Origin of the sequence: Actinomadura sp. 9N215 (assembly GCF_044326345.1) — a bacterium.
Taxonomy (GTDB): domain Bacteria; phylum Actinomycetota; class Actinomycetes; order Streptosporangiales; family Streptosporangiaceae; genus Spirillospora.
Genome location: NZ_JBIRBA010000009.1, coordinates 229,775 through 286,471, shown reverse-complemented (window position 1 = coordinate 286,471; position 56,697 = coordinate 229,775). Strand labels below are relative to the sequence as shown.

The 56,697-nt window shown below is 72.3% G+C and carries 51 protein-coding genes (2 of these 51 only partly in view); 25 read left to right on the top strand and 26 right to left on the bottom strand.

Annotated elements, in window-relative coordinates; genetic code table 11:
• Positions 1-1,468 carry the 3' portion of a DNA recombination protein RmuC gene (locus ACH34T_RS17985; protein ID WP_395993276.1) on the top strand. It extends 8 nt beyond the left edge of the window, so the window shows 1,468 of its 1,476 coding nt (coding positions 9-1,476); its start codon lies beyond the left edge, outside the window; the stop codon is at positions 1,466-1,468.
• Complete coding sequence (locus tag ACH34T_RS17980) at positions 1,465-2,079, top strand: DUF6542 domain-containing protein (RefSeq protein WP_395993275.1); 615 nt, start codon at positions 1,465-1,467, stop codon at positions 2,077-2,079. Before ACH34T_RS17985 ends, ACH34T_RS17980 begins: the two co-directional genes overlap by 4 nt.
• A 16-nt stretch (positions 2,080-2,095) precedes the next feature.
• Here the strand turns inward: ACH34T_RS17980 and ACH34T_RS17975 are convergent, their stop codons facing one another.
• Positions 2,096-3,061 (bottom strand): 4-hydroxy-3-methylbut-2-enyl diphosphate reductase, encoded by a 966-nt coding sequence (locus ACH34T_RS17975; RefSeq protein ID WP_395993274.1) that lies wholly within the window; start codon positions 3,059-3,061, stop codon positions 2,096-2,098.
• A gap of 263 nt (positions 3,062-3,324) precedes the next feature.
• On the opposite strand from ACH34T_RS17975, the gene ACH34T_RS17970 reads away from it, so the two are divergent.
• Entirely contained in the window at positions 3,325-4,236 is a 912-nt protein-coding gene (locus ACH34T_RS17970; protein WP_395993273.1) for a hypothetical protein, read from the top strand.
• Between the two features lie 108 nt (positions 4,237-4,344).
• Here the strand turns inward: ACH34T_RS17970 and ACH34T_RS17965 are convergent, their stop codons facing one another.
• Positions 4,345-4,785: a MarR family winged helix-turn-helix transcriptional regulator gene (locus ACH34T_RS17965; RefSeq protein WP_395993272.1), complete on the bottom strand. Its 441-nt coding sequence runs from the start codon at positions 4,783-4,785 to the stop codon at positions 4,345-4,347.
• Positions 4,786-4,912: 127 nt separating this feature from the next.
• Between ACH34T_RS17965 and xseA the strand changes: the two genes are divergently transcribed.
• A complete protein-coding gene (gene xseA, locus ACH34T_RS17960; protein ID WP_395993271.1) occupies positions 4,913-6,127 on the top strand; it encodes an exodeoxyribonuclease VII large subunit in 1,215 nt (404 codons plus the stop codon).
• 10 nt (positions 6,128-6,137) lie between these two features.
• A complete protein-coding gene (locus ACH34T_RS17955; RefSeq protein WP_395993270.1) occupies positions 6,138-6,374 on the top strand; it encodes an exodeoxyribonuclease VII small subunit in 237 nt (78 codons plus the stop codon).
• On the opposite strand, the gene ACH34T_RS17950 is transcribed toward ACH34T_RS17955, so the two are convergent.
• Together ACH34T_RS17950 and ACH34T_RS17945 are read right to left on the bottom strand one after the other, a co-directional pair.
• Complete coding sequence (locus tag ACH34T_RS17950; RefSeq protein ID WP_395993269.1) at positions 6,375-7,094, bottom strand: DUF4245 domain-containing protein; 720 nt, start codon at positions 7,092-7,094, stop codon at positions 6,375-6,377. It abuts the gene before it with no gap.
• Between the two features lie 20 nt (positions 7,095-7,114).
• Positions 7,115-7,783: a TetR/AcrR family transcriptional regulator gene (locus ACH34T_RS17945; RefSeq protein WP_395993268.1), complete on the bottom strand. Its 669-nt coding sequence runs from the start codon at positions 7,781-7,783 to the stop codon at positions 7,115-7,117.
• A 193-nt stretch (positions 7,784-7,976) separates the two neighbouring features.
• On the opposite strand from ACH34T_RS17945, the gene glpX reads away from it, so the two are divergent.
• Entirely contained in the window at positions 7,977-9,011 is a 1,035-nt protein-coding gene (glpX, locus tag ACH34T_RS17940) for a class II fructose-bisphosphatase (RefSeq protein WP_395993267.1), read from the top strand.
• 6 nt (positions 9,012-9,017) lie between these two features.
• Here the strand turns inward: glpX and ACH34T_RS17935 are convergent, their stop codons facing one another.
• A complete protein-coding gene (locus ACH34T_RS17935) occupies positions 9,018-9,644 on the bottom strand; it encodes a DUF1707 domain-containing protein (protein WP_395993266.1) in 627 nt (208 codons plus the stop codon).
• 84 nt (positions 9,645-9,728) lie between these two features.
• On the opposite strand from ACH34T_RS17935, the gene ACH34T_RS17930 reads away from it, so the two are divergent.
• The 3 genes from ACH34T_RS17930 to ACH34T_RS17920 all read left to right on the top strand — a co-directional run bounded on the left by ACH34T_RS17930 (position 9,729) and on the right by ACH34T_RS17920 (position 12,850).
• Positions 9,729-10,682 carry an ABC transporter ATP-binding protein gene (locus ACH34T_RS17930; protein WP_395993265.1) on the top strand — a complete coding sequence of 318 codons (954 nt, stop codon included), beginning with the start codon at positions 9,729-9,731 and terminating at the stop codon, positions 10,680-10,682.
• Between the two features lie 43 nt (positions 10,683-10,725).
• Positions 10,726-11,541 (top strand): ABC transporter permease, encoded by an 816-nt coding sequence (locus ACH34T_RS17925; RefSeq protein WP_395993264.1) that lies wholly within the window; start codon positions 10,726-10,728, stop codon positions 11,539-11,541.
• A gap of 79 nt (positions 11,542-11,620) precedes the next feature.
• A complete protein-coding gene (locus ACH34T_RS17920) occupies positions 11,621-12,850 on the top strand; it encodes an MFS transporter (RefSeq protein WP_395993263.1) in 1,230 nt (409 codons plus the stop codon).
• Positions 12,851-12,919: 69 nt separating this feature from the next.
• Here the strand turns inward: ACH34T_RS17920 and ACH34T_RS17915 are convergent, their stop codons facing one another.
• Both ACH34T_RS17915 and ACH34T_RS17910 read right to left on the bottom strand, forming a co-directional pair.
• The gene (locus ACH34T_RS17915; RefSeq protein WP_395993262.1) at positions 12,920-13,150 is read right to left on the bottom strand and encodes a hypothetical protein; all 231 of its coding nucleotides are present in this window, start codon (positions 13,148-13,150) and stop codon (positions 12,920-12,922) included.
• Between the two features lie 29 nt (positions 13,151-13,179).
• Entirely contained in the window at positions 13,180-14,607 is a 1,428-nt protein-coding gene (locus tag ACH34T_RS17910) for a PLP-dependent aminotransferase family protein (protein ID WP_395993261.1), read from the bottom strand.
• Between the two features lie 114 nt (positions 14,608-14,721).
• Here ACH34T_RS17910 and ACH34T_RS17905 point away from each other — a divergent pair, with 114 nt between their 5' ends.
• The 4 genes from ACH34T_RS17905 to ACH34T_RS17890 all read left to right on the top strand — a co-directional run bounded on the left by ACH34T_RS17905 (position 14,722) and on the right by ACH34T_RS17890 (position 20,360).
• Positions 14,722-15,648, top strand: a complete 927-nt coding sequence (locus ACH34T_RS17905) for a DMT family transporter (RefSeq protein ID WP_395993260.1) — start codon at positions 14,722-14,724, stop codon at positions 15,646-15,648.
• Positions 15,649-15,709: 61 nt separating this feature from the next.
• Positions 15,710-17,350, top strand: coding sequence for a fumarate hydratase (locus ACH34T_RS17900; protein ID WP_395993259.1), 1,641 nt, complete (start codon positions 15,710-15,712; stop codon positions 17,348-17,350).
• A gap of 233 nt (positions 17,351-17,583) precedes the next feature.
• Positions 17,584-18,837 carry a serine/threonine-protein kinase gene (locus ACH34T_RS17895; protein ID WP_395993258.1) on the top strand — a complete coding sequence of 418 codons (1,254 nt, stop codon included), beginning with the start codon at positions 17,584-17,586 and terminating at the stop codon, positions 18,835-18,837.
• Between the two features lie 80 nt (positions 18,838-18,917).
• On the top strand, positions 18,918-20,360 hold the full coding sequence (locus tag ACH34T_RS17890) for a class II fumarate hydratase (protein ID WP_395993257.1): 1,443 nt from the start codon (positions 18,918-18,920) through the stop codon (positions 20,358-20,360).
• A 24-nt stretch (positions 20,361-20,384) separates the two neighbouring features.
• Here ACH34T_RS17890 and ACH34T_RS17885 read toward each other — a convergent pair whose 3' ends face one another.
• From ACH34T_RS17885 to ACH34T_RS17845, 9 genes are all read right to left on the bottom strand, one after another.
• The gene (locus ACH34T_RS17885; RefSeq protein WP_395993256.1) at positions 20,385-21,185 is read right to left on the bottom strand and encodes a lytic transglycosylase domain-containing protein; all 801 of its coding nucleotides are present in this window, start codon (positions 21,183-21,185) and stop codon (positions 20,385-20,387) included.
• 704 nt (positions 21,186-21,889) lie between these two features.
• A complete protein-coding gene (locus ACH34T_RS17880) occupies positions 21,890-23,260 on the bottom strand; it encodes a PhoH family protein (protein ID WP_395993255.1) in 1,371 nt (456 codons plus the stop codon).
• A gap of 147 nt (positions 23,261-23,407) precedes the next feature.
• Positions 23,408-24,223 carry an isoprenyl transferase gene (locus tag ACH34T_RS17875; protein ID WP_395993290.1) on the bottom strand — a complete coding sequence of 272 codons (816 nt, stop codon included), beginning with the start codon at positions 24,221-24,223 and terminating at the stop codon, positions 23,408-23,410.
• Between the two features lie 130 nt (positions 24,224-24,353).
• Complete coding sequence (locus ACH34T_RS17870; protein ID WP_395993254.1) at positions 24,354-25,013, bottom strand: hypothetical protein; 660 nt, start codon at positions 25,011-25,013, stop codon at positions 24,354-24,356.
• A 139-nt stretch (positions 25,014-25,152) separates the two neighbouring features.
• Complete coding sequence (locus ACH34T_RS17865) at positions 25,153-25,683, bottom strand: hypothetical protein (RefSeq protein ID WP_395993253.1); 531 nt, start codon at positions 25,681-25,683, stop codon at positions 25,153-25,155.
• 123 nt (positions 25,684-25,806) lie between these two features.
• Positions 25,807-26,976 carry a C40 family peptidase gene (locus tag ACH34T_RS17860; RefSeq protein WP_395993252.1) on the bottom strand — a complete coding sequence of 390 codons (1,170 nt, stop codon included), beginning with the start codon at positions 26,974-26,976 and terminating at the stop codon, positions 25,807-25,809.
• A 318-nt stretch (positions 26,977-27,294) separates the two neighbouring features.
• Complete coding sequence (locus ACH34T_RS17855; protein ID WP_395993251.1) at positions 27,295-29,280, bottom strand: thioredoxin domain-containing protein; 1,986 nt, start codon at positions 29,278-29,280, stop codon at positions 27,295-27,297.
• Positions 29,281-29,347: 67 nt separating this feature from the next.
• Positions 29,348-30,712, bottom strand: coding sequence for a dihydrolipoyl dehydrogenase family protein (locus ACH34T_RS17850; RefSeq protein WP_395993250.1), 1,365 nt, complete (start codon positions 30,710-30,712; stop codon positions 29,348-29,350).
• Positions 30,705-31,724: a ribonuclease Z gene (locus ACH34T_RS17845; RefSeq protein WP_395993249.1), complete on the bottom strand. Its 1,020-nt coding sequence runs from the start codon at positions 31,722-31,724 to the stop codon at positions 30,705-30,707. The genes ACH34T_RS17850 and ACH34T_RS17845 overlap by 8 nt, the downstream gene beginning before the upstream one ends.
• A 103-nt stretch (positions 31,725-31,827) precedes the next feature.
• Between ACH34T_RS17845 and ACH34T_RS17840 the strand changes: the two genes are divergently transcribed.
• Positions 31,828-32,304, top strand: a complete 477-nt coding sequence (locus ACH34T_RS17840) for a pyridoxamine 5'-phosphate oxidase family protein (RefSeq protein ID WP_395993248.1) — start codon at positions 31,828-31,830, stop codon at positions 32,302-32,304.
• Between the two features lie 67 nt (positions 32,305-32,371).
• Here ACH34T_RS17840 and ACH34T_RS17835 read toward each other — a convergent pair whose 3' ends face one another.
• The 4 genes from ACH34T_RS17835 to mca form a co-directional block, all read right to left on the bottom strand.
• A complete protein-coding gene (locus ACH34T_RS17835; RefSeq protein WP_395993247.1) occupies positions 32,372-33,235 on the bottom strand; it encodes a tetratricopeptide repeat protein in 864 nt (287 codons plus the stop codon).
• A 64-nt stretch (positions 33,236-33,299) separates the two neighbouring features.
• Positions 33,300-34,562, bottom strand: a complete 1,263-nt coding sequence (locus tag ACH34T_RS17830) for a low temperature requirement protein A (protein WP_395993246.1) — start codon at positions 34,560-34,562, stop codon at positions 33,300-33,302.
• Between the two features lie 80 nt (positions 34,563-34,642).
• Positions 34,643-34,969: a hypothetical protein gene (locus tag ACH34T_RS17825; protein WP_395993245.1), complete on the bottom strand. Its 327-nt coding sequence runs from the start codon at positions 34,967-34,969 to the stop codon at positions 34,643-34,645.
• Positions 34,960-35,823 carry a mycothiol conjugate amidase Mca gene (gene mca, locus ACH34T_RS17820; RefSeq protein ID WP_395993289.1) on the bottom strand — a complete coding sequence of 288 codons (864 nt, stop codon included), beginning with the start codon at positions 35,821-35,823 and terminating at the stop codon, positions 34,960-34,962. Before mca ends, ACH34T_RS17825 begins: the two co-directional genes overlap by 10 nt.
• A 340-nt stretch (positions 35,824-36,163) precedes the next feature.
• Between mca and ACH34T_RS17815 the strand changes: the two genes are divergently transcribed.
• Both ACH34T_RS17815 and greA read left to right on the top strand, forming a co-directional pair.
• Positions 36,164-36,568 carry a DUF4307 domain-containing protein gene (locus ACH34T_RS17815; RefSeq protein WP_395993244.1) on the top strand — a complete coding sequence of 135 codons (405 nt, stop codon included), beginning with the start codon at positions 36,164-36,166 and terminating at the stop codon, positions 36,566-36,568.
• A gap of 200 nt (positions 36,569-36,768) precedes the next feature.
• Positions 36,769-37,269, top strand: a complete 501-nt coding sequence (gene greA, locus ACH34T_RS17810) for a transcription elongation factor GreA (RefSeq protein WP_395993243.1) — start codon at positions 36,769-36,771, stop codon at positions 37,267-37,269.
• Between the two features lie 194 nt (positions 37,270-37,463).
• Here the strand turns inward: greA and ACH34T_RS17805 are convergent, their stop codons facing one another.
• On the bottom strand, positions 37,464-37,979 hold the full coding sequence (locus ACH34T_RS17805) for an Lrp/AsnC family transcriptional regulator (RefSeq protein ID WP_395993242.1): 516 nt from the start codon (positions 37,977-37,979) through the stop codon (positions 37,464-37,466).
• 137 nt (positions 37,980-38,116) lie between these two features.
• On the opposite strand from ACH34T_RS17805, the gene hppD reads away from it, so the two are divergent.
• The 5 genes from hppD (at position 38,117) to ACH34T_RS17780 (ending at position 44,928) form a co-directional block, all read left to right on the top strand.
• Positions 38,117-39,208 carry a 4-hydroxyphenylpyruvate dioxygenase gene (hppD, locus tag ACH34T_RS17800; RefSeq protein WP_395993241.1) on the top strand — a complete coding sequence of 364 codons (1,092 nt, stop codon included), beginning with the start codon at positions 38,117-38,119 and terminating at the stop codon, positions 39,206-39,208.
• Between the two features lie 114 nt (positions 39,209-39,322).
• Complete coding sequence (locus ACH34T_RS17795) at positions 39,323-40,321, top strand: RDD family protein (protein WP_395993240.1); 999 nt, start codon at positions 39,323-39,325, stop codon at positions 40,319-40,321.
• A 114-nt stretch (positions 40,322-40,435) separates the two neighbouring features.
• Entirely contained in the window at positions 40,436-41,290 is an 855-nt protein-coding gene (locus tag ACH34T_RS17790; RefSeq protein WP_395993239.1) for an RDD family protein, read from the top strand.
• Positions 41,291-41,425: 135 nt separating this feature from the next.
• Positions 41,426-43,084, top strand: coding sequence for a M1 family metallopeptidase (locus tag ACH34T_RS17785; RefSeq protein ID WP_395993238.1), 1,659 nt, complete (start codon positions 41,426-41,428; stop codon positions 43,082-43,084).
• 413 nt (positions 43,085-43,497) lie between these two features.
• Positions 43,498-44,928 (top strand): M1 family metallopeptidase, encoded by a 1,431-nt coding sequence (locus ACH34T_RS17780; RefSeq protein ID WP_395993237.1) that lies wholly within the window; start codon positions 43,498-43,500, stop codon positions 44,926-44,928.
• Positions 44,929-44,972: 44 nt separating this feature from the next.
• On the opposite strand, the gene ilvA is transcribed toward ACH34T_RS17780, so the two are convergent.
• Genes ilvA through ACH34T_RS17765 form a run of 3 tightly spaced genes read right to left on the bottom strand, consistent with a single transcriptional unit; the run spans position 44,973 to position 48,510 of the window.
• On the bottom strand, positions 44,973-46,187 hold the full coding sequence (gene ilvA, locus ACH34T_RS17775) for a threonine ammonia-lyase (protein WP_395993236.1): 1,215 nt from the start codon (positions 46,185-46,187) through the stop codon (positions 44,973-44,975).
• 26 nt (positions 46,188-46,213) lie between these two features.
• Complete coding sequence (locus ACH34T_RS17770) at positions 46,214-47,350, bottom strand: ROK family protein (RefSeq protein ID WP_395993235.1); 1,137 nt, start codon at positions 47,348-47,350, stop codon at positions 46,214-46,216.
• A complete protein-coding gene (locus ACH34T_RS17765) occupies positions 47,347-48,510 on the bottom strand; it encodes an FIST N-terminal domain-containing protein (RefSeq protein WP_395993234.1) in 1,164 nt (387 codons plus the stop codon). Before ACH34T_RS17765 ends, ACH34T_RS17770 begins: the two co-directional genes overlap by 4 nt.
• Before the next feature lie 178 nt (positions 48,511-48,688).
• Between ACH34T_RS17765 and ACH34T_RS17760 the strand changes: the two genes are divergently transcribed.
• The 3 genes from ACH34T_RS17760 (at position 48,689) to ACH34T_RS17750 (ending at position 52,957) form a co-directional block, all read left to right on the top strand.
• Positions 48,689-50,140, top strand: a complete 1,452-nt coding sequence (locus ACH34T_RS17760) for a sigma 54-interacting transcriptional regulator (RefSeq protein WP_395993233.1) — start codon at positions 48,689-48,691, stop codon at positions 50,138-50,140.
• A gap of 24 nt (positions 50,141-50,164) precedes the next feature.
• Positions 50,165-52,333 carry a hypothetical protein gene (locus ACH34T_RS17755; protein WP_395993232.1) on the top strand — a complete coding sequence of 723 codons (2,169 nt, stop codon included), beginning with the start codon at positions 50,165-50,167 and terminating at the stop codon, positions 52,331-52,333.
• 90 nt (positions 52,334-52,423) lie between these two features.
• Positions 52,424-52,957, top strand: coding sequence for a hypothetical protein (locus ACH34T_RS17750; RefSeq protein ID WP_395993231.1), 534 nt, complete (start codon positions 52,424-52,426; stop codon positions 52,955-52,957).
• A 37-nt stretch (positions 52,958-52,994) separates the two neighbouring features.
• Here ACH34T_RS17750 and ACH34T_RS17745 read toward each other — a convergent pair whose 3' ends face one another.
• Complete coding sequence (locus ACH34T_RS17745; protein WP_395993230.1) at positions 52,995-54,032, bottom strand: alpha/beta hydrolase; 1,038 nt, start codon at positions 54,030-54,032, stop codon at positions 52,995-52,997.
• A gap of 173 nt (positions 54,033-54,205) precedes the next feature.
• Complete coding sequence (locus tag ACH34T_RS17740; protein ID WP_395993229.1) at positions 54,206-55,411, bottom strand: cystathionine gamma-synthase; 1,206 nt, start codon at positions 55,409-55,411, stop codon at positions 54,206-54,208.
• A gap of 169 nt (positions 55,412-55,580) precedes the next feature.
• Here ACH34T_RS17740 and ACH34T_RS17735 point away from each other — a divergent pair, with 169 nt between their 5' ends.
• Positions 55,581-56,697, top strand: partial view of an MMPL family transporter gene (locus ACH34T_RS17735; RefSeq protein WP_395993228.1) — the 5' portion only. 1,043 nt of this gene lie beyond the right edge of the window; only the first 1,117 of its 2,160 coding nucleotides appear in the window; its start codon is at positions 55,581-55,583; the stop codon falls past the right edge of the window.

Here is a 56,697-nt window from a genome sequence, read left to right as displayed (position 1 = left end):
CGCGCTGTTCGCCGGACTCCTCGTCGGCGCCGTGTTCGGCGTCGTCGCCGGGTACGCGCTCGCGACGAGCAGGCAGGGCGCGCTGATCGCGCGGGCGCGGGCGGCCGAGGAGAAGCTCGCCTACGCCGAGGAGCGGATGGCCGAGCACTTCGAGAACCTGTCCGCGAAGGCGCTGGACGCGAGCAACCAGCGGTTCCTTGAGCTGGCTGACGCGCGGCTCAAGGCGGCGGGCGTCGAGGCGGCCGGCGAGTTGCAGCGGCGGCAGCAGGCCGTCGAGCACCTGGTCGCGCCGCTGAAGGAGACCCTCGCGAAGGTGGAGGAGCAGCTCCGCGAGGTCGAGACGGGCCGCCGCGAGTCGCACGCGATGCTGGCCAAGCAGGTCGACTTCGTCCGGCAGAGCTCCGACCAGCTGCGCCGGGAGACGCAGTCGCTGGTCCGGGCGCTGCAACGGCCCGAGGCGCGCGGGCGGTGGGGCGAGCTCCAGCTCCGCCGCGTCGTGGAACTCGCCGGGATGACGCACCACTGCGATTTCGACGAGCAGGCCAGTGCCGTGACCGTCGACGGGACGGTCCGTCCGGACATGGTGGTGCGGCTGGTCGGCGGTAAGAGCATCGTCGTCGACTCCAAGGTCTCCCTGGCGGCGTACTTGCAGGCCGCCGAGAGCGGCGATCCGGTACGGCTGGACGCGCACGCCCGGCATCTGCGCGACCATGTCGACCGGCTGGCGGCGAAGTCGTACTGGCAGGCGTTCAGCCCGGCGCCGGAGTTCGTCGTCCTGTTCATTCCGGGCGAGGCGTTCCTGGCGCCCGCGCTCGACCGCGACCCCAGTCTGCTGGAGTACGCGATACGGCGGCGCGTGCACATCGCCACGCCGACGACCCTCATCTCCATGCTGCGGACGGCGTCCTACGCATGGCAGCAGGCCGCTCTCTCCCGGAACGCCCGCGCCGTCTTCGACCTCGGCAAGGAGCTGTACGAGCGCCTAGGGACGATGGGGCAGCACGTAGACGAACTGGGCCGCGCCCTGACCGGCGCCATCAAGTCCTACAACCGGACGATCGGAACGCTGGAGACACGCGTACTTGTCAGTGCGCGCAAGCTGAACGAACTGGGCGTGGTCGAAGACGAACTGGACGGAGCCCGTCCCGTGGAGGAAAGCCCGCGCGCGCTCTCCGCAGCGGAACTCACCGCACACGACGAACCGTTCGACGCCTTGGAGGACGCAGCAGAGGCGGAAGACTCTGGGGACGCCGACCTTAAGGACGACCGCATGGCCGATGAGGAATGGTCCCAGCCTGGACCAGCCGCGGAACCGATAGGTTTCGGCGGACGGGCCGTCCCCGAGCAGAGTGATCGGCGAAACACCCATGAGCGAAGCGAACCGGAGGACGGCCGGGCGCGCATGCCGGGAGGCGTGGGGAGTCCTCCGGCGACGGGCCGTCCCTCCGGCGGGGAGGGGTGGCGATGAGTTCATCGACGGTACGCGACGCGCCGGGCGGCGCCTCGCCGGCCCTGGAGGGTCCAGTGGGACGTGAGCGCGGCGGCTCCTCGGGACGGGCGCGCTCCGCGGCCTCCCCGGGCGGCCCGATCAGCCTCACCGGGCGCGGCGGCATCGTCGTCATGTTCGGCGCCGGGGTGGTGTGCGGGCTGCTGTCGCGCTGGTTCGGCGTGCCGCTGCTCGCCGGCGGCGGCTTCGCGGTCGGCTGCGCCCTCGCCGCGTTCGCCACGCGTCCCGCCGACCTGCTGACGCTGGTCGTCAGCCCGCCGCTGGTGTTCTTCGCCGCCACGTTCACGGTCGTCGTCGTCAGCACGCTCGGCGACGGGTCGCTGCTGCGCGGCGTGACCGTCGGCGTCCTCACCGCGCTCGCGTCCACCGCGCCGTGGCTGTTCTTCGGCACGGTGCTGGTGGTGGTCATCTGCCTGGCCCGCGGGCTCAGGACGAACGTCAGGGAACTGCGGGACAAGCTCGCCGGGGTCCGGCTCTTCGAGAAGGAGGAGAACGAGAACCCCGTGCGCTGGGACGAGTCCCCCACCACGGCCCAGGACCGCCGCCGGCTGCATCACGGCGACGTCGACTAGGACGTGGACCAGCAGGTCAGACGGGCGTGATGCGGAGGTTCTTGCGGAGTTCCTTCGGGAGCGAGAAGCGCATGCTCTCCGGCACGGACTCGATCTCCTCCGCCCTGCCGAAGCCGCGCTCGTACAGCCAGTCCAGGACCTCCTCGACCAGCTCGTCCGGGACGGACGCGCCGCTGGTGACGCCGACCGTGGTGACGCCCTCAAGCCAGGCCGGGTCGATGTGCTCGGCGTAGTCGACGAGGCGGGCGTCGGCGGCGCCGTGCTCCTTGGCGACCTCGACCAGCCGGACGGAGTTGGACGAGTTCGTCGACCCGACCACGATGACGAACTGGGCCTGCGCCGCCATCTCCTTGACCGCGACCTGCCGGTTCTGCGTGGCGTAGCAGATGTCGTCGGACGGCGGGTCCGTCAGCTTGGGGAACCGCTCGCGCAGCTTCTCGACGGTGGCGATCGTCTCGTCCACCGAGAGGGTGGTCTGGGACAGCCACGCCACCTTCTCCGGGTCGCGGACGGTGACGTTGGCGACGTCGCCGGGGCCGTCCACGAGGTGGATGTGGTCGGGCGCCTCGCCGGTGGTGCCGATGACCTCCTCGTGGCCCTCGTGCCCGATCAGCAGGATGTCGTAGTCCTGGTCGGCGAACCGGACGGCCTCCTTGTGGACCTTGGTGACCAGCGGGCACGTCGCGTCGATGGTGCGCAGGTTCAGGCCCTTGGCCTCCTCGTGCACGGCGGGCGCGACGCCGTGCGCGGAGAACACGACGATGGAGCCCGCGGGGACTTCTTCGGTCTCGTCCACGAAGACGGCGCCGCGCTCCTCCAGCGTCTTGACGACGTGGACGTTGTGGACGATCTGCTTCCGGACGTAGATCGGGGCCCCGTACTTCTCCAAAGCGATCTCGACCGTCTGCACAGCGCGGTCAACGCCCGCGCAGTAACCACGCGGCTTGGCGAGCAGGACACGACGCTTGGCATTTGCGGTCATGCCTCTATCGTACGAGTGACGGCCAAAGGCCAGTACGGCGGCGGACGCGGCCCGCCGGGCGGGTGGGGCCCGCCGCAGGTGGGGACGAGATGCCGGTGGGCGCGCCCTGTGATTGACCGCACGCCGCTTTTGGACGGAAATCCATTAACCCGGGGTGACCACGCTCGCACCCATGGGGCAGAGTGACATTCGACAAGACAACGCCGCCTGACCCGGCCGTACGACCGATCCGGTGTCCCTGTCGGCGAGGAAGAGGAAAGACGATGACGAGATCGCCGCGCCGCCTCAAACAGCAGGTGCAGGACACGGTGGGCGAACAGGTGCGCGACCTTCCGCTGCACGCCGTCCGGCTGGCCATGTTCGGCGTGGGCCGGGCGCTGCTCCTCGGCGACCGGGTGACCCGGGACTACAAGGAGATCACCGAGGGCGGCGGGGTGAAGCCGGTGCTCGGACGGCTGCGCGACGACGTCCAGGGCACGGCCGAGAAGGTCGTCGGACGCGTGGTGGAGCGGGTCCGCGGCGAGGAGCCCGGGGCCGAGCCGGAGCCCGTCCGGCGCACGCGGGTCGCCGAGCCGCCCGCCCGGCCGGGGCCCGCCGCGAGGAACGGCGCAGGGAACGCCGCCGCGGGGAACGCCGGTGAGGAGATCGCGATCGGCAAGCCGGGCGCCGGGACGCGGCACACGCCGAAGCACGCCCGTCCGGGGGCGCCGCCGAAGCCCGCGAAGCCCGGCGCGCTGGGCAGGCACCACAAGGCGGCGGAGAAGGAGAAGGCGAAGCCCGCCGCCGCGCCCGAGCCGAAACCCGAGCCGAAGCCCGAGCAGCGGCCCGCGCCGAAGCCCGAGGCGGGGCCGGCGCCGAAGCCGAAGGCGAAGCCCGCGCCGCGCCCGAAGGCCGCCGATTCCGGCGCGGCCGCGAAGAAGGGCGAGGACGAGGCGAGGTTCGAGCCGAAGCCGGAGTCCAAGCCCGCCGCGCCGGCCGAGGCCGAGCGCGTCGCGAAGGACCTGCCGGTGCCCGACTACGACAACGCCACCCTGCCGCAGCTGCGGGCGCGCCTGCGCGGCCTGTCCGTCGACCAGGTGAAGCTGTTGCGCGAGTACGAGCGCAAGCACGCCGCCCGCGAGGACGTCATAGGCATGTACGAACGCCGCATAGCGAAACTCAACGGCAGCAGTTGAGCCAATGGGAAGGGCCCCGGTCGCCGACCGGGGCCCTTCCCATGTGCGGGGACGCTGGTCAGGCCGGGTCCGGGGGCCTCGCGTGCATGGATGCCTCCGTTTCGGGGGTCAGGGAGCACGTGTCTCCGCTGCGCCGAGGAGTTTGTCGAGGGCGGGCAGGGCCGCGGCGACGGCCGCGCGCTCGTCGGCGGTCAGGTCGGCGAACCGCTCCGCGAGGAAGCCGATGCGGCGTTCCCGTCCTGCGGCCAGCCGGTCGCGTCCCGGCTCGGTGAGCCGCACGGTGACGACGCGGGCGTCGGCCCCGTCCCGGCCGCGCGCGACGAGCCCGTCGCGTTCGAGCCGGTTGATCTGCGCGGTCATGGTCGGCATGCGGACGCCGTGCTCGGCGGCCAGCGCCGTCATCCGGCGCGGGCCGTGCTCCAGGGAGCCGAGCACGGACAGCTGCTGGCTGGTGATCGGCTGGTCGGCGCTGACCCGCCTGAGCATCAGCACGACGTGGCGCAGGCGCAGGTTGAACTGCTCGGCGAGCTCGCGTTCGGATCCGGTCACGATGACTCTCCTCGGAGTTGCTCAACTGGTCTAAGTTAGCTGGGCTAAGGATGTGAAGGCCGTGCCCTGTGCCCTGCATGGCATGCCGTCCGTCCGGCGGGTGCGGCGTGCGCAATAGGCTTCCGGCATGGCGATGGAGACCACGGCCGAATCCCCCGTCCCGGTGCGGACGGTCCTGCAGGCGGTGAGCGGCTGGATCGGCAGGCTCGGCCGGATCTGGGTCGAGGGCCAGATCACCGACCTCAACGCCCGCGGCGGGACGGTCTACATGACGCTCCGCGACCCCGTGGCGAACATGTCGGTGCGCGTCGTTGGGCCGCGCGCCGTGTTCGAGGCGGCGGGGCCCGCGGTGACGGACGGGGCGCGCGTCGTCGTCCACGCCAAGCCCGACTTCTGGATCAACCGCGGGACGTTCTCGCTCAGCGCTCTGGAGATCCGGCCGGTCGGCGTCGGGGAGCTGCTGGCCCGGCTGGAGCGGCTCAAGCGGGTGCTCGCCGCCGAGGGGCTGTTCCGGCCGGAGCGCAAGCGGCCGCTCCCGTTCCTGCCCGCCAAGATCGGGCTGATCTGCGGGCGCGACTCCGACGCCGAGCACGACGTCCTGCAGAACGCGCGGCGGCGGTGGCCGGCGGTGGCGTTCCGGGTGGAGAACACCGCGGTGCAGGGCCCGTACGCGGTCGGCGAGGTCATGGAGGCGCTGCGGGCGCTCGACGCCGATCCCGGGATCGATGTGATCATCATCGCGCGTGGCGGCGGCGCGATGGAAGACCTGCTGCCGTTCTCGGACGAGACGCTCGTCCGCGCGGTCTCCGCCGTCCGCACGCCCGTGGTCAGCGCGATCGGGCACGAGCAGGACGCCCCGCTCCTCGACCTCGTCGCGGACGTGCGGGCGTCCACCCCGACGGACGCGGCGAAGAAGGCCGTCCCGGACGTGCGGGAGCAGCTCCAGCTCGTCCGGCAGCTCCGCGACCGGGGGCGGCGCTGCCTCGCGGGCGGCGTGGAGCGGGAGCTGGCATGGCTGCGGTCGATCAGGTCGCGGCCCGCGCTGGCAGACCCGGTACGGGAGATCGAACGGCAGTCCGAGCAGGTCATGGCGCTGCGCGACCGGTCGAGGCGCTGCCTGTCCGGCGCGCTGGACCGGGCCGGGGACGAGCTGTCGCACACCCGCGCCCGGCTGCTGGCCCTGTCCCCCGCCGCGACGCTGGAGCGCGGGTACGCGATCGTCCAGCGGGAGGACGGGGCGGTGGTGCGGGAGTCGGCGGCGGTCAAGGACGGCGAGCGGCTCCACGTCCGGCTGGCCGAAGGCCGTCTCGGCGTGACCATCACGGAGCGGGGAGAGTCCTAGGGTGGGGCAGATGGCGGACGACAAGGAAACGGCGGAGAAGCCGTCGTACGAGCAGGCGCGCGACGAGCTGGCGGACGTCGTCAAGCGGCTGGAGGCCGGCGGGCTGACGCTGGAGGAGTCGCTCACCCTGTGGGAGCGGGGCGAGCGGCTCGCGGCCGTGTGCGAGGAGTGGCTCGAAGGCGCGCGGGCCCGGCTGGCGGCCGCGCTCGACCGTCCGGAGAACGGCGACGCCGCCGCACCCTTCTGATCAGGAGCGCGGGAGCGTCGGGGTCGCCGAGGGCGTGAGGCCGACGTCCTTGCGGCTCTGCGGTTTGAGCGACGCGGCCAGGAACGCCAGCTCCTCGTAGGACGCCGTGCCGGTCACCACGAGGCTCACCCCGTTCGGCAGGGTGCGGGCGAGGGAGTTCGCCTTCTTGTCCTTGCGGTGGTATTTCGTCCAGGCGACGCCGTTCACCTGCTGCGTCCCGGTCGGCTTGCTGCTGTTGGTCATGCGCGGGACGTACTCGGACGCCTTCTCGTTGCTCTGCTCCAGCGCCGCGTACTCGTCGCTGGGCGTCACGAACCCCAGGTGCCAGGCGACGGGCTCCTTGCCGTCCGATTCCAGGCCGGAGAGCCGGGAGCTGGTCGGGCGCCACCGCGACGAAAGCCCTTCCGGGGCGTACGAGGTGTACGGCGCGTCGTTGCGCATCGCCCACAGCTGCGTGCCGTAGTTGACGGTCGGCAGGACCTCCTCGTTGCTGCGGGGCGTGATGGCGTAGATCGCCAGGACGACCAGCAGGCACGCGCCCATCGCCATGGCGAAGCCGCCGAGCCCGGTGGTCAGCCGCTTGTGCACGCCCGGGCTCACCTCGATCACGGGCCGCCCGCCTGCGACGCCCCCGGATGCGTTCTCGGATGCGTTCTCGGTTGGGTCCTCGCGCCGGGTGTCCGCTGTGCCCGGGGCCGAGGACGGGGTCTTGTCGGTCACCCCTCCAGGATCCCGCACCCTCAGCGCTGCCCCGTACGGGGGTTCGTGATCGTCCCGACGATGGCCATGATCTCGTCGGCGAGGCGGCGGGCGGCGTCCTCGTCGTCCATCAGCGAGATCTCCGACACCGCGCCCGCCATCGCGCCGGTCAGCACCACGACCAGGGCCTCGTCCACGCCCCCGTCGTCGGCGGTGTGGAACAGCGCGGCGCTGCGGCGGGCCCACTTGCCGAGCCGCTGCCGCATCACGCGGTCGAATCCGGGCGGGCCGTCGCCGGAGATGAACAGCCGGGAGACGTCGCGCTCCTCCAGGCAGCCGTCGAGGTAGGCGCGCGCCCCGGCGAGGAACTGCCGCATCGGGTCGGTCTCGCCCGCCTCCCGGACGGCGTTGATCGCCTTGCGGGTGCGCTCCTGCTGCCCGACCTGGAACTCCTCGAACAGCGTCAGGTACAGGTCGGCCTTGCCGTTGAAGTGGTGGTACAGGCTGCCGACGCTCGCGCCCGCCCTCGCGACGATGTCGGTCACCGCGGCCTGGGCGAAGCCCGACTCGCAGAAGACGTCCCTCGCCGCGGCCAGCAGGGCGCCGCGCGTGGCGGCACCGCGGTCGGAGGGGCGTGCGGGGGCGTCGGCGGTCCCCGCGTCCCCGTCGCGTGTCACCTCGCCGGACGGCACGTCGATGTGGCTGCTCATGTCGCCTGAGATTACGCCCTCTCCCAGGGGGAAACGATCCCTTGCCTGCGCGGCCGCCGAATCCGGCGGGGCGCGCGGGCGCCGCCGTCCGCGCAGGTACGATCCATGACCCCGGCTGGTCTGGTCCAATTTGTGGCCGGGCGTCCCGTCCACGGAGAATCCGAGATATCACCGACCGAAGGGCTGGGCCGCCATGTCCGATGAGACCACCGTTTCCTCCCCGCTCACCACCGAGCCCGCGGCCCCGGACCGCAACCTGGCGATGGAACTGGTCCGGGTGACCGAGGCGGCCGCGATGGCCGCGGCCCGCTGGGTCGGCCGCGGGGACAAGAACGGCGCGGACGGGGCCGCCGTGAACGCCATGCGCCAGCTGATCAACACCGTGTCGATGCGGGGCGTCGTGGTGATCGGCGAGGGCGAGAAGGACAACGCGCCGATGCTGTTCAACGGCGAGGAGGTCGGGGACGGCTCCGGCGCCGAGTGCGACGTCGCCGTCGACCCGGTGGACGGGACGCGGCTGACCGCGCTCGGCATGAACAACGCGATCGCGGTGCTGTCGGTGGCGCCGCGCGGTTCGATGTTCGACCCGTCCGCCGTGTTCTACATGGAGAAGCTGGTGACCGGCCCGGAGGCGGCGGACGCCGTCGACATCGAGCGCCCGATCGCCGACAACATCCGCGCGGTCGCCCGCGCGAAGGGCTCCTCGCCGCAGGACGTGACGGTCTGCATCCTGGACCGTCCGCGGCACGAGGGCATCGTGAAGGAGGTCCGCGAGGCCGGGGCGCGGATCAAGTTCATCCTGGACGGCGACGTGGCCGGCGCGATCATGGCGTGCCGTCCGGGGACGGGCGTCGACGTGCTGCTCGGCATCGGCGGCACCCCGGAGGGCATCATCGCGGCGTGCGCGATCAAGGCGCTGGGCGGCGTGATCCAGGGCCGGCTGTGGCCGCAGGACGACGAGGAGCGGCAGCGGGCGGCCGATGCCGGCCACGAGCTCGGCAAGGTGCTGACCACCGACGACCTGGTGACGTCCGACGACGTGTTCTTCGCCGCGACCGGCATCACCGACGGGGAGCTCGTGGACGGCGTCCGCTACAGCAAGGGCACGGCGGTGACGCATTCGCTGGTCATGCGCTCCCGCAGCGGGACGATCCGGACGATCGACAGCGAGCACCAGCTCGGCAAGCTCCGCGCCTACAGCGCGATCAACTTCGACACGGCGGTGTAGGCGGGCCTAGCCGCCGCGGGTGAAACGTCCGCGGACGCGTGCCCGAAGCGTGCGCTTCGGCGCCCGGACGCGCACGGAGCCGAAGATCAGGGTTCCGCCGACCTCGATGGTGGGGCCGTCGGCGACGGGACGGGCCCGCAGGTCGCGGGCGGTGAGGATGGTGCGTCCGGTGACGTCCACGCGGACGCCGTCGGGCACGAGCAGCCGGATCCGGCCGCCGAGGACCAACGAGTCGAGCACGATGTGGCGGCGCTGGAGGACGGCCTCGCGCAGATCCAGTTCGACCGTCCCGAACAGGGCGAGCAGGGGCAGCTTCACGGGGACGACCCAGCGCCCGTCCCGGCGGGTGCGTCCGAAGAAGACCGAGACGGGGCGGTCGTCCACGAGGATGGGCTGGGCCTCCTCGGGGCTGAGGTCGCCGGTGAGGCCGGTGAGTTCGCCCAGCGTGCGGGCTGCGTAGGCGCGGGCGGTGCGGTCGGCGTGCTCGTCGGCGGTGAGGCGGCCGTCGGCGAAGGCCTCCCCGAGGACGGCGGCGACGCGCTCCCGGTCGGCGTCGGACGCGCGCAGATCGCGGACGCGCGTCACCTTCTCGGCTGCCGGCCGCGGCCGGCCGTCGGGCTGGGGGACGTCCACACCACGAGGTTAGCCCCCGGCGGCGGCCCCGCCTCCCGGAAAACGAGTGGGGTTATGTCCGGAATTTTCCCTAGTGTGAGAGCTATGACGGTGCAACGAGCGCAGATCGCGGCTGCCCAGGGAAAATCCGCGGCGGCGGCGATCAGCCTTCGCGGCGTGGTGAAGCGCTTCGGCGACTTCACCGCCGTGGACGGGCTCGACCTTGAGGTCCCCACGGGCATGTGCCTGGGGCTGCTGGGCCCGAACGGCGCCGGCAAGTCGACCACCATGAAGATGCTGACCGCGCAGGCGATCGCGACCGAGGGCAGCATCCACGTGCTGGGCTTCCCCATCCCACGGGAGTCCAAGCGCGCGCGGGCCGCGATGGGGGTCGTCCCGCAGCAGGACAACCTCGACGAGGAGCTGACCGCCCGCGAGAACCTGGAGGTGTTCGCGCACCTGTACCGGGTGCCGCGCGGGGCGCGGAAGCAGGCCGTGGACGACGCGCTGGCCCTCGCGCACCTGACCGAGCGGCAGCTGACCAAGGTGGACGACCTGTCCGGCGGCATGCGGCGGCGGCTGCTGATCGCCCGCGGGCTGGTGCACCGGCCCGCGCTCGTCCTGCTGGACGAGCCGACCGTCGGACTCGACCCGCAGGTGCGCGCGGAGCTGTGGGGACTGATCGACGGGCTGCGCGCCGGGGGCACGACCGTGCTCATGTCCACGCACTACATCGAGGAGGCCGAGCGGCTGGCGGACGAGTGCGCGCTGATGTCGCACGGCCGCGTCATCGCCCGCGGGTCGCCGTCGGCGATGGTCGCCGAGTACGCGGGCGACCGGGTCGTCGAGCACTACGGGCCGCCCGACCGGCTGGCGGAGGTGGAGCGGCTGGCCAGGGCGTCCGGGCTGCCGACGCGCCGCACCGGCCCTTCGGTGTCGGTGCTGAAGGCCGAGACGATCTCGCCGTCCCTGGAGGACGACCTGGGCCCGGACGGCGTCCGCCGCGCCGCCAACCTCGAAGACGTGTTCGTCGTGCTGACCGGGGAGCGTGTGGAATGAGCGGAGCCGACCAGTACTTGCGAAGCCCCGTGGGGAGGCAGGAATGACCGCGACGGCGGAGACGACGGTACGGGCGGAGCGGGCGCCGCGGCTGCGGCGGTTCGAGTTCGCGCCGGTGGCGGGCATCTGGCGGCACGAGCTGGCCCTCTACAAGCGGTACTGGAAGTCGCAGTCGTTCGCCTCGATGGTGGAGCCGACTTTCTTCCTGCTCGCCTTCGGCTACGGGTTCGGCTCGATGGTCGCGGTGATCGGGGACTACAAGTACCTGGACTTCGTCGCGACGGGCGTCGTCGGCACGGCCGCGCTGTTCACCTCGGTGTTCCCGGGGATGTTCAACGGCTACATCAGGCGCGTGTTCCAGCACACCTACGACGGGATGCTCGCCACGCCGGTGGACGTCCACGAGCTGGTGACGGCCGAGGCCCTGTGGATCGCGGCCAAGTCGTCGGTGTACTCGTGCACGCCGATCGTCGTGGGGATGTTCTTCGGCCTCGATCCCGCGTTCGGGATGCTGCTGGTGCCGTTCGTGACGTTCTTCACCGCGCTCGGCTTCGGCCTGTTCGGGATGTGGACGTCCTCGGTCGTCCCGTCGATCAACTCGTTCGACTACGTGATCACCGGTGTGGTGACGCCGCTGTTCCTGATCGCGGGGACGTTCTTCCCGATCGAGTCACTGCCGGGCTGGGCGCAGAACGTGTCGTACCTCAACCCGCTCTACCACTGCGTGGAGCTGGTCAGGGACGCGGTCTTCGATCTGGACCCGCTGGCCGACCTGGGTCATCTGGCGGCCCTGTGGGTGTTCGCGGCGCTGATGTGGCTCATCGCCGTCCGCGGGATGCGCAAGCGCCTCATCGACTGACGATTGACCGGACGCCCGCCCGGTCCCTACGCTGACGCGAATCTTCTTCACATTGCGTGCCGCGGAGAGGTGGGGCCGTATGCGTCAGGGCATCACCGTCCGGGACCGCCGGGCCCGGTTCTCGGCGTACGCGGCGTTCGCCGTCCAGGGGCTCTGCTTCGCGTCCCTCGTGACGCAGGTCCCGCAGATGCAGAAGGCGCACCACCTCAGCGACGCCACGCTGTCGCTGGTGCTGCTGATGGTGCCGCTGATCGCGGGGGCGGGCAGCGTCGCGTCCGGCGCGCTGTTCCAGCGGGTCGGCAGCGGGCCGGTGCTGCGCGTCTCCCAGCCCGCGGTCGCCGTCACGATCGCGCTCATCGGCCTGACCGGCGACAACGATCTCGCCCTGTACGTCGCGGTCGCCGCGTTCGGCTTGTTCGTCGGCGCGGTGGACGCCTCCATGAACGCGCAGGCCGTCGCCGTCGAACGCCGCTACGGCGTCAGCCTGATCACCGGCTTCTACGCGGTGTGGAGCGTCGCGGGGATCCTCGGCGGCCTCTGGACGTCCCTCACCAACAAGATCGACCTGTCGCTGTTCACGGGCTTCGCGATCGCCGCCGCCGTCGGGATCGCCGCGTCCCTCGCCACCGGGCGCCGGCTCTACGCCCGCGCGGACGAGGGCGACGGGCCGACCGCCGAGGAGCTGAAGGCCGCCGGACGCAGCGTCCCGTGGCGGCCGATCCTCGTCGTCGGCGCCGCGATGGCCGTCGCCTACCTCGCCGACTCCGCGATCTCCAACTACGGCGCCAAGTACCTGGACGACGAACTGTCCGGCAGCGACTGGATCGCGCCGCTCGGCTACGTCGCGTACCAGGTCGCCATGGTGGTCAGCCGGGCCGTGGCGGACCTCGCCGTCCGCCGGTCGGGCCCCGTGCGGGTCGTGCGGCTCGGCGGCGCGGTCGGCATCGTCGGGATGGCGGGCGTCGTCGCGGCGCCGAACGCGGCCTTCGCCATCGCCGCGTTCGCGATCGCCGGGCTCGGCCTCAGCGTGATCGCGCCCGTGTCCTTCTCCGCCGCCGGTCGGGTCGACCCGACCGGCCTCGGCGTGGCCGTCGCCCGCGTGAACATCTTCAACTACGTCGGCTTCGTCCTGGGCGCGGCCGTCGTCGGCGCCATCGCCCCCCTCAGCGCGGACCACGGCCTGCGCCTGGCGTTCATAGCCCCCACGGCGCTGATCCTCGTCATTTTCGTCACAGCGAGGGGGTTTGAGCCCGTCCCGGTCAAGGGCGCTCGCCCGGACGCGCCCGCCGTGGAACGGCCCGTCGCCTGACGCGTCCCGCAACGCGCCGAGCCCCCGCCCACGCGGGACGCGCGAACGGGGGCCCGGAACGACGAAGGTTCAGGCGTCTTCGAGTGCGGTGACGGCGCGTTCGCCTTCGGCCTGGGCCTGCTCCGGGGTCAGGTCCTGCAGGGCGCGGCTCAGCGCGAGTTCGGCGGCGTCGGCCGCGGCCCGGAGCGTCACGGCGTGCTCCTGCGCCCGTTCGAGGTCGCCCAGGCCGACACAGTCGAAGGCCACCTGCGCGTCGTGGCCAGCCATCTTCAGCTGCCGCGCGGCCTCTTCAAGACTCATGGATCACTCCTACCTCGGGGATGCTGGTCCTACCCCCCAGCACCTTCGGTAACCGCTTGGCCCAGCAGTCGCGCGGCCTTGAGCAGGCGCGGCTCCGGAAGGCTCGCGTACCCGAGGACGAGCGCGGGCACGGCATGGCCCGCGCGTCCCGGCGACCACATGGAGCGGGCGCCCGCGACGCACACGCCGGTCCGCGCGGCGCGGGCCACGACCGCGTCCTCGTCGCATCCCCGGGGAAGTTCCACGTAGAGGTGGATGCCCGCTGAGACGCCGCGAACCACGGCGCCGGGCAGGTGGACGTCCAGCGCCTCGGCCAGCGCGTCCCGCCGGGACCGGTACCGCCGCCGCATGGTGCGCAGATGCCGGTCGTACCCGCCGCCCCTGATCAGCTCGGCGAGGGCGTACTGCTCCAGGACGGGCGCGCCGAGGTCGGTGGTGCCGCGGTGGGCCCGCAGCCGCCCCGCGACGGACGGCGGCGCGACGGCCCAGCCGAGCCGCAGCGCGGGCGCGAGGGACTTGCTCACCGAGCCGAGCAGGACGACGCGGTCCGGGTCGACGCCCTGGAGGCAGCCGACGGGCTCGCGGTCGTAGCGGAACTCGGCGTCGTAGTCGTCCTCCAGGATCAGGCCGTCGACGTCCCGCGCCCAGGCGATCAGCTCGGCGCGGCGGGCCGGGGACAGCACGACGCCGGTCGGGTACTGGTGCGCGGGCGTGACGAGGACGGCCCGCGCCCCGGTGCGGGCGAGCGCGCCGACGTCCAGCCCGTCGGCGTCGACGGGGACGCGGAGCACCCGCAGTCCTGAGGCGTCCAGCATCGGCAGCTGCCGGTCGCTGGTGGGGTCCTCGGCCGCGAGGAGGGTGTGCCCGGCGGAGCGCAGCAGCCGGAGCAGGGCAGACAGCCCCTGCGCCACCCCGTTCATGATCACGACGCGGCCGGGGTCGGCGTGCGCGGCGCGGACCCGGCCGAGGTAGCCGGCCAGCTCGGCGCGCAGCGCGTCCACGCCTGCCGGGTCGGGGTAAGTGAGCGCGTCGTGCGGCAGCGTGCGCAGCGCGGCGCGGGCCGCGGCGATCCAGCGCTCGCGCGGGAAGGCCGACAGGTCCGGTTTGCCCGGCCACAGGTCGTACGGGGGCGGGGGCGCGGGCGCCCGCCTGAGTTCTCGGGTTCGGTCGGGCACGCCGTTCGACGACGCCGCGGGCGGCTCGTCGGGCCGGGCCAGCGGCGCGATGCGGGTGCCGTCGCCGCGCCGCGCGACCAGGAACCCCTCCGCGGTCAGCTGCTCGTAGGCGGCGACGACGACGCCGCGGGAGACGTCCAGGTCGCGCGCCAGGTCGCGGCTCGACGGCAGCCTCGTCCCGGCGGTCAGCCTGCCGGTGCGCACCGCCGTGCGGAATCCGGCGGCGATCTGGGCCGCGAGCCGACCGGCGGACCGGTCGAGCGGCAGATGAAGGTCGGTCACATGACTCTCAGCGTCAACAGGGAGTGCGAACGTCACGGAGAGCGAAATGGTCCAGGTTCGCACCCGGTGATTGGCTCTACAACATGGACCAAGTCAGACCATAGCGTTCCGTCCATGAACACTTCTCACAGGCACGGGATGGCCGGGGCCGGGTCGGCCATGTTCCTGGTCGGGACGCTGACCGCCGTGTCCGCGACCATCGCCGACTATCCCGTGTTCGGCGGGCAGGCGGCGCGGTACACGGTCGCCGCGCTGGTCCTGCTGGCCGTGGTCCGGTTCGCCGGCGGCCCGGCGCGGCGCCCCTCCCTCCGGGACTGGCTCCTGCTGGCGGCGCTGGCGGGGACGGGCCTGGTCGCGTTCAACGTCTGCATCGTCGCGGCCACCCAGGACACCAGCCCGGCCACGATCGGCACGGTGATCGCGACGGTGCCGATCGTGCTGGCGCTGATCGGCCCGCTGCTGGAGGGACGCCGTCCCGCCCCGGCGCTCGTGCTGTCGGCGTGCGTGGTCGCCGCCGGGGCCGCGCTCGCCAACGGGCTCGGCAGCGGGAGCGTCCGGGGGCTGCTGCTGTCGCTGGGCGCGCTCGTCGGCGAGGTGTGCTTCTCGCTGCTGGCCGTCCCGCTGCTGCCCAGGCTCGGCCCGCTGCGCGTCTCGGCCTACTCCGCCGCGCTGGCCGCGCCGATGCTGCTGGCCGTCGGCCTCGCCGTGGACGGCACGGCCGTGCTCCGCACCCCCACGTCCGGCGAGCTGGCGGGCTTCACGTACCTGTCGGTGGTCGTCACCACGATCGCGTTCCTGCTGTGGTACAACGCCATCGGACGACTCGGCGCCGACCGCGCCGGGCTGTTCGCGGGCCTGATCCCGGTCAGCGCGGTGATCACGACGGTGGCGCTCGGCATCGGCCGGCCCGCCCCGGCCGACCTGGCGGGCGCCGCGCTGGTCGCGGCCGGCGTCGTCCTCGGCCTGCGCGCCCGCGTCACGCCCCGCGCCCCCGTCGCCTCCGGCGAGGCCGTCGCCCCCTGTGAACCGGCGCTTCCCTAGCCCGTAACCTGTGATTCCGTAGACACCGCACCCATCGGAATCGCACGAGGATCTGCCTGAGATGCCTGAGTTCTCCTACACCGACCTGCTGCCGCTCGGCCCGGACGAGACCGACTACCGTCTCCTGACCTCCGACGGGGTCTCCACGTTCGAAGCCGGCGGCCGGACGTTCCTCCAGGTCGAGCCGGAGGCTCTGCGGCTGCTCACCGAGACCGCGATGCGCGACATCTCGCACCTGCTGCGTCCCGCGCACCTGGCGCAGCTCCGCCGCATCCTGGACGACCCCGAGGCGTCCCCCAACGACCGCTTCGTGGCCCTGGACCTGCTGAAGAACGCGGGGATCTCGTCCGGCGGCGTCCTGCCCATGTGCCAGGACACCGGGACCGCGATCGTGATGGGCAAGCGCGGCCAGCACGTCCTGACGGACGGGAACGACGAGGAGCACATCTCGCGCGGCGTGTACGACGCGTACACGAAGCTGAACCTGCGCTACTCGCAAATGGCGCCGGTGACGATGTGGGACGAGAAGAACACCGGCAGCAACCTCCCCGCTCAGATCGAGCTGTACGCGGCGCCAGGCGAGGCGTACAAGTTCCTGTTCATGGCCAAGGGCGGCGGCAGCGCGAACAAGTCGTTCCTCTACCAGGAGACGAAGGCCGTCCTGAACCCGAAGCGGATGATGTCCTTCCTGGAGGAGAAGATCCGCTCGCTCGGGACGGCCGCGTGCCCGCCGTACCACCTGGCGATCGTGGTCGGCGGGACGTCCGCCGAGTACGCGCTGAAGACCGCCAAGTACGCGTCCGCCCACTACCTGGACACGCTGCCGAGCGAGGGCTCTCCGCTCGGGCACGGGTTCCGCGACCTGGAGCTGGAGCTCCAGGTGTTCGAGCTGACGCAGCGGCTCGGCATCGGCGCGCAGTTCGGCGGCAAGTACTTCTGCCACGACGTCCGCGTGATCCGGCTGCCGCGGCACGGGGCGTCCTGCCCGGTGGCGATGGCGGTGTCGTGCAGCGCCGACCGGCAGGCCCTCGCCAAGATCACCGCGGACGGCGTGTTCCTGGAGCGCCTGGAGACCGACCCGGCGCAGTACTTGCCCGAAACGACCGACGAGCACCTCGATGATGAGGTCGTCCAAATCGATCTGAACCGTCCGATGGCGGAGATCCGGGCCGAGCTGACCAGGTATCCGGTGAAGACGCGGCTGTCGCTGACCGGGCCGCTGGTCGTGGCGCGCGACATCGCGCACGCCAAGATCAAAGAGCGGCTGGACGCGGGCGAGCCCATGCCGCAGTACATGCGCGACCACGCCGTCTACTACGCGGGCCCGGCCAAGACGCCGGAGGGCTACGCGTCCGGCTCGTTCGGCCCCACCACCGCCGGGCGGATGGACTCCTACGTCGAGGAGTTCCAGGCCGCCGGAGGCTCGCTCGTCATGCTGGCAAAGGGCAACCGGTCCAAGCAGGTCACGGACGCCTGCAAGGAGCACGGCGGCTTCTACCTCGGCTCGATCGGCGGCCCCGCCGCACGCCTCGCCCAGGACTGCATCAAGAAAGTGGACGTCCTGGAGTACCCGGAGCTCGGCATGGAGGCCGTCTGGAAGATCGAGGTCGAGGACTTCCCCGCGTTCATCGTCGTGGACGACAAGGGCGAGGACTTCTTCGCCGACACCACGGGCCCCGTCCTGACCATCGGCAGGCGCTGACCGCCGGCGAACGGCGACGAGCGGCGCGGACGACGACGGACGACAACGGGCGGCGGCGACGCGCTGCGGCGGCGCGGAGGCTTGGCAAGCAGTGCCGAGCGGTGCTGGCGGTCTTGCGGCTGCGTGCCGCTTTCTTGGTGATTCTTGCCAGCAGGTCACATTGCTGGACAAAATCCAGGTTGGTCCCGACGTCTCCCCGATGACCGCCTACCCTCTCCGGTATCTTTTCCGCCATGTCACAGTCAGAGCGCCTCGTTCTCGCGACGCGCTACCGGCTGATCTCGGAGATAGGTCAGGGTGCCAACGGCACCGTGTGGCGAGGGCATGACGAGCTCCTCGACCGTGCCGTGGCGATCAAGGAGCTCCGGCTCCCCGAGGACCTCACCGAGGACGACCGGGTGGTCTTCTACCGTCGTACCCTCCGGGAGGCGCGCGCGCCCGCACAGCTGCGCACGCACTCCATCGTCGAGGTGTACGACGTGGTCATCGAGCAGGGCCGGCCCTGGATCGTGATGGAGATGATCGAGGCGCCGAGCCTCGAACAGCTCATCGAACGCTCGGGCCCGCTGCCGCCCGAGCGGGTCGCGCACATCGGCCGCGCGCTGCTGGAAGCGCTCAGCACCGCGCACAAGGCCGGGATCGTCCACCGCGACCTGAAGCCCAGCAACGTGATCCTGGACGGCGACCGCGTCGTCCTCACCGACTTCGGCCTCGCGTTCTCGACCGGTTCGGCCAGCCTGACGAAGACGGGCCACTTCATGGGCTCGCCCGCGTACGTGGCGCCCGAGGTGGCGGCCGGAGAGAAGGCGACGCCGCGCTCGGACCTGTGGTCGCTCGGCGCGACGCTGTTCGCCGCCCTGGAGGGCCACCCGCCGTTCGAGCGCGAGAACGTGATGGCGACGCTCAGCGCGCTGGCGAACGAGTCGACCCCGTCCCCGCAGAACGCGGGCGTGCTCGGCCCCGTGATCGTCGGGCTGCTGGAGAAGAACCCGACCCGCAGGCTCAGCCACGCCCGCGCGGTCGACCGGTTGGAACGCGCCGTCGCCGGGCCCCGGTCGGGACGCCACGCGCACACGCCCCGCTACCGGCTGATGGTCGTGATCGGGTTGATCGGCGCGACCGTCGCGTCCTGCGGGATCGGCGCCACCGCGCTGATCGTCGGCATGATGCGGGAGAGCCCGGGGCCGTCCCCGAGCGAGTCGTCGTCGAGCCCGGCGGGCGGCGGGGAGGACGCGCCGCCCGGCATCGAGTCCAGCACGCTGGTCGTCCGCGCCCGCAACACCGGCTGCAGGATCTTCGTGTCGGTCCCGGGCGGCGCCGTGCTCAGCGACGAGACCCTGCGGGTGAGCGAGGCCCGCCAGTACGGCCAGCCGCGCCTCAACGCGGTCATCTACGACGCGTCCGCCTGCGACGTCTGGGTCAACGGCCTGCGGAAGCCCCTCGGTTCCCCCGGCGAGCGCAGGAACTACACGCTCAACAAGGAGTGACACGCCCCACCCCGGGGAATGCGGGAGCCACCCGCCTGGCTGCCATGAGTGGCGGCCAGGGACGCGCACGGGAGGCTTTGATGGGCGAGCAGGAGTTCCGGGTCGAGCACGACTCGATGGGCGAGGTCCGCGTGCCGGCGGCGGCGAAGTGGCGGGCGCAGACGCAGCGCGCGGTGGAGAACTTCCCGATCTCGGGACGGCCCCTTGAGGCCGCGCACATCGCCGCGCTGGGCCAGATCAAGGCTGCGGCGGCGACGGTGAACGCCGAGCTCGGGGTGCTCGACGACGACCTCGCCCGCGCGATCGCCGCCGCCGCCCGCGAGGTCGCGGACGGCCGCTGGGACGACCATTTCCCCATCGACGTGTTCCAGACCGGGTCCGGGACGTCGTCGAACATGAACGCCAACGAGGTCGTGGCGACGCTGGCGGAGGAGCGGCTCGGACGGCCCGTCCATCCGAACGACCATGTGAACGCGTCGCAGTCGTCGAACGACGTGTTCCCTTCCTCCATCCACATCGCGGCCACGGGCGCCGTCCTGAACGACCTGATCCCCGCGCTGCGCCATCTGCGGGACGCGCTCGACCGCAAGTCCCGCGAGTTCGCGACGGTGGTGAAGTCGGGCCGCACCCACCTGATGGACGCGACGCCCGTGACGCTCGGGCAGGAGTTCGGCGGGTACGCGGCGCAGGTCGGGCACGGGGTGGAGCGGCTGGAGGCCGTCCTGCCGCGGCTGGCGGAGCTGCCCCTGGGCGGGACCGCGGTCGGCACCGGCATCAACACCCCGGACGGCTTCGGCGGCCGCGTCATCGCCGAGATCGCGCGGGTCACGGGTCTGCCGCTGACGGAGGCCCGCGACCACTTCGAGGCGCAGGGCGCGCGGGACGGCCTGGTCGAGGCGAGCGGCGCGCTCCGCACCGTCGCGGTCAGCCTCACCAAGATCGTCAACGATCTGCGCTGGATGGGCTCGGGCCCGCGCGCCGGGCTCGCCGAGATCCGGCTGCCCGACCTGCAGCCCGGCTCGTCGATCATGCCGGGGAAGGTGAACCCGGTGATCCCGGAGGCGGTCGCGCAGGTCGCGGCGCAGGTCATCGGGAACGACGCGGCGGTCGCGTTCGGCGGCGCGTCCGGCAGCTTCGAGCTGAACGTGATGCTGCCGATGCTGGCCCGCAACGTGCTGGAGTCGATCACCCTGCTGGCGAACGCGTCGCGGCTGCTCGCCGACCGCTGCGTCGACGGCATCGAGGCCGACGCCGACCGGATGCGCGAGTACGCCGAGTCGTCGCCGTCGATCGTGACGCCGCTCAACCGCTACATCGGGTACGAGGAGGCGGCGAAGGTCGCCAAGCAGGCGCTCAGGGAACGCAGGACCATCCGCGAGGTGGTCCTGGAACGCGGCTACGTGGCGGACGGGAAGCTGACCGCCGAGCAGCTCGACGCGGCCCTCGACGTCCTCGGAATGACAGGCACGACGAGCACGGCGGACGCGACGGGCACGTCGGACGAGTCCCAGGAACCCCGCTGAGCGCCTGGGACGCGTCCAGACGGATCAGTACCAGCCCGCCGACTGGAAGTGCGACCAGCCGCCGCACGGCGTGTCGTAGCGGTTCTTGATGTAGCCGAGGCCCCACTTGATCTGCGTGGTGGCGTTGTTGCGCCAGTCGGGCCCGGCGCTGGCCATCTTGTCGCCGGGCAGCGCCTGCGGGATGCCGTACGCGCCGGACGGGTTGGCGGCGTGGGTGTTCCAGCCGCTCTCCCTGTCCCACAGCTTCACCAGGCAGCCGAACTGGCCGGAGCCGCTGAACCCGAAGCTCGGCATCAGCCGCTTGGCGATGCGCTGCGCCTCGCCCGCCGGGACCGGGTCGCCGATCGGGCCGCCGCCACCGCCGCCGCCGCCGTCCTCGTCCGGCTTCTTGGTCGGGACGGGCTTGCCCTTCGGGAGCAGGGACGGGCCCTTACCCGCGTCCTCGCGCGCCGCACGGGACGCGCGTTCGAGGGCCAGCTTGCGCCGCTGCTCCTCCAGGACCTTCGGGTCGACCTTCGGCGCGGCGTCGGCCAGCTGCCTGGTCGGCTTGACGGTCGCGTCGTCGCCGCCGCCGGAACCGCCGGTCAGCGCGAGCGCGGCGGCCGCGCCGCCGCCGATCACCACCGCGGCGCCCGCGGCGACGGCCACGATCCGCATCCCGTTGCGCTTGCCCGCGCCGCCCCGGGGGCCGCCGGACGCGATCTCGTCGCGGTTCCGCTCGGCGGAGAAGCCGGTGCGGAGCGGCTCGGCCGGAAGGGCCTGGAAGCCGAGCGTGTCACCGGCGGGCTCGGCGACCTGGGTGCGGGCGGTGCCGGCGACCTTCACATCGTCCTCGTGCGGCGCCGGCGCCGGACCGGACGCGCCGGTCGGACCGGACGCGCCGGGCTCAGCGGGCGGCGTGGCGAACGCGCCGGTGGCCTGGATCGGGATCTGGGGGGCCGGGGCAAGAGGAGCCGCGGGCGACCACGGCTCCGGAGAGTCAAAGTTCTGTCGTTCGTCTCGCCTAGGGGACCCTGGACGGTCTCCGTACAAGGCGGTCCTTCCGACGGTCGCACGCGCATGGACACGCGTCCGAGCTGCTTCACCCCTGGTCCGTCCGGCCGCGTGGAGGTTCCGGCGGCCCCGGACCCGGGCCGGCGCCGTGCCCGTCGCGCGTGTCGTGAAGGGGACGCGCTCCCGGTCCGGCACCGTTCGGGGGTGCTTACGGGGAGACACAATGCCCGAGGCCGAGGGTTGCTCCGCAACCGAAACGAGACGAAAGCTGCGGCTGGGACGCTTGTCAACTCCCCGGACGAAACGCCGAAACCGCGACAGGACCAGGGGATCCCGGCCCCCGGACGAGGTCATGTGACCTTCCTCACAGGTCCACGGTCCGGTGTTTAACGATCACGTTCCGTAGAGCCATTCCTGGGGTGCCGACGAAACGCGCGAACCCCGGCGGCCGCGCACAGCGTACCGCCGGGGTTCACCTGTCCCAGGCGACCTCAGGTGACCCCAGGTGACCTCAGGGGTCTCCAGGACGGGCCCTGTCAGCCGCCGACGTCGCCGAGCATGTCGGTCACCAGCGCGGCGATCGGCGAGCGCTCCGACCGCGTCAGCGTCACGTGCGCGAACAGCGGATGCCCCTTGAGCTTCTCCACCACCGCCGCGACGCCGTCGTGCCGTCCGACCCGCAGGTTGTCGCGCTGCGCCACGTCGTGCGTCAGGACGACCCGTGAGCCCGCGCCGATCCGCGACAGCACGGTCAGCAGGACGCCGCGCTCCAGCGACTGCGCCTCGTCCACGATCACGAACGCGTCGTGCAGCGACCGGCCGCGAATGTGGGTGAGCGGCAGGACCTCCAACATGTCACGGTCCACGACCTCGTCGATGACGTCCGGGGTCGTCACCGCCGACAGGGTGTCGTAGACGGCCTGCGCCCACGGCGACATCTTCTCGTTCTCCGAGCCGGGCAGGTAGCCGAGCTCCTGGCCGCCGACCGCGTACAGCGGGCGGAACACCACGACCTTGCGGTGCTGCCGCCGCTCCATCACGGCCTCCAGGCCCGCGCACAGCGCGAGCGCCGACTTGCCGGTGCCCGCGCGGCCGCCGAGCGAGACGATGCCGACGTTGTCGTCCATCAGCAGGTCGAGCGCGATCCGCTGCTCGGCGGACCGGCCGCGCAGCCCGAACACCTCCCGGTCGCCGCGCACCAGCCGCACGGACTTGTCCGGCTGCGTCCGGCCGAGGGCCGAGCCGCGCTCCGACAGCAGCCGCAGCCCCGTGTGGCAGGGCAGGTCCCTGGCCTCCTCGATGTCCGCGGTCCCCGACTCGTAGAGGTCCTCGACGTCCCCGGCCGGGACCTCCAGCTCCCGCATGCCGGTCCAGCCCGACTCCACGACCGCCAGCTCCGCCCGGTACTCCTCGGCGGTGAGGCCGACCGCGGACGCCTTCACCCGCATCGGGAGGTCCTTGGAGACCAGGACGACGTCGTGCCCCTCGTGCGCGAGCCACGCCGCCACCGACAGGATGCGGGTGTCGTTGTCGCCGAGCCGGAAACCGTCCGGCAGCACGCTCGGGTCGGCGTGGTTCAGCTCGACGCGGAGCGTGCCGCCCTGGTCGCCGAGCGGGCCGTCCACGGACACGGGCTCGTCCAGGCGGCCGTGCAGCAGGCGCAGGTCGTCCAGCTCGCGCAGGGCCTGCCGGGCGAAGTATCCGAGCTCGGGGTGGTGACGCTTGGCCTCAAGCTCGGAGATGACGACGATGGGGAGTACGACCTCGTGCTCGGCGAACCGGGTCAGCGCCCCCGGGTCGGCGAGCAGGACGCTGGTGTCGAGGACGTACGTGCGCCGATCCGGGACGGAGTTCGTCCCGGAAGGGTTCCCGGACGGGCCGGGACGGCGCGCGGAGGTTGTGGCCACTCGATCTCCCTGATGATGGGGAACCTTCCGGTGAACATCTCTCACCCGGCCTGCCCGCACAGGCGTGACCTGCACGGATCTGTCGAGGAGAAGTGCTCGGTGGCGCGCCGGTCCGCCGCGCTGGCGGTGGGGGCCGTGGAGTGACCGTCAGGTACCGTAGCGCCGGTGCCGCGCGGCGTAGGAACGCATGGCCCGGAGGAAGTCGACCTTGCGGAAGTCCGGCCAGTGGACCTCGCAGAAGTGGAACTCCGAGTGGGCGCTCTGCCAGAGCATGAAGCCGGAGAGACGCTGTTCCCCCGAGGTGCGGATGACCAGGTCCGGATCCGGCTGACCGCGCGTGTAGAGATGCTCCGCGATGTGCTCCACGTCGAGGATCTCGGCGAGTTCCTCGATGCTGGTGCCCCGGCTCGCCTGCTCGATGAGCAGTGAGCGCACCGCATCAGCGATCTCACGCCTACCCCCATACCCAACCGCGACGTTCACAATCAGGCCGGGTGCGTCCGATGTGGCCTCACCCGCATCTTTCAGGACACGTGCGGTCTTATCGGGCAGCAGGTCGAGGGCGCCGACGGGCTTGACGTGCCAGCCGTCGGAGGCGAGCTGCCGGACGGTGTTCTCGATGATCTCCAGCAGCGGGGCCAGCTCGACGGCCGGGCGGTTCAGGTTGTCGGTGGACAGCAGCCACAGCGTGACGTGCTCCACGCCCGCCTCCGCGCTCCATTGCAGCAGCTCGGAGATCTTCTGCGCGCCGGCCTGGTGCCCGGTGTTGACGTCGGCGAGGCCCATCGACCTGGCCCAGCGGCGGTTGCCGTCCAGGATCACGCCAACGTGCCGCGGGGTGACGTCCTTCGGGAGCGACGCCTCGACCCGGTGCTCGTACATCCGGTAGACGGCGTCGCGGAAGGCCGCGTACGGGCCGCTGCCGCGGACGGCGGAGCTCAGCCGTCCACCGGCGTTCCGCATGCCGCGCGGCATGCGCTTGCGCGGCTCCTCCGTACGCCGAACCCCCATATGGGCTTCCCTTCGAGCGGCCGTCCCTGGCGGGAGAACGCTCAATTATGGCCCGACGGCGCTGGTTATCTAGCCGTTCCCGTCATGTCATGCTAATTCGTGGAACGGTCCGGACTGGCCGTTCGGCCTGCTCCGGCCCGTCCGGCGCCGGCGGACGGCCCTCCGCGCCCCCCGGGACCGGCGGCGCGCCCGTGAAAGGGCGGCCCCCCACGCCCCCCGGAACCGATTTGGCGGCCTCGGCGAGCAGCTCGGCGAGGAATCGGGCGAGCTCGGCGGAGGTGAGCACGGCGCGGACGCCGCGCCCGCTCGCGCCCCACGCCTCGATGACGGCCCGCCGCGCGATCCGCCACCGTCCGGCCGCGGACTGCTGCCGTCCGACCCACATGGAGGACGTCCGCAGCGCGCAGCGCAGCTCGCCGGTGCTCATCACGTCGCCGCGATCACGGTAGCGGAACGCGAACAGCTCGGGCTCGCGGGCCCCGCCGCCGGTGGACGGCTCCGGGAACCGGTCGTCGGGGTCGGCCCAGCGGGCGGCCTGCGGGGACCCGTCCGCCCTCGCCGCCGCCACCCGGACGGCGAGGTCGGCCAGGAAGTACCCGCACCGCTCCCCCACCGCGCCGAACGAGTCGCCGTCGCGCCACAGCTCCAGCGTGACCTCGAACGGGTTGCCGCCGCGGTCGAGCGAGGCGACCGGCACCACGGCGAGGTCGGAGCCGTCCAGGCAGCGCAGCCCGTGCACCACCCGACCACCACCCCTCCCCGCCGACTCGCTTGGAACGCACATTAGGCGAGGTCAGCACCATGATCACACCCAGTGATCATTGAGATCGGGTAATGAAGCCGGCCGGGCCCCGCCCCCGCGCTGGGGTCCGGCGCCGGGCTCAGGCCTGGGGGCCGGCGGCGCGGGCGCGTTCGACGTGCTGCAGCGCGGAGCGCAGCTCGGACAGCCATTCGTCGGTGTTCTTGCCGACGAGCCGCACGCACCAGGCGAGCGCGTCGCTGCGGCTGCGGGCGACGCCGGCCTCGACGAGGGTGTCGAGGACGCGGCGTTCGGGCTGCCGGAGCCGGGTCATGACGGGCACCGACAGGGTGGTGAACATCTCCCGCTCGCCGCCGCACTCGACGCCCCAGGAGACCTTGTGGCCGAAGCGCCGCTCGGCCTCCCGCGCGATGCCGATGCGCCGCTCGCGCGTCTCCTCGCGGAAGCGCTGGATGTGACCGGCGATCGCCCCGGCCCGCTCCGCCTCGGACGCCTCCGTCGCGTCGGCGGCGGCCGCCGGATCGGGGAGGCGGCCGACGACGCTCACCTCCTCGCGGTCGAGGACGACGTCCGGCGGCCCCTCGAACCAGTCGTCGGGAAGCCGTCCGGAGAACCAGCCGCGGAGCTGCTCAGCCGCTTCACTCGTACTCATGTAATCAAAATTACAACGCTTCGTCCGCAAGCGCCAGCCTTTGGGACGAGTGCATGGGTGCATGGCTCAGCGCATGAAGCTCAGCGCGTGTGGGTTCAGCGTGTGGGGTTCAGCGTGTGGGGTTCAGCGGGCGAGGGAGTTGGCGAGCTTGGGGCTCACCCGGACGGCGCCGCGCATGTTCCGGGTGTAGACGTTCTGGACCTGCACCACGGTGCCCCTCCGCGGAGCGGCCAGCATCTTGCCCTCGCCGAGGTAGAGCGCAATGTGCGAGATGTAGCCGGGCGCGGTCGGGTCGTTGGCCCAGATGAGCATGTCGCCCGGCTTCGCCTTGCCGTAGGGGACGACCCAGCCGACGCGGGCCTGGTCGGCGGCGACGCGCGGAAGCCTGATGCCGGCCTTGGCGAAGGCGTACTGCATGAGGCCGGAGCAGTCGTAGCCGCGCTCCGCCTCGGACTCGCCGCCCCACACGTACGGCCAGCCGAGCCGGGTGTACGCGGCCTTGATCACCGTCCGCACCTGGCTGGCCGTCATGACCTGGCCGTTGGGCACCTTGCCCGTCTCCGGGTAGTCGATCTCCGGGTTGACGGCGACGGCCTTGGCGTTCTTCGGCAGCACCTTGCGGAGCTTCTTGATGAACGTCTTCGGCTCGGTCTTCGGGACGCTGATCAGCATCGCGTTGCCGGTCGGCATGCCGAGGGCCTGGGCGGTGGCGTGCGAGACGACCGCGTCGACGTCGCCGATGCCCATCGTCGCGTACGCGCCGACGCGCAGCGGCGACTGGGCCCGCCTGCCGCCGACGGGAACCTGGCTGCCGAGCTTCACGCCGCCGTCGTTGCCCATCGTGAAGGAGATCGCGACGTCGCCGGCGGCCACGTTGCGCCACAGCGCGTCCGACTTGGCGGTGGGCTTCGGCGTGTAGTTCCGGAACGTGGACGGGTCGACGCCCATCAGCCCGACCCGCTTGCCGGCGACCATGCCCTGGACGGCGTCCACGACCTCGACGCCCGTCACGTTCTTGGCGCCGCGGACCTTCGAGACCAGCTCGGGCGGGAGGGTGGACGGCGCCGCGACCAGGACGTGCGGGGTGAGCCGCCTGCCCTGCGGCGCGACGGCGGAGGGCGAGAGCCCGGTGCTGCCGGACGCGGCCACGAACCGGGCGCGCCGCTCGCCGTCCGCGGCCGGCGCGGGAGCGTCACCGCCGCGCGCCGCCAGGACGGCGACGTTCGCGGCGAGGGTCGTCAGCACTGAAACGCCGATGATCGTCGGTAGGACCCGGCGGCTCGGCTTTCCCACTGCCACACTCCTCGAAGATCGCCCTGTTCGACGGTCGCGCTGTGTTCGCGCTCTATTCGCGCTGTATGAAGGTCGCAACGTTTGAGGGTCGCGCTGTGATCCCGCGACCGACTATGGCGCAGTCGGCCGGGCACCGTCCAGATACCCGCCGGGTCGCCGCCGACCCTCGTTCGCAAAGCCTCATTGGGTCAGCCTCGTCCCTGCTACTCAGTGGTAACACCAAGCGGGAACGAGATCAAGGTCACGCTGCCACAAAATGGACTTTTCGTCCAATTGCCCACGTCAGCCCGGATGCCCGGACACCGGGACCGGACGGCGTCAGCCCGCTTGGTCGCGGAGTTCGCGGGTCAGGTCGGCCGGGGACGTCACGGGCCGCCGGCAGACGAACCCCCGGCACACGTACGCGGCCGGGACCTCGTCCACCAGGCCGCGCCCCTCCAGCAGCGGGACGCCCTCCGCGTCCGGCGGGCCGACGCTGACCACCGCGCCCGGCGCGACCGCCATCAGCGCGGTGCGGTGCAGCGACCGGGTCCGCTCGTCGTCCGGGTCGCCGATCACCGCGATCTCCACCGGGCCCGCCGCCCGCGCCTCCGCCACGGCCAGGCCCCAGCCGGCGAACCTGGCGTGCTTGCCGGCGAGCGTCCCGGCGGGCGCGAGCGCCGCCTCCGCGGACTGCCGGTGCCAGTCCGACGCGGTGAGCGCCGCGAACGACAGCAGCGCGCCCGCGGCGGCGAACTGGCCCGAGGGCGCGGCGTTGTCCGTCGGGTCCTGCGGACGGCGGAACAGCCGCTCCGCGTCGTCGGCGGTGTCGTAGAACCCGCCGGATCCGTCTCCGAACCGTTCAAGGACGGTGTTCAGCAGTTCACCGGCCAGCCGCACATGCCGCGCGTCTCCCGTGACGGCGTGCAGGGCGAGCAGGCCCTCGGCGACGTCCGCGTAGTCCTCCAGGACACCGGCGTTCGAGCCCGGCGCCCCGGCACGCGACGTCCGCACCAGGCGCCCTTCACGCAGGTGCACGTCGACCAGCAGCCGCGCCACCTCCTCGGCCGCCCGGACGAGATCCGGCCGCTCGAACAGCGCACCGCACTCGGCCAGTGCCGCGATGGCCAGCCCGTTCCAGGCCGCCACGACCTTGTCGTCCCGCGCAGGGGGAATCCTGTGCGCGCGCGCCGCCAGCAACGTCGTTCGCACACGCTCATACCGTTCGGGGTCGTCGGGGTCACTTAGAAGCTGCAGAACCGACGTTCCGTGTTCGAACGTCCCCGTCACGTCGAACAGACCCTCGGCGAACGCACCGTCGTCGCCGCCGAGGACCTCACGCAGTTGGGCGGGCGTCCACACGTAGTACTTGCCCTCTACGCCTTCGCTGTCGGCGTCCAGTGCGGAGGCTAGGCCGCCTTCGTCCGTCCGCAGGTCGCGGAGCATCCAGTCACACGTCTCCAGGGCCACGCGCCGGGCGAACGGCGTCCTGGTCAGCCGCCACCAGTGCGCGTAGACCCGCGCCAGCAGCGCGTTGTCGTAGAGCATCTTCTCGAAGTGCGGGACGATCCATTGCTCGTCGACCGAGTACCGGGCGAACCCGCCGCCGAGCTGGTCGTACATTCCGCCCCGCGCCATCGCCTCCATGGTGTGCGCGGCCATGGCGAGCGCCTCGTCGTCGCCCGTCCGCGCGTGGTGGCGCAGCAGGAACTCCAGCGCCATCGACGGCGGGAACTTCGGCGCGCCGCCGAACCCGCCGCGCGCCGCGTCGTACGACGCCGCCAGCACCTTCACCGCGTGCGCGAGCATCTCGTCGCCGGGCGCCCGCGTTCCCGCGAGCCCGGACCCCCGCGACGTGAGCGCCTCGACGACCTGCCGTCCCTGCCCGACGACGTCGTCGCGCTGCTCCGTCCACGCCTTGTGGACGGCCTGCAGCAACGCCCGGAACTGCGCCCGCGGGAAATACGTCCCGCAGTAGAACGGATGCCCGTCCGGGGTCATGAACACCGTCATCGGCCACCCGCCCTGGCCCGTCATGGCCTGGGTCGCCTCCATGTAGACGGCGTCGATGTCCGGCCGCTCCTCCCGGTCCACCTTGATGTTCACGAACAGCTCGTTCATGATCCGCGCGGTCTCGCCGTCCTCGAACGACTCGTGCGCCATCACATGACACCAATGACAGGCCGCATATCCGATGGACAGGAGGACGGGGACGTCTCGCCGCCGCGCCTCGGCGAACGCCTCGTCGCTCCACTCCCACCAGTCGGCCGGGTTGCCGGCGTGCTGCAGCAGGTACGGGCTCGTCGCGTCCTTGAGGCGGTTCATGCCATCGATCCTGCCCGATCCGGACGCCGCCTCACGCCCTCGCCCGACCCGTGCCCTCACGCGGCCCTCAGGATCGGCGGGCCAGATCGGCGAGGGCGGGCTCGATGGCGCGGTGGAAGGTGGGATAGGCGTAGATCATCTCGCGGAGGACGGCCGTCGGGGTCTCGGTGTGGACGGCGACCGACAGGAACCCGAGGATCTCGCCGCCGGACGGCCCCGCGGCGGTCGCGCCGACCAGGGTGCCCCACTCGATGTTCTCGACGAGCTTGACGAAGCCGTCGTTGCCCACCTTGTGGATCCAGCCCCGGCTCGACTCGGGGATCTGGGACATGCCGGTGCGGACGGGGAGGTTCTGGTCGCGCGCCTGCGCCTCGGTCAGGCCGACGGACGCGATCTCGGGGTCGGTGAACGTGACGCGGGGCACGGCGCGGTAGGCGGCGGGCGAGCCCTCCTCGCCGAGGATGTCGCGGACGGCGATCGCCGCCTGATACATCGACACGTGCGTGAAGGCGCCCATCCCCGTGATGTCGCCGATCGCCCATACGCCGTCGGCGGCGCGGAGGTGGCCGTCCACGGGGATGCTGCGTGCGGACTCGTCCAGGCCCACGTGTTCCAGGCCGAGGCCCTTCAGGTTGGGACGGCGTCCGGCCGCGACCAGGAGACGGTCGGCAACGATGGTCTCGTCACCGAGGTGCATGGTGAATTCTTCGTTCTCGTGCGTGACGGCCGTGACGTTCACGCCGGTGCGGACGCCGATGCCCTCGCGTTCGAAGACGTCGCGGATGAGCGCGCTGGACTCCGGTTCCTCGTTGAGGAGGAGGCGGTCGGAGGCCTCGACGACCGTGACGCGGCTGTCGAAGCGGGAGAAGACCTGCGCCATCTCGGCGCCGACGACGCCGCCGCCGAGCACGAGGAGCGACCCCGGGACCTCGGTGACCTGGACGGCTTCGCGGTTCGTCCAGTACGGGGTGTCCGCGAGGCCGTCGATGGGCGGGGCCGTGGGAGACGTGCCGGTGTTGAGGACGATGCCGCGACGCGCGCGGAACACCCGGTCGTCCACCGTCACCTCGTGGGTGGCGGTGATGCGGCCCTCGCCGCGGACCAGCGTGACGCCCTTGCCGGTGAGGCGGTCGGCGGCGGTCTTGTCGTCCCACGCGTCGGTCGCCTCGTCGCGGATCCGTGCCGCGACCGGCGCCCAGTCGGGACGGACGGTCGCCTCCCCCGCCATCCCCGGGACGCGTCCGCCGTCCGCGAGAAGCCCGGCGGCGCGCACCATCATCTTGGTCGGCACACAGGCGTAGTACGGGCATTCACCGCCGACCAGCCGGGACTCCACGCCGACGACCGAAAGGCCCGCCTCCGCCAGCCGTCCGGCGGCGTCCTCACCGCCGGGTCCGAGACCGATCACCACGACATCCACTTCGTCAGCCATGCCTGGACTCCTGCCCAAGATCCAGTCCTGTTAGGCGGTCGTGTTCGGTCCGGCGGTCGTGTTCGTTGCGGAGGTCCTGCTGGTTTCGGCGGCGGGGCATCGGGATCCGGTCCAGGTCGTGGACGAGGGTGACCTCGCCGGTGAACTCGGCGGACGCCTCGTCCAGGAACCGGCGCTCGTCGTCGGCGCGGTACCGCTCGGAGAAATGCGTCAGGACCAGGTGCCGGACGCCCGCGTCCGCCGCGGCCCTCGCCGCCTGCGCCGCCGTGAGATGGCCGTACTCGTCGGCCAGGGCGGCGTCCTGGTGGAGGAACGTGGACTCGATGACGAGCATGTCGACCCCGGCGGCGAGTTCGCGGACGCCGTCGCAGAGCCGGGTGTCCATGACGAACGCGACCTTCTGTCCCGGACGGCGCACGCCGCACTCGTCGAGCGTGACCGTCCGGCCGCCCGGGACGGTGACGCGCCCCTCCTCCTGGAGCCGCCGGACCAGCGGCCCGCGCACACCCCTCGCGGCGAGTTCGCCGGGCAGCATCGTGATTCCGTCCGGCTCCTCCAGCCGGTACCCGTACGCCTCCACCGGATGGGACAGGCGCCGCGCCACCAGCCCGAACGGGACACCCTCGGTGTCGAGTTCCATCCGCTCGCCCGAGACGGGACGTTCCCGGATGACGTCCGTGTCGCGGAAGGCGGCCGCGTGCCTCAGCCGCTCCCAGTACAGAGCGCCGCTCGCCGGGTACGCCGCGTCCACCGGGTGCTCGACGCCGTCGCGGGCGATGCGCTGGACGATCCCCGGGACGCCGAGGCAGTGGTCGCCGTGGAAATGGGTCACGCAGATCCATGTCACGTCGTGCGCGGAGACCCCGGCGCGCGTCATCTGCCGCTGCGTGCCCTCGCCCGGGTCGAACAGCACGCCGTGACCGTCCCAGCGCAGCAGGTACCCATTGTGGTTGCGGGCCTTGGTGGGCACCGCGCTGGCCGAGCCGAGGACGATCAGATCGCGAACCGACATCCCCCCATGGTGCCGCCTGCGGTCCCGGGTAAGCGCTTGGTTATGCTGGCGGCCCGCCGACCCGCGGGTCCGGGGGTCGGCCGCCGCGATCGAGGGAGGCTCCGTGGCCGGTGGCAAGCGCGCGAAGATCCGGATGACGCCGGACGAGGTGGCGTCCCATCTCGCCACCAACTTCAAGGTCCAGGTCGCCACGGTCGGCAGGGACGGCGCGCCGCACCTCGTGACGATGTTCTACGCGCTGCTCGACGGCAAGATCGCGTTCACCACGTACCGGGCGTCGCAGAAGGTGCTGAACCTGCGCCGCGACCCGACCATGACGTGCCTGGTCGAGGACGGCGTGGAGTACGCCGAGCTGCGCGGCGTCGCCCTCTACGGCCGCGGCCTCGTCGTCGAGGACCCCGAGCCGAGGACCAAGGTCGGCATGGTGGTCGGCTCCCGCATGGCGGGCCTGCCGGTCCCCGCGATCGGCGAGCCGATCGATCCGGCCGTCGCCGCGGGCATCGAGCAGGTACTCGCCAAGCGCGTCCTCATCGTCATGGAACCCGACAGCGTCGTCAGCTGGGACCACCGCAAAATCTGACCGCCGCGGCCGCCCGCCGGGCGGTCACGCGTCGCGCCGGTTTCCGCCGGGCGGTTCCGTCGGGTGGTCAGGCGTCGCGCTGTTCTCGTCGGGCGGACGGCGACGCGTAGAGGTCGGCGGCGCGGTCGAGGGCCGCGCGTTCGGCGGCGCGGTCGCCGCGCTGGCGGGCCGCGTCGGCGATGTGGACGAACATGCCCGCCTCCCGGCCGACGGCGCCCTGCCTGCGCAGGATCTCCAGGGCCTGGCCGAAGAAGTTGATGGCCGCGACGGGACGCCGGGCGCGCAGGTACGCCTCGCCGAGGCTCGACAGCGCGCGGACGCGGTTGTGCTCGTCCGGTTCGGGGAGGGCGGCGAACCCGTCCGGGAGGGGGCCGAGCAGGTCGATGGCGCGGTCGAGGTCGCCCGTCCTGGTCAGCGCGCGGGCGAGGGCGTGGCGGGCCAGGAGGATCGTGCGCGGGTCGCCGCCGGCTTCGGCGCCGCGCAGGCCGTCCTCCAGCACCTCGGCCGCCTCCGCCCAGCGCTCCCGGTCCAGCAGCGCCAGGCCCTCGGCGTCCAGTTCCTCTTCGCCCGTGGCGCCTTCGCCGGTGGTGCCTTCGCCGGTGGTGCCTTCGCCGGTGGTGGCCAGGTAGTGGTCGAGGACGCGGCGGAGCGCGGCGTCCCGCTCGGCCTCGGTCTCCTCGCGCCAGACCAGCTCGCGGGCGTGGTCGCGCACCGGTTCGGGGAGGCCGAACCGGCCCTCGCCGGACGCGGCGGCGAGCCCCCGGCCGGTCAGCGTCTCCAGCAGCTCGCGTGCCTCGGCTTCGGGGACGTCCGCGAGGGCGGCGGCCGCCGCGGGCCCGATGTCGGCGCCGGGACGCAGGCCCAGCAGCCTGAACAGCCGGGCCGCCGCCGGGCCGAGGCCCTGGTAGGAGTCCTCGAAGTTCGCGCGCACGTCGAGGGTCCTCCCCGGACGCGGCCGGGTCCAACCGGCGGCGCGGGCCCCGGCGGCCGCCGGGTCACCCGGCCTTCAGCGGCCCCGGCAGGAGGGCCTGTTCACGGCGCTGCATCCGGTACGCGCGGACGTCCCACAGCGCCAGCGCCACCACCACGGCCGCCGTGCAGATGTGCAGGGCGAGCGGCGTGAGCGCGTCGGCGGTCAGGGCCGGGACGGCCAGCGCCGCGAGGCCGAGGAGCGCGATCACCCGGGCGCGCGTGAACCCGCCGAAGACGGCCCGCTTGAACAGCGCGTGCCCGGCGACGAACAGGGCCGGTCCGCCGATCGCGACGATGGCGAACGCGGTGCTCACGTGGCCGTCCGGGTGCACCAGCACCTTCTCGTCCGCGACCGCGCCGACGATGATCCCCGCGACCATGACGATGTGGATGAAGGTGTAGGCGGACCGTCCGAGCCGTCCCGGGTCGGCGGCCGACGCGATCCGCTCGGCGGCGGCCTCCGCGGTGTGGTCGAAGTAGATCCACCAGAGCGCGACGGTGCCGACGAACGCCGACACGAAGCCGGTCGCGACCGCCGCCGTCGGCGTGTGCCCGCCGAGCGTGGCGCCGGTGACCAGGACCGTCTCGCCGAGCGCGATGATGAGGAACAGCTGGCAGCGCTCGGCCATGTGGGCGCCGTCGATCGTCCACTCGGCGGTGCTGGACCGGCCGAGCAGCGGTGTCGCGAAGCCGTGCCACGGCGCGAGGTACTCCAGCGCGACGGCCAGCAGCCACAGCCCGGCGCGGGCGTCATGGCCGTCGACGAGGGCGCCGCCGATCCACAGCGCGCCGGGGACCGCCTGCCAGAACAGGACCCGCTGGAAGTTGGGGCCCAGTTCGTGCCCCCAGGTGCAGAAGACGACGAACAGGGTGCGGCCGACCTGGATCGCGACGTAGGCGGCGGCGAACCACATCGCCTTGTCGCCGAACGCGCCGGGCAGCATCGCCGCCATGAACAGCCCGGCGATCATCACCGCGACCAGCATCAGCCGGACGGCGGGATGGTCGGGGCTGAACCAGTTCGTCGTCCAGCAGGTGTACATCCACGCCCACCAGACCGCCAGCAGGAGCAGCAGCGTCTCGGCGGCGCCGCGCACCGTGAGGTGCTCCAGCAGCAGATGGGACAGCTGGGTGATCGCGAAGACGAAGACGAGGTCGAAGAAGAGCTCGAAGAACGTGACCCGCGCGCCCTGCCCGCCGCGCTCGCGCAACAGCGCGGTCACCCGGTGCGGACCGTCCGCGCCGGGTGCCGCAAAAACCTCTGGATGGTGCGCCGCGTCCGCCATGGGCGCTCCCGCTTCATGTCAGGCTTGCTGAGGCCGGGCGGGTGCGCCGGGCTCGTGTGCCGGGCGGGGTGCGCCGGGCGTCAGGCTTCGTCGCCGTCCGCCGGCACGGTCCCGGACTTCTCGATCCTAGCCGCGTCGCCGGTGGTCGCGGCCTTCTCGGCGGCCGCCTTCGCGGCCTCGGCGCGCTCCCACTCCTGCTGTTTCAGGTCCGCTTCCCGCGGCGCTTGGATCTTCTTCATCTGCTTGTTCATCGACCGGACGAGGAACACGGTCGCGACGAGCAGGGCGAGGAAGACGGCGAAACCCAGGACGCCGGGGCTGACGGTGTCGTCGTTCAGCGGCATCGCGGTGTTCAACGAGGCGGGGGCGTTCAGCGGGACGGCGGCGAGCGCGGACACTACAGACACACCTTCTCCCGGACGCCGGCGAACAGGTCGTCCTCCGGCAGTTCGGTGTCGACCAGGGACCTGGCCAAATGGTAGTCCTCGGTGGGCCATGCCTCGCGCTGGACGTCCATCGGGACGACGAACCAGAACCCGTTGGGGTCGATCTGGGTGGCGTGGGCGAGCAGGGCGCGGTCCCTGGTCTCGAAGTGGTCGGCGCAGGGGACGCGCGTCGTCACGTCCCAGCTCGCGCGCTTCTCCTTCTCCTCCTCGAAGCCGTCCAGCCACTCGGCGTACGGCGACTCCAGGCCCGCGTCCTGCATACCGGTGTGGAGGGCGAAGATGCGCTCCTTGTTGAACGTCATGTGGTAGTAGAGCTTCAGCGGCTGCCACGGCTCGCCGGTGCCCGGGTAGCGCTCCGGGTCGCCCGCCGCCTCGAACGCCTCCACCGACACCTCATGGCACTTCACGTGGTCGGGATGCGGGTAGCCGCCCCGCTCGTCGTAGGTCAGCATCACGTGCGGCCTGAACTCGCGGACGGCGCGCACCAGCGGCTCGGACGCGGACTCCAGCGGCTCGACCGCGAAGCAACCGTCCGGCAGCGGCGGCGGCGGGTCGCCCTCGGGGAAGCCGGAGTCGACGAAGCCGAGCCAGCGCTGCCGGACGCCGAGGATCTCCCGGGCCCGCGCCATCTCCGCCTCGCGGACCTTGCCGATGTCGGCCTTGACCTCCGGACGGTCCATCGCCGGGTTGAGGATGTCGCCGCGCTCGCCGCCCGTGCAGGTCACGACGAGGACCTCGACGCCGTCGGCGACGTACTTCGCCATCGTGGCCGCGCCCTTGCTGGACTCGTCGTCGGGGTGGGCGTGCACCGCCATGAGGCGCAGCGGCTCGTCGCCCCCGCCCCGCCGCTCGCCCGCCGCGGCGCCTAGGACCGCCGTCCCGTCGACGGCCGCCGTACCGTCGACGGCCGCTGAGGCGTCGTCGATGGCCGCCGGGTCGTCGGCGAGCGCCGTGTGGGCGGGGGCGGCCGGACCGTCGCTTGTGGCTGTGTCGTCAACGACCGCCGTATCGTCAGTGACCGTCGTATCGATGACCTCGGACACCTGGGGTTCTCCTGTTCGGACCGTGATGAGCGGACCCCGGTTCGAGGCACGCGCGATGACAGACGAGAATTGTCCCTGACAACGTCCGCCCACCGCACGGAGATTCCCCGCCATGACGACGAGCGCGACGGAACCGGCGACGCCCGCCGAGCCCGGGCGGGGCCCCGCGCAGTCGCTCCGGGGCCGTGCCGGGCTCGTCGTCGTCGGCCTCGTGGCGGCGCTGGCGGCGGGCGGCTTCGGGATCATCGCGGCGTACGCGGGGCAGACGCCGGGGATCGTCGCGCAGACCGTCACCTACAAGATCGCCGACACGTCCGTCGAGCTCGACTACTCGGTGGCCAAGAGCAAGGACGACGAGGTGCGCTGCACCGTCGACGCCTTCGACGAGAAGTTCACGGTGCTCGCCGCGCAGGAGGTCTCAGTGCCCGCCGGAAAGTCCAGCGTGAAGGGCACGGCGACGCTCCGGACGCCCCGCCGGGCCACCGGGGCGAGGATCCACGGCTGCCGCGCCGTCTGACGATCCCGCCCCCAGCAGGCCGCCGATACGCCGGGTGAAGGACGAATCACGATTGGCGGATTGCAGACGCCGAGTTCAGGGAACCTTTACTCGAACACACCGGATAGGCTAGAGGTTTCACCTGGCCGCACTTCATGTCGATGTGACACCCGTCTCCATCGCGGGCGGGCGAGATCGCAACATGTGGATGAGGAGTACCCGTGACCGAGACCCGCGCTGACAACGTCACCTGGCTCACCCAGGAGGCGTACGACCGGCTCAGGACGGAACTTGAGCACCTGTCGGGCCCGGGCCGCATCGAGATCGCTCAGAAGATCGAGGCGGCGCGGGAGGAAGGCGACCTGCGCGAGAACGGCGGCTACCACGCGGCCAAGGAGGAACAGGGCAAGATCGAGGGCCGCATCCTCCAGCTCCAGGGCATCCTGGAGAACGCCCGCGTCGGCGAGGCCCCGCGCACCGAGGGCGTCGTCGGCCCCGGCATGACCGTCACGGTCTCCTTCGAGGGCGACGACGAGGAGGTCACGTTCCTGCTCGCGTCCCGCGAGGAGGTCGGCGCGCCCATCGACGTGTACTCCCCCAAGTCGCCGCTCGGCGCGGCGATCAACGGCAAGAAGGTCGGCGACAAGGCCACCTACACCCTGCCCAACGGCCGCGGCATGACCGTCGAGATCATCGACGCGACCCCCTACGGCGCCGGCTGACCCCGCACGCTGACCGAGGGCGGCTGAGGCCGGGCGGATCTCCACACTTCGCCCGGCCTCCACACGTCTCCGCCCAGCCTCGAACCGTCTCCGCCCGGCCTCGAACCGTCCGCGCGAGAGACTCGAACCGTCCGCGCGAGAGACGAGCACGGCTCGGGCCGTGGCGCGAACGGCTTGGGCCGTGGCGCGAGACGTCACCGCGCCGGGCGGCGCGTGGGCGCGCTCCGCTGGGTGGACGCCGCGCGGACCAGCGGCAGCGTGCGGTAGGGAATCTGGGTGGCCAGGGAGATCACCGATGAGGCGCGTTCCACGCCCGCCACGTCCACGATCATGTCGATGACGCGTTGCAGGTCGGTGTTGCTGCGCGCGACGACCCGGCACAGCATGTCGCCCGGACCCGTGATCGTGTGCGCCTCCATCACCTCCGGCACCTGCGCCAGCCGCGCCGCCACCGGATCGTGCCCGCTGTGCCCCTGCCCCAGACTCTGCCGCAGCTGGAGCGTCACGAACGCGGTGACGTCGTAGCCGAGCGCCGCCGCGTCGATCTCCGGGCCGAAGCCGGCGATGACGCCGTCCCGGGCCAGCCGGTCGAGCCGCGCCTGGACGGTCCCGCGCGCCACCTTCAACCGCCTGGACGCCTCCAGGACGCCGATGCGCGGCTCGGCGGTGAACAGCTCGATCAGCCGTCCGTCCAGCTCGTCGATCGCCACGGCGCCCCTCCCGCTCACTCCCGCTCGTGGTCATGATGTACAGACCGCCCGGCGACCGCCCACCCTGACTGTACAGATTGCCCAGCGATTCAACTCACCCTTGCGCACCTTGTAGGCGCATGTCGAGATTGGGTGGTATGGATGAGTTTCCGGTCAAGGGCATGGACGCCGTCGTCTTCGCCGTCGGCAACGCCAAGCAGGCGGCGCACTACTACTCGACCGCGTTCGGCATGCGCAGGGTCGCCTACCGCGGCCCGGAGAACGGCAGCCCCGACGAGGCGGTGCACGTGCTGGAGTCCGGCAGCGCCCGGTTCGTGTTCCGCGGCCCGGTGAGGGCGGGCACCGAGATCGGCCGGCACATCGCCGCGCACGGCGACGGCGTCGTCGACCTCGCGATCGAGGTCCCCGACGTCGACGCCGCGTACCGGCACGCGGTCGCGAAGGGCGCCACGGGGCTGGAGGAGCCGCACGTCCTGGAGGACGAGCACGGCAAGGTGACGATCGCGGCGATCGCCACGTACGGCGAGACGCGGCACTCGCTGGTCGACCGCTCCAACTACACCGGGCCGTACCTGCCGGGGTTCGCGTCCGCCGACCCCATCGTCGAGCCGCCGGACAAGCGGTTCTTCCAGGCGATCGACCACTGCGTCGGGAACGTCGAGCGCATGGACGAGTGGGCCGACTACTACCACCGGGTCATGGGGTTCACCGACATGGCCGAGTTCGTCGGCGACGACATCGCGACCGAGTACTCGGCGCTGATGTCCAAGGTCGTCGCGGACGGCTCCCGCAAGGTGAAGTTCCCGCTGAACGAGCCGGCGGAGAGCAAGCGCAAGTCGCAGATCGACGAGTACCTGGAGTTCTACGGCTCGCCGGGCGTCCAGCACATCGCGCTCGCGACGAACGACATCCTCACCACCCTCGACCAGATGCGGGCCGCGGGAGTGGATTTCCTGGAGAGCCCCGACTCCTACTACGAGGACCCGGAGCTGCGCGAGCGCATCGGCGAAGTGCGGGTCCCGATCGAGGAGCTGCAGAAACGCCGGATCCTGGTCGACCGGGACGAGGACGGCTACCTGCTGCAGATCTTCACCAAGCCCGTCCAGGACCGGCCGACGGTGTTCTTCGAGCTGATCGAGCGGCACGGCTCGCTCGGCTTCGGCAAGGGCAACTTCAAGGCGCTGTTCGAGGCGATCGAGCGGGAGCAGGAGCTCCGCGGCAACCTCTGACCTTCCACAGCTCGGGGGGATGGCGGCCCTGGACGCCTCGCGTCCAGGGCCGTCGTCCGTCGTGCGCGCGCCCGTATTCACCAGCAGACTGTGTTTACCGGCACACTGTGGCCCATGAGCGAACCGCCTGAGAACCCCCGGCCCGCGGGCGGCGACAGGGAGCCCCCTGAACCGCAGGGTCACGACGCGCCGGACGCCGGCACTTCCGGCGCCGACGCCTCCACAGCGGACACCCCCGACGCGCCCGCCGCGGAGAGCGTCCCCGCAGAGGCGTCCCCCACAGAGGCGTCCCCGGCAGAGGCATCCGTCACGGACGCGCCTGCTGCGGAGGCCACGCCTGAACGTCCGCCGCCGTACCAGGGCACGTACGGCGCCCAGCCGGGCCAGGCACCTCCTGGCCAGGCGCCTCCTGGCCAGGCACCTCCGGGTCCGGTGGCTGGACACGGCCAGCCTGGTCAAGGCCCGCCCGTCTACGGCACACCGCCCCAGCCCGGATACGGCCCGCCTCAACCCGGTTACGGCCACCCTGGTTACGGCCCTCAGGTACAGCCGCGTCCCGGGTACGGCGGTCCGCAGGACGTGCTGGCCGGACGCGGCGCGCGCCTCGGCGCGGGGATCCTGGACGGCCTGATCATCAGCTTCTTCGCGGTGCCCGCCATCGTGTTCTCCATCCGCTGGGACAGGTTGGAGGAGTCCGTCGAGTCCAACGAGCCGATCAGCGACCCGCTGGACCTCTACAACGTCCCGAGGCTGCTGGCCGGGTACGCCGTCGTGTTCCTGCTGGGTTTCGCGTACTACACCGTCATGCACGCCAGGTCGGGCCAGACGCTCGGTAAGAAGGCCGTCGGCATCCGGCTGGTGAAGGCGTCGGACCACTCCGCGGTGACCTGGGGCCAGGCGATAGGCAGGCAGGCGTTCGTCTACGCCATCACGATCGCGACGGGCGCGCTCAACTTCCTCTCGCCCGCCCTGGGCGTCCTCGGGCTGGCCGGGCTGCTCGACAACGCGTGGATCCTGTGGGACGCGCAGCGGCAGGCCCTCCACGACAAGGTGGCCGGGACGGTGGTGGTGAAGACCGCGCCGTGGATGCCGAACCCATACGCCAAGCCCTGAGCTCCGGGGGCCCGGCGGCCATTTGATCATTTGCTGATCATCCGTGGGTAAAACATTGCGCCGCCCCCGGACGCGGCGATGTTTGGACGGCGGCGGCACGGCCACTCTGACGGCATGACGCAACCGCCGAACGACCCCGCGTCCGGGGGAGAGCCGGACGACGACCGGCCGCACGGGCGGCAGGAATCCGAACGCCCAGGCCCGTACGGCGGACCGCCCTACGGCGAGCAGGGACCGCAGGGCGAGCAACCGCCCTACGGACAGCAGCAGCCCTACGGGCAACAACAGCAGCCGTATGGAGGCCAGCAGCCGTACGGGGGCCAGCAGCCCTACGAGGGTCAGCAACCGTACGGGCAATCCCCGCAGTACGGGCAAGAGCCGTACGGCCAGCAACCGGGATACGGCCAGGGCCCCTATGGTCAGCAGCCGTACGGCCAGCCGGGGTACGGGGGCGCGCCGGCCTACGGCGGCGTGGGCGGCTACGTCGATCCGGCCGAGGGGCTGGCGAGCCGTTGGGCGCGGCTGGGCGCCGCCATCGTCGACCTCATCCTCATCGGGATCGTGTCGGGCCTGATATCGATCCCGTTCATCGACTGGGGGCGCGTGTTCGACCCCGAGCCCGGCGACTCGTTCTACAGCGGCGGCCAAGCGGGATCGAACGCGATCGGCATCGTCCTCGGATTCCTCTACTACTGGCTGATGCACGCCAATCGGGGGCAGACGCTCGGCAAGATGCTGCTGCGGATCCGCGTCGTCCGGGCGGACGACGGGCAGGCGATCACCACTGGCCAGGCCGCGGGCCGGTCGGCGTTCTACAGCGTGCTGGGCGGCATCTGCGGCTGCATCGGCCTGATCGACGTCCTGTGGATCCTCTGGGATCCGCGCAAGCAGGCTTTGCACTGCAAGGTGGCGCACACGGTCGTCGTCAAGGCCGGGCCGCACCTCCGCGATCCCTACGCCCGCCGCTGACGCCGAACGCCGCCGAGTTGCCGGGTGGGGCCCGGCACGGGCAGGCTGGGCGGCGTGCATATGGCCGGAAACTCCCCCAGCCCTCGCCGCGGCGGCGCGCGAGCCGTGTCACGACGTGCGGTGTCCCGACAGGCGGTGTCTGGACGTGAGGCGGCAGAAACTGCGGCGTCCCGGCGTACGCGCCACGCCCGCCACGTCCGCCAGGCTCGCCACGCGCGGCTGTTCCGCGGCGGTGCGGGGCTGGCCGCTCTCGCCGTCGCGGGGTCGCTGACCGCGGCCTGCCAGGTCGCCCCCTTCGACGACGACGACGGCAAGCAGGCGTCCAGCCCGCCTTCGGGGCCGGCGGCGTCCGGTCCGGCGGGGCCGACGACGGCGGGCGACACGTACGTGCCGGGCGACGGCAACGGCGGCTACGACGTCCAGCACTACGCGCTGAAGCTGAAGGTCACGCCGAACGCCCCGCAGCAGCTGGACGGCACGGCGACCATCACCGCCGTGGCGACGGCGCGGCTCGCCCGGTTCAACCTCGACCTGACCGGCCTCGACGTGTCGGCGATCACGGTGGACGGCGCGCCCGCGCGGCAGCAGCGCGGCGGGAGCGAGCTGGAGGTCACGCCGGCGAAGCCGCTGGAGAAGGGCGCGAAGTTCACGGCCGTCGTCGCGTACGCGGGGACGCCGGAGCCGGTGTCGGACCCGGTGCTCGGCACGTACGGCTGGATCCGCACGCCGGACGGCGTGTTCGTGGCGTGCCAGCCGAGCGGCGCGCACACCTGGTTCCCGAGCAACGACCATCCGAGCGACAAGGCCACGTTCGACTTCGAGCTCACGGTGCCGCAGGGCCTCACCGCGATCGCCAACGGCGAGCCGGAGACGCCGCCGGCGAGCTCCGGCGGCGGGACGCCCGGCGACCCGGGCCTGCCGCCCGACCTGCCCGGCGCGCCGACCGGGCCGCCCACCGGGCCGACCGGGTCGCCCACCGGGCCCGGCCCGGACATCAGCCCCATCGCGCGGCATGCCGGGAAGGCGGCGGTCACGACGTCCAAGTGGCACGTCAAGGCGCCGATGGCGACGTATCTGGCCACGATCGACGTGGGCCGGTTCGGCGTCCGGACGGGCAAGACGACCGGCGGCGTCCCCGTCATCACCGCGGCCGATCCGAGCATTGCCGGCGTGAACCTCGACAGCTTCCACCGCCTGAACACCCAGATCACCGACGAGTGGGCGAAGCTGTTCGGCCCCTACCCGTTCTCCTCGACCGGCGGGCTGATCGACAACGCGGACGTCGGCTTCGCGCTGGAGACGCAGACCCGTCCGGTGTACGGGTCGTTCGGCCTTCAGCCGACGATCGTCGCGCACGAGCTGGCGCACCAGTGGTTCGGCGACAGCGTCAGCGTCACCAAATGGCAGGACATCTGGCTGAACGAGGGTTTCGCCACCTACGCCGAGTGGCTGTGGGAGGAGCGGTCGGGCGGGAAGACCGTCCAGGAGCAGTTCGACGAGCGCTACGAGAGCCCGATGGCGCGGGAGCTGTGGGACGTCCCGCCCGGCGACCCGGGCCGCAAGCAGATGTTCGGCCGCTCGGTGTACGACCGGGGCGGCATGACGCTGGTCGCGCTCCGCAAGAAGGTCGGCGAGGCCGCGTTCTACAGGATCCTCCAGGCGTGGACGAAGGAGCGCAGGCACTCCAGCGGCACGACGCCGCAGTTCATCGCGACGGCGAACCGGGTCTCAGGGAAGAAGCTCGACTCGTTCTTCGACGACTGGCTGTACCAGGAGGGCCGCCCCTCCAAGTGACGCCGCCCTCCCCCTGACAGCGCCCGCCGCATGACGCCGCCCCGCCATATGACGGAGTGAACGTCCGGCAAGGGGTCGGGAAAGGCCGGCCGGTCGGCGCGCGGACCGGCCGCGAGCACCGCCACGCTCTGTCTGGTTGATCGGGCGCTGTCTGGTTGATCGGGCGGAGCGGCGGGCGGCCGCACCTTGTCCACAGCCCACGTCGCCCGCCGCACGGCCGCCGGTCCGGTTCCGGTGCGGTGACCGTACGCACAAACCGGCGACCGGATGCCGGATCCGGCCACAAAATCCACCCCGTACCAGCGGATTTGAGACCAAATCGCGCTTGCACGGGGCGCAGCCACCAGAAAGTCTTGATCACGGTCCTGGCGCCTGACAGGGGGCCGCCAGGCGAGGATCACGAGGACGGGTCGATGAGCAGAACCCCCAGAGCCCTGGCCGCCGTGACGCTGGGCGTCACCGCGGCCCTCGCGGTGTCGGCGGCCCCGGCGGCCGCCGACCAAGGTCAACGGCGCTTCACACCCGGCGCGCCCGGCGCGGGCGACCCCTACTTCCCCGACATGGGCAACGGCGGCTACGACGTCGCCCACTACGACGTCGCCCTGAAGTACGACCCGGGGACGAAGGGGATCCAGGCCGTCACCCGGGTCAAGGCCCGGGCGACCCAGCACCTGTCCCGGTTCGACCTGGACTTCCTCGGCCCGCTCGCGATCTCGTCGGTGCGGGTGGACGGCCGCGAGGCGTCCTACACGCGGACGGGCGCCCAGGAACTCGTGATCACCCCGCCGAAGGGGCTGCGGAAGAACCGGAACTTCACGGTCACCGTCGCGTACTCCGGCGTCCCGCAGACGGTCGACGACGCGGCGCTCGGCACGTCCGGCTGGATCCCGACGCCCGACGGCGCGGTGATGCTCAACCAGCCGTTCGGCGCCGCGGCGGTCTTCCCGGTGAACGACCACCCGACGGACAAGGCGACGTACACGTTCGTCCTGTCCGCGCCCGAGAACCTCACCACGCTCGCCAACGGCGACCTGCACGGCAAGTCGACGCGCGACGGCTGGACCACCACGCGCTGGGACATGCGCCGCCCGATGGCCAGCGAACTGTCGATGCTCGCCATCGGCAAGTACGACGTCCTCACCGGACGGACGCAGGACGGCATCCCCAACCTGACCGCCACCGACCACGCGATGGCCATCAAGCCGGACGACGCGCAGAAGTTCCACGACCAGACCGCGCAGGTCACGGACTTCCAGTCGGGCCTGTACGGGCGCTACCCGTTCACCTCGACGGGCGGGATCACAGTGAAGGCCGGCGTCGGCTACGCGCTGGAGACGCAGGGCCGTCCCGTGTACGACCTGGGCCGCAGGCCCGGCACGATCCCGAGGGGGAGCCTGCTCGCGCACGAGCTCGGCCACCAGTGGTTCGGGGACGCGGTGTCGCCGTCGCGGTGGGCGGACATCTGGCTGAACGAGGGCTTCGCGACGTACTCCGAGTGGCTGTACGCCGAGAAGTTCGAGAGCACGCCCGTCCAGGACAGCTTCGACACCGCGTACGCGGCCCCGGCGAGCGACCCGCTGTGGAAGGGCAAGGTCTCCGACCCGGGACGCGACCACATCTTCGACGGGCTCGTCTATGACCGCGGCGCGATGGCCGTCCACGTCCTGCGCAAGGCGATCGGCGAGGAGTCGTTCTCCAGGCTGCTCAAGGCGTGGCCGGCGGCGCACCTTCACGGCGACGCGTCGACGAAGGACTTCGTCCGCTTCGCCGAACGCCTGTCCGGCAAGGACCTGGACGCCTGGGCCACCGCCTGGCTCTACTCCGAAGGCAAGCCCGCGCTGTAGGAACCCTCGCGCGCCCTCACGCTGAGCCCGGACGTGCTGAAACGTCAGCTCAGCGTGAGGGTGTAGCCCCTCTCGCGGAGCCGCCCGATGACGTCCTCGGAGTGGTCGGCGCCGCGCGTCTCCAGATGCATGAGGACCTCCGCCTCCTCGACGTGCAGCCGTGCGGCGACCCGCTCGTGCATCACGTCCAGGACGTTCACGCCCAGCTCGGCGAGCTCGCCCAGCAGCGTCACCAGCGCGCCGGGACGGTCCTTCAGCCGGCAGCGCACGACCAGATAGCGCCCGGCCCCGGCGAGCCCGTGCCGCAGCACCTTCGACAGCAGCAGCGGGTCGATGTTGCCGCCCGACAGCAGCACCGCCACGGGCGGCTCGACCGCGTACGAGTGCTCCAGCAGCGCCGCCACGCCCGCGGCCCCGGCCGGCTCGACGACCTGCTTGGCGCGTTCTAGGCACAGCAGCAGCGCCTGCGAGATGGACTCCTCGGTGACGGTGACGACCGCGTCGACCAGCTCGGTGAACATGGCGTAGGTCAGGTCGCCCGGGCGGCCGACCGCGATGCCGTCCGCCATCGTCGGCTCGATCTCGATCTGCGTCGGCCGCCCGGCGGCGAGCGACGGCGGGAACGCGGCCGCGCGCTTCGCCTGCGCCCCGATGATCTTGATCTCCCGGCCGCCCGGCAGGCCCTTCGCGGCGGCCGCGATGCCGGCGAGCAGCCCGCCGCCGCCCACCGGGGCCACGATCGTCCGGACGTCCGGGTACTGCTCCAGCATCTCCAGGCCGATCGTGGCCTGCCCGACGACGACGTCCGGATGGTCGAACGGGTGGATGAACACGGCTCCGCACTCGTCCGCGTGCTTCTGCGCGGCGATGAGGCAGTCGTCGACGGTGGGTCCGGGGAACACGATCTCGGCGCCGTAGCCGCGGGTCGCGGCGATCTTGGGGAGCGGCGCGCCGACCGGCATGAAGACGGTGGCCTTGCAGCCGAGCATGGACGCGGCGAGCGCGACGCCCTGCGCGTGGTTGCCCGCGCTGGCCGCGACGACGCCGCGGGCCCGCTCCCGCTCGCTCAGCCCGGCGATCCGCACGTACGCGCCGCGGATCTTGAACGAGCCGGTGCGCTGCAGGTTCTCGCACTTCAGCAGGACGGGCCCGCCGAGCTGCTCGGACAGCACCCGGGACGGGATCATGGGGGTGGGGACGGCCACCCCGCGGAGCAGCTCCCGGGCGGCGCGGACCTCGTCCACAGTGACTGTGCTCATCCCTCGATCATCGCACCGGGCCCGGCTCACCCCGTCCAGTAGCGGTCGTGCGCGAAGACCAGGGCGGCGGCGCCGACGAGCCCGGCGGTCTGCCCGAGCGCCGCCGGGACGATCCGGACGCGGCGCGCGAACTCCAGCCTGGCGTGCGTCCTGAACGCCTCCTCCAGCGGGTCGAACAGCAGCGACCCCGCCTGGGAGAGGCCGCCGCCGATCGCCGCGACGTCCAGGTCGCACAGGTGCGTCGCGGACGCGATCGCGATGCCGATGGCGCGCCCGGCCCGCCGCATCGCCGCGACGGCGACCGGGTGCCCGCGGCGCGCGTCGGCGGTCAGCTCGACCCCGGACGCGGCGCGACCCGTCCGGCCGTGGCTCCCCATCCGGTCTGAGCTCCCCAGCCGGTCGACGCCGCCCATCCGGTCGGCGCCGCCCGTCCGATCGGCGCCGCCCGTCCGATCGGCGCCGCCCGTCCGATCGGCGCCGCCCGTCCGATCGGCGCTGGCCGTCCGGCCGGGGCTCCCGCACCGCCAGCCCTGCTCCCGCGCCCAGGCGACCAGCGCGGGCCCGCGCGCGACGGCCTCCAGGCAGCCGCGCCCGCCGCACGCGCAGGGCGGGCCGCCGGGATCGACGACGACGTGGCCGATGTGCCCCGCGTTGCCGCTGCCTCCGTTGACGAGGCGCCCGCCGAGGATGAGCCCGCCGCCGACGCCCGTGGACACGACCATCCCGAGGACGTTGTCGCGCCCGCGTCCAGCGCCGCGCCAGTGCTCGCCGACCGCGACGCAGATCGCGTCGTTGTGGATGCGGACGGGCAGCCCCGAGTAGCGCGCGCGGAGCCTCGCCCGGAGCGGGAAGTCCCGCCAGGCCGGGATGTTCAGCGGGGACACCTCGGCGGCGGGCCACGTCATCGGCCCGCCGCAGCCGACGCCGACGCCCGCGAGCGGCGGGTCTCCGGCGTCGGCGAGCAGCTTGTCCAGCTGCGCGGCCAGCGTCCGCCACAGCCTCTCTGCGTCGAGCCCGCCGGCGTCGGGCGCGGCCGGGTTCGGGGTGGCGACGCGGTCGTAGGCGGCGAGGCGCCCGCCCGGTTCGACGAGCGCGGCCGCCAGCTTCGTCCCGCCGACGTCCACCGCCAGAACCAGGCCTCCGGACGGCGGGGTCTCTCTCACGCAGGCTCTCCCGCCCTTCCGAACGCCAGGATGGACGCGGTGAACCCGTGCACGTGGTTGCGTCCCGCGACGGGGCCGATCTCACCCGCGGCGAAGAAGCCGCCCACCCCGGCGGGCCCGAACGCGTGGTCGAGGACGCGGACGTCATGGTCGGAGTCGGCGAACATCGCCTGCCCCCGCCCGTTGCAGGCGAACAGCAGCGCGCCCTCCACCGGCGCCATGTCGAACCGGTCGAGCAGCGCGGACAGGTCCTCCTCGGCGGCCCCCGCGTCGCGGACCTGGAACCGGACGGTGCGCCCCACGTCGACGACGTCGCCGATCGCGATGGCGCCGCTGTCGGTGTCGGCGCCCACGACGCCGCGGACGAGGAAGTCGCCGTGTTCGTGCTCGTCGGCGTACTCGTCCATGGCGACGCCGATCAGCAGTCCGCGCCCGGCGAGTTCCTGCTCGTCCTCCGGAAGCTCCAGGACGATCTGTTCCAGCTTCTCCAGCGCGGGCACGCCGGCCAGCTCGTACAGGACGTTCTCCTCCGCCCGCGTCACGACCATGTCGGGGCCGATCGGGCGGGCGCCCTGGCTGACCACGGTGGCGGCCGCGACGGGCCCGCCGATCACGACGCCGACCGCGCCGTCCGCGTACACCTCACCGCCGACGAACAGCCGCGCGTCGCCCCGCACGTTGCCCTCGGCGAGCCCGCCGACCAGGGGCAGGCCGGGCAGCGCGTCCTCGGAGCGCTCGACGAACGCGTCCACCGGGAAGGTGTACGGGTCGGTCAGCAGCACCCCGACGACGTCGTCGGGCTGCCCCTCGGGCATGCCGACCACGACGAGGCGGTCGTCGGCCTTCAGCGTCTCCAGCCGGAACGGGTCGAGCCGCGCGCCGGGCAGCACCGCCGCCCACGCGCTGACCGCGCCCGCGCCCTCCACGCCCCGTCCGGCGCCGATCACCCCGGACGCGCTGCAGCCCAGCAGCACCGCGGGCCCGGCCGCCCGCGCCGCCGCGACCGCCGCCTCCTCGATCGCGTCCGGGTCGTCCCCGGTCACGAAGACGCACACCAGGTCGGGCGCCGCGCTGAGCGGCGCGAGCGCCTGCTCCACCGCGGACGCGGCCGCCTTGGACAGGTCGGGTCCGAGGGCCAGGCCATCACCGAATCGCGCCATCGGCGCCGCCTCCCTCACACGTTCGCCCGGGTTTCCTCACACTTCCAGTGTCCCCTCCAGCGGGGTATCCACCCAAACCCGAACAACCGCTCTCCGCGGCCCTGACGGGACGGGCAGAGCGGACGAAACAGCAAGCGCGGGGTGCGATTCCGCGCGCCCGCGACGTAGTGTCGATCGCGTGCCGTCTTCCAAACCGCGTGATTCCACAACCCTTGAATCACGACCCAGTGAATCCACTCTGGGCGGGCTGCGCACCAGCGGTCACGTCCAGCTCTCCGTGAAGGCCGAGATCCGCCGGAACCTGCTCGACCGGCTGAGATCGGGAGAGCCGCGGTTCCCCGGCATCCTCGGGTTCGACGACACCGTCCTCCCCCACCTGGAGCGCGCCCTGCTCGCCGGGCACGACCTCGTGCTGCTGGGCGAGCGCGGGCAGGGCAAGACGCGGCTGATCCGCACCCTCGTCCTGCTGCTGGACGAATGGACCCCGGTCGTCGCCGGCTGCGAGATCAACGACCACCCGTACGCGCCGGTGTGCGTGCGCTGCCGCCGCCTCGCCGCCGAGCTGGGCGACGACCTGCCGGTCGAGTGGCGGCACCGCGACGACCGGTACGGCGAGAAGCTCGCCACGCCCGACACCAGCGTCGGCGACCTCATCGGCGACGTCGACCCGATCAGGGTGGCGGAGGGCAGGACGCTCGGCGACCCGGAGACCGTCCACTTCGGGCTCGTGCCGCGCACCAACCGCGGCATCTTCTCCATCAACGAGCTGCCCGACCTGGCGGAGCGGATCCAGGTGTCGCTGCTGAACGTCCTGGAGGAGCGTGACGTCCAGGTCCGCGGGTACGCGCTGCGGCTGCCGCTGGACGTGCTGCTCGTCGCGTCCGCCAACCCCGAGGACTACACCAACCGCGGCCGCATCATCACCCCGCTGAAGGACCGCTTCGGCGCCGAGATCCGCACCCACTACCCCCTCGAACTGGACGCCGAGCTGGCCCTGATCCGCCAGGAGTCCGACTTCGCCGACCTGGCGGGGCTGCCCGCAGAGGTGCCCGACCATCTCGTCGAGGTCATCGGCCGGTTCACGCGGCTCGTCCGCGAGTCGACCGCGGTGGACGCCCGCTCCGGCGTGTCGGCCCGGTTCGCGCTCGCCGGGGCCGAGACCGTCGCGGCGGGCGCCGTCCGCCGCGCGGCCCTCACCGGCGAGGACCACGCCGTCGCCCGGGTCTGCGACCTGACCGCGATCGTCCCGTCGCTGATGGGCAAGGTCGAGTTCGAGGTCAGCGAGGAGGGCCGCGAGCAGGAGGTCCTCGAACACCTGCTGCGCCGGGCCGTCGCCGAGACGTACCGGCGGACGCTCGGCCCCGCCGACCTGAACGGGCTGCTCGACAAGTTCGACTCCGGCGAGTCCGTCGAGTCGGGCGAGCTGGTCGCGGCGACGGAGCTGCTGCGCCGCATCGGGCACGTCCCCGGCCTCGCGAAGATGATGGAGCGGCTCGGCATGAGCGGGGAGTCCCCCGGCCAGGCCGCCGCCGCACTGGAGTTCGCCCTGGAGGGGCTGTTCCTCACCCGGCGGCTGTCCAAGGACGTCGCCGGCGGACGAGCGGACGGGACCGCCACCTACCGCACCTGAGGTCTCCACGCGCAAGGGGTTTCGATGAGCCGCTACCGCTACGGGGCGTACGAGGACGGGCCCGACCCGCTCGCGCCGCCCTACGACGTCCGGGACGCCCTCGACGCGATGGGCGATTCGGTGCTGGACGGCACCCGTCCCGACGACGCGCTGCGGGAGCTGCTGCGGCGCGGCCTGCCGGGCGCGCAGGGCCGCCTGCCGAACAGGCGGGGCCTCGACGACATGCTCCGCCAGGTGCGCGACCGCCGCCGCGCGCTCCGCGACCGGGGCCGCCTGGACGGGACGCTGGAGCAGGCGCGCGCGCTCCTCGACACCGCGATCGGGCAGGAGCGCGCCGAGCTGTTCCCCGATCCGGGCGACGAGGCGCGGCTGCGCGAGGCGGAGCTGGACACGCTGCCGTCCGACACGTCCCAGGCGATCCGCAGGCTGTCCGGCTACGACTGGCGCTCCGACGCCGCCCGGCGGACGTTCGAGCAGCTCAAGGACCTGCTGCGCCGCGAGGTCCTGGACTCCCAGTTCCAGGGCATGAAGCAGGCCCTGGCGAACCCCGACCCGGCCGCGATGGAACGCGTCAAGGACATGATGTCCGCGCTCAACGCGATGCTGGAGCGCGACGCCCGCGGCGAGCACACCCAGGACGACTTCGACCGGTTCATGGACGAGTACGGGGACATGTTCCCCGACGACCCGCAGAACCTCGAACAGCTCGTCGACTCCCTCGCCCGCCGCGCCGCCGCCATGGACCGGCTGCTCGCCTCGCTCAGCCCCGAGCAGCGCGCCGAGCTGGCCGGGCTGATGGAGCAGGCCATGCAGGACGCGGGCCTCGCCATGGAGATGGCCCGGCTCGGCGACGCGCTGCGGGCCCGCCGTCCCGACCTCGGCTGGGGCCAGCCGGAGCAGATGACCGGCGACGACCCGCTCGGCATGGGCGACGCCACGACCGCGCTGGCGGAGCTCGCCGACCTGAGCGAGCTGGAGGCGGCGCTCGGGCAGGAGTATCCGGGCGCGCGGCTCGACGACATCGACGAGGACGCCGTCCGCCGCGCCCTCGGCCGGCAGGCCGTCGACGACCTCGCCGAGCTGCGCCGCATCGAGGCGGAGCTGGAGCGGCAGGGCTACCTGCAGCGCAAGCGCGGCAAGCTGGAGCTGACGCCGAAGGCGGTGCGGCGGCTCGGCGAGACCGCGCTGCGCCGCGTGTTCTCCCAGCTGACGTCCGCCCGGCAGGGCGACCACGACCAGCCGGACGCGGGCCAGGCGGGCGAGCTGACCGGCTCCAGCCGCGAATGGCGGTTCGGCGACGAGCAGCCGCTCGACGTCGTCCGGACGGTCAGCAACGCCATCCGCCGCAGCGCCATGGACACGAGCACGCCCGGCCTGACCACGGGTGACCTGAGCGCGAGACAGACGAGCGCGAGAGACACGGGCGCGGGAGAGCCGGGCGCCGGGCTGGTGCCCCGTCCGGCGCCCGCGAAGGTGGTGGAGCCGGAGCCCCCCGACCTCACCAAGCACCACGGCAACGGCGCACACCCCAGCGCCTCCGGGGCCGGCGCCGCGGCCCGTCCCAACGCGGTGAAGCTCGGCGTCGACGACTTCGAGGTGCAGGAGACCGAGCGGCGCACCGGCGCGGCGGTCTGCCTCCTCGTCGACCTGTCGTACTCGATGGTGCTGCGCGGCACGTGGGCGGTCGCCAAGCAGACCACCCTCGCGCTGCACACCCTCGTGACCAGCAAGTTCCCGCAGGACGCGATCCAGATCATCGGGTTCTCCAACTACGCGCGGGTGCTGCACCCGACCGAGATGGCGGGCCTCGACTGGGACATGGTGCAGGGCACCAACCTGCACCACGCCCTGATGATCGCCGGACGGCATCTGGACCGGCATCCCGACTTCGAGCCGATCGTCCTCGTCGTCACCGACGGCGAGCCCACCGCCCACCTGCGCCCGGACGGGCGCTCGCTGTTCGACTATCCGCCGTCCACGGACACGCTCGTCCTCACGCTCGCGGAGGTCGACAAGATGACCCGGCGCGGCGCCTGCATGAACTTCTTCATGCTCGCCGAGGACCGCCGCCTCGTGTCGTTCGTGGAGGAGGTCGCGCGGCGCAACGGCGGCCGCGTCTTCGCGCCCGACGCCGACCGGCTCGGCGAATACGTCGTCAGCGACTACCTGAGGGTGCGCCGCGGCCGCCGCTGAACGTCCGGCATCGTCACGGGACGCCCCCGCGTCCCCCAGGGGCCCCGGCATCCCCCCGGGAGGGAGCTCTGGCGGGCTAGGGTCGGCGTCATGTCGACTTCCGACCGCCTGCTGCTGTTCCTGCACATCGGGTTCGCGATCTTCACGCTGGGGCCGCTGACGGCCGCCACCCACTCCACCCCGCGCTACATCCGCGCGCGCAACGTGACCGTCCTGCGCTACCTGCACCGGACCACGCAGATCTACGGCATCGGCACGCTGGGGATCTTCCTGGTCGGGCTGGCGCTGGCGGAGGGCGACCTGGCGGAGGTGTGGCTGTCGGTGTCGATGACGCTGTTCGTCGTCGCGCTGGTACTGCTGCTGATCGTCGAGCGCGACCAGCGCAAGGCGGTGCGCCTGCTGGAGGCCGCGGAATCCGCGGCCGAGGTCCCGGCCCGTCCGGCGGCCAAGGAGGCCAAGGGGGAGGACGGTGAGGAAGCCGAGGACAAGGACGGGAAGGAGCCGGCCAAGCCCGCCGCGCAAGGCGACGTCGCGCAGGTGGAGCGCGGCCGGATCGCCGCCCTCGCCGGCGTCGTCTCCTTGATCTGGCTGGTGATCCTCGTCCTGATGGTCTGGAACGGCTGAGCCCCGCCCCGCCCCGTCCCGCCCCGGCGCGGCGCGGCTACTGGCCCTGAGGCTTCAGGTGGTTCTTGAGCCAGCTGACGATCATCGGGAAGGTCTGGTCGTCCTCCAGCATCTGCGCCGCGTGCAGGTCGCCCTTGACGGTCCGCACGGTCGCCTGGACGCCCGCGGCGCGCAGCGCGCTCGCCAGCCCGGTGCTCTGCGCGACCGGGACGAAGTCGCCGGTGCCGTGCATCAGCAGCATCGGCGCGTCCCCGGCGGAGGCGTGCGTGACGGTGCTCGCGTCGTCCAGCCGGGCCAGGCAGTCCCCGGCGAGGCCGGCGACGTCCGCGACGGAGCCGGGCACGCAGTCGACGAGGGCGGTCACGGCCTGCCGCAGCTTGGCCTGCCGTGCCGAGGCGCCGGGCAGCGCACCGTCTTTGAAGGCAAGCAGCGGGTCGTTCGGCGGCGACAGCGCGATCACGCCGCGGACCTGCTGGCCGCCGGTCCCGAACGCCCCGAGTTGCGTCGCGAGGTGCCCGCCTGCCGACGAGCCGATCACGCCGACGCGCCGTGGGTCGACGTTCCACAGCCGGGCGTGCCGCTTGATGAACGCGAGCGCGGACAGCGAGTCGTCCCGCTGCGCGGGCCACTGCGCCTTCGGCGCGAGCCGGTAGTTCGCCGACAGGACGACGAAGCCCTGCTCCGTCAGCCGGCGCGCGAAGTACTTCCAGCCCGCGCCCTTGTCGCCGCCCATCCAGTAGCCGCCGTGGAGGATCAGCACCGCCGGACGCGGCGTGGCCCGCGGCCCGGCGTCGCGCCAGTACGCGTCGACGCGCTGCGCGGCGGCCTTGCCGTAGGCGTAGGTGCGGAACTTCGGCAGCTCCGGCGTGACCATGACGGCCTGCGCGGTGACGGTGCCGTCGGGCTCCCCGTCCGGCGCAACCGGTCCGCCCGCAGGCCCGCCCGGCTGCCCACCCTGGGGCAGCGACGTGGACGACGACGGCGACTCGCCGCCGGGCGTACCGGGCTCCCCGGACGGCGCCCACGCCGGAACGGACGGCGACGGCGGCGTCGGCGCGGTCGCGTGCGCTCCCACGGGAACGGCGACGGCGGAGACACACGCTGCGGCGAACGCCGCCCCACACACCAGTGTTTTGCGCACCCCGGGCCCTTTCTTCACGAACCTGGCGCGCTGAGTATAGATCTTCGATCAAGCACAAGGGAGAAGATCAACTCGTTTGCCCCGGCCGCGGGGCGCATCGCCGCAGGTCAGTCCAGTGCCAACGCAAGATCCCCGAGGAGGTCGTCCACGTCCTCGATCCCGACCGACAGCCGCACCAGGTCGCCGGGGACCTCCAGCGGCGACCCGGCGGCCGACGCGTGCGTCATCCGCCCCGGGTGCTCGATCAGCGACTCGACGCCGCCGAGCGACTCGCCGAGCGTGAACAGCCGCGTCCGCTCGCACACCCGCACGGCGGCCTCCTCCGACTCCATCCGGAACGAGACCATGCCGCCGAACGCCCTCATCTGCTTGGCCGCGACGTCGTGCCCCGGATGATCGGGCAGCCCCGGATACAGCACCCCCCGGACGGACGGATGCCGGACGAGCATCTCCACGATCCGCTCGGCGTTCGCGCAGTGCCGGTCCATCCGGACGCCGAGCGTCTTGATCCCGCGCAGCGTGAGCCACGCGTCGAACGGCCCCGCGACGGCGCCCATCGCGTTCTGGTGGAACGCGAGCCGCTCCCCCAGCTCCGGGTCCGAGGCGATCAGTGCCCCGCCGACCACGTCGGAGTGCCCGCCGATGTACTTCGTGGTGGAGTGAACGACCACGTCGGCGCCCAGCTCCAGCGGCCGCTGGAGATAGGGCGAGGCGAACGTGTTGTCGACGACCAGCAGCGCGCCCGCGTCGTGGGCGACGGCCGCCAGCGCCGCGATGTCGGCGATGCCGAGCAGCGGGTTCGTCGGCGTCTCCACCCACACGATCTTCGTCTCCGGCCGGATCGCCGCCCGTACCGCGGCCACGTCCCCGAGCGGCACCGGATCGAACGCGAGCCCCCACGGCTCGGCCACCTTGGCGAACAGCCGGTAGGTCCCCCCGTAGGCGTCGTTCGGGATCACGACGTGATCGCCGGGCCGGCAGACCGCGCGCAGCAGCGCGTCCTCGGCGGCGAGCCCCGACGCGAACGCCAGCCCGCGCGCGCCGCCCTCGGTCTCGGCGAGGCATACCTCCAGCGCGGTACGCGTCGGATTCGCCGACCGCGAGTACTCGTAGCCGCCGCGCAGCCCGCCGATGCCGTCCTGCTTGTACGTGGAGACCTGGTAGATCGGCGGGACGACCGCGCCGGTCGTGGGGTCAGGCTCCTGGCCTGCGTGAACGGCCACGGTGTCGAAGCCCTGCCGCCGTCCGCCGTTCTCCCGGAGACCGTCGCCGGTTCCCTGAGCGCGGGTACCCTGATGAACCTCGTTGTCCATGGGTACGAGGCTATCCACCCCGCTCCCCTCCTAGAGGATGAGGCACTCCCCCGCAGGTATCAGCCTGTATTTCGGCTCGGGGGTTGACTACAAGACCCGTCCGATTCTCTACCGTTCTACGGGTACCTACTCAATCCTGACACCCATCACCCTGATCTAAGGAAATCGCATGTTCGCTGGGCTCGCGCGCTTCGTCGTGAGACATCCATGGTGGACGATCGCGGGCTGGCTGGCTGCCGCGGTCCTCATCATCGCCTTGTCCCCCAAGCTCGCCACCGAGTCGGATCAAGGCGAGTTCCTGCCGTCCAAGTACGAGTCGGTCCAGGCCGCCGAGATCGCCGAGGACGCCTTCCCCGACCAGGCGGACGCGTCCGCCCTGATCGTGGTGCAACGTTCCGACGGCGGGAAGATCACCCCCGCGGACAGCGCCAAGATCGACGCGGCGGCCAAGAACCTGGCGGCCAAGAAGTACCCGACCGTGAAGGGCTTCCAGACCGGCCCCGACGCGGTCGCGCCGAACAAGACCATCCAGCTGATCAGCGTGCCGGTCGAGGCCGCGAACGGCGGTGACGCCGCCGAGAAGCAGAGTCAGTCGATCAAGGACATCCGCACCCAGCTGCCCAAGGAGCTGGGCAGCGAGCTACCCGCCAAGGTGGGCGGTGAGCCCGCGGCCTGGGTCGACAACGAGGACTCCTTCACCGACTCGTTCATGCTGATCACCATCGCCACCTTCGGGCTGATCATCGGGCTGATCCTGCTGATCTTCCGGGCGCCGATCGCGGCGATCCTGCCGATCATCGTGATCATCGCCACCGAGCAGATGTCGATGGGTTTGATCGGGGCCGCGTCCAAGGTGCTGGACTTCTCCGGCGACGACAGCCTCCAGATCATCCTCACGATCGTGCTGTTCGGCGTCGGCGCCGACTACTACCTGTTCCTGCTGTTCCGCTACCGCGAGCGGCTGCGCGCCGGCGAGGACCGCAAGACCGCGCTGATCTCGGCGGTGGAGCGGGTCGGCGAGGTCATCACCTCCGCGGCGGCCGCGATCGCGGCGACGTTCCTGGTGCTGATGCTGGCGTCCTTCGGCATCTTCGCCGCGTGGGGCCCGTCGCTCGCCATCGGCGTCGTGGTGATGGGAATCACCTCGCTGACGCTCTTCCCGGCGATCCTGTCGCTGATCGGTCCCGCGGTGTTCTGGCCGTCGAAGTCCTGGAAGAAGCAGCCGAAGGCCACCGTCTCGACCAAGCTCGGCCGGATGGTCGGCAAGCGTCCGGCCGTGGTCGCGC

Coding starts and splice junctions, on each gene's coding strand:
- ACH34T_RS17830 (WP_395993246.1), bottom strand. CDS start 34,562: ATGGCGGACGCGGCGCACCATCCAGAGGTTTTTGCGGCACCCGGCGCG.
- hppD (WP_395993241.1), top strand. CDS start 38,117: ATGGATGAGTTTCCGGTCAAGGGCATGGACGCCGTCGTCTTCGCCGTC.
- ACH34T_RS17790 (WP_395993239.1), top strand. CDS start 40,436: ATGACGCAACCGCCGAACGACCCCGCGTCCGGGGGAGAGCCGGACGAC.
- glpX (WP_395993267.1), top strand. CDS start 7,977: ATGTCCGATGAGACCACCGTTTCCTCCCCGCTCACCACCGAGCCCGCG.
- ACH34T_RS17755 (WP_395993232.1), top strand. CDS start 50,165: ATGAGCCGCTACCGCTACGGGGCGTACGAGGACGGGCCCGACCCGCTC.
- ACH34T_RS17780 (WP_395993237.1), top strand. CDS start 43,498: ATGAGCAGAACCCCCAGAGCCCTGGCCGCCGTGACGCTGGGCGTCACC.
- mca (WP_395993289.1), bottom strand. CDS start 35,823: ATGGCGGTGCACGCCCACCCCGACGACGAGTCCAGCAAGGGCGCGGCC.
- ACH34T_RS17945 (WP_395993268.1), bottom strand. CDS start 7,783: ATGAGCAGCCACATCGACGTGCCGTCCGGCGAGGTGACACGCGACGGG.
- ACH34T_RS17930 (WP_395993265.1), top strand. CDS start 9,729: ATGACGGTGCAACGAGCGCAGATCGCGGCTGCCCAGGGAAAATCCGCG.
- ACH34T_RS17765 (WP_395993234.1), bottom strand. CDS start 48,510: ATGGCGCGATTCGGTGATGGCCTGGCCCTCGGACCCGACCTGTCCAAG.
- xseA (WP_395993271.1), top strand. CDS start 4,913: ATGGCGATGGAGACCACGGCCGAATCCCCCGTCCCGGTGCGGACGGTC.
- ACH34T_RS17845 (WP_395993249.1), bottom strand. CDS start 31,724: ATGTCGGTTCGCGATCTGATCGTCCTCGGCTCGGCCAGCGCGGTGCCC.
- ACH34T_RS17975 (WP_395993274.1), bottom strand. CDS start 3,061: ATGACCGCAAATGCCAAGCGTCGTGTCCTGCTCGCCAAGCCGCGTGGT.
- ACH34T_RS17955 (WP_395993270.1), top strand. CDS start 6,138: ATGGCGGACGACAAGGAAACGGCGGAGAAGCCGTCGTACGAGCAGGCG.
- ACH34T_RS17890 (WP_395993257.1), top strand. CDS start 18,918: ATGGGCGAGCAGGAGTTCCGGGTCGAGCACGACTCGATGGGCGAGGTC.
- ACH34T_RS17855 (WP_395993251.1), bottom strand. CDS start 29,280: ATGAACCGCCTCAAGGACGCGACGAGCCCGTACCTGCTGCAGCACGCC.
- ACH34T_RS17850 (WP_395993250.1), bottom strand. CDS start 30,712: ATGGCTGACGAAGTGGATGTCGTGGTGATCGGTCTCGGACCCGGCGGT.
- ACH34T_RS17980 (WP_395993275.1), top strand. CDS start 1,465: ATGAGTTCATCGACGGTACGCGACGCGCCGGGCGGCGCCTCGCCGGCC.
- ACH34T_RS17915 (WP_395993262.1), bottom strand. CDS start 13,150: ATGAGTCTTGAAGAGGCCGCGCGGCAGCTGAAGATGGCTGGCCACGAC.
- ACH34T_RS17750 (WP_395993231.1), top strand. CDS start 52,424: ATGTCGACTTCCGACCGCCTGCTGCTGTTCCTGCACATCGGGTTCGCG.
- ACH34T_RS17970 (WP_395993273.1), top strand. CDS start 3,325: ATGACGAGATCGCCGCGCCGCCTCAAACAGCAGGTGCAGGACACGGTG.
- ACH34T_RS17920 (WP_395993263.1), top strand. CDS start 11,621: ATGCGTCAGGGCATCACCGTCCGGGACCGCCGGGCCCGGTTCTCGGCG.
- ACH34T_RS17905 (WP_395993260.1), top strand. CDS start 14,722: ATGAACACTTCTCACAGGCACGGGATGGCCGGGGCCGGGTCGGCCATG.
- ACH34T_RS17740 (WP_395993229.1), bottom strand. CDS start 55,411: ATGGACAACGAGGTTCATCAGGGTACCCGCGCTCAGGGAACCGGCGAC.
- ACH34T_RS17895 (WP_395993258.1), top strand. CDS start 17,584: ATGTCACAGTCAGAGCGCCTCGTTCTCGCGACGCGCTACCGGCTGATC.
- ACH34T_RS17795 (WP_395993240.1), top strand. CDS start 39,323: ATGAGCGAACCGCCTGAGAACCCCCGGCCCGCGGGCGGCGACAGGGAG.
- ACH34T_RS17865 (WP_395993253.1), bottom strand. CDS start 25,683: ATGAGTACGAGTGAAGCGGCTGAGCAGCTCCGCGGCTGGTTCTCCGGA.
- ACH34T_RS17815 (WP_395993244.1), top strand. CDS start 36,164: ATGACGACGAGCGCGACGGAACCGGCGACGCCCGCCGAGCCCGGGCGG.
- ACH34T_RS17925 (WP_395993264.1), top strand. CDS start 10,726: ATGACCGCGACGGCGGAGACGACGGTACGGGCGGAGCGGGCGCCGCGG.
- ACH34T_RS17875 (WP_395993290.1), bottom strand. CDS start 24,223: ATGCGGAACGCCGGTGGACGGCTGAGCTCCGCCGTCCGCGGCAGCGGC.
- ACH34T_RS17900 (WP_395993259.1), top strand. CDS start 15,710: ATGCCTGAGTTCTCCTACACCGACCTGCTGCCGCTCGGCCCGGACGAG.
- ilvA (WP_395993236.1), bottom strand. CDS start 46,187: ATGAGCACAGTCACTGTGGACGAGGTCCGCGCCGCCCGGGAGCTGCTC.